Source organism: Enterobacter cloacae complex sp. IR5412 (genome assembly GCF_049237385.1).
GTDB lineage: Bacteria > Pseudomonadota > Gammaproteobacteria > Enterobacterales > Enterobacteriaceae > Enterobacter > Enterobacter intestinihominis.
The window spans coordinates 31,018-78,935 of the sequence record NZ_JBMKHQ010000011.1; the positions used below are offsets into that span (position 1 = coordinate 31,018).

Here is a 47,918-nt window from a genome sequence, read left to right on the forward strand (position 1 = left end):
CATGGTCTGGGTATTCACCGAGAAATAGCCCGTCAGGTTCAGGGAGGCCCACAGCTCGCTGACGATGTGTTCCCGCATCATGTAGGTGGAGGCGTTCCAGTCGACCATCCCGCTGCGCTTGCTGAACGAGGCCCCCACCAGCGACATGGTGTCTTTATGTTTGGTGTCGTAATCGTAGTAGTAGGTGTTGTCCTGCTCGTTTTTGTGTTTCGCGTATTTTTTATAATTGACGACGGATTTATCGCGGCTATACATCCCGCCCCACATCTGCCAGCGCAGCGTTTCCGACACGTTGCTGGAGAACGGCTTATTCACGGTGTACATGCTACGCGACACGGTGCGGCTTCCGCTCACCACCTCAACTTCGATGCTGTAGATCCCGTAGGGCAGGCTGCTGGTGTCAATTTCATGGTTGCCGACGTCAAAGCGCTGAATCCCGATAAGCTGCCCGTCACGGCGAATACGGGCCTCGCCCGCCGTGGGGAAATAGACCACCACCGGCGTCAGAGAGAGCGTGTTATCGCGCTTACGGGAGTTGGCCTGGTTGCCCATGGAAACGCCGTAGACTTCACCGCCGGAAATCCCGCTGACGCTCGCCAAAGACTGCATCGCCCAGCCGTTCAGCATGCCCGCGGCGTAGCGCATCCCCTGATAGTCGCGCTCCCACATAACCGCGTTCATCTGGGTATCGCTGCTGCTCTCGTTGACGTAGCCAGAGCCGTCGATCAGCACATGATCAACGCCCATTGAGATCCAGTTTCTTGCGTTCAGATAACCCGACGACCAGCTGTCACCGTAGCCGCTCTCGGTGTGATACGCCCCGAGGTTGTAGGAGAACGTGCCGCTCAGGTCGTCAGACTCCGGCGCATCAATGTCCACCTCACGCGGGCGAATATTCACCCCGTAGTCGCTCTGCGACAGATTCAGCAACAGGCGCATTTTTTTCTGATCCAGCTCGAACGCCGAACCCGTACTTACCGGAATGCGCATCTGGTCATCAAACTGCTTGTCGTTAATGCTCTGCAATAACGTTCTCATCTCTTTTGACAGACGAATGCCGTTATCAGACTCCTGGACCTGAACGTCCCTCAGCCCCAGCTTCAGATCTTTTGCAAAGAGCGTCACGTCACCGATACGAACATATTCGCTCGCCGTGCCTTCGTGGTTTCCTTGTTGTGCTGAGTGTGGACGCGTATTCACCAGATAGACGGGAATTTTGATCCCCTGCTCCAGCAGTGCATAAAGCGAGTCGGGAAAACGGTAATTAGCGATAACCACGGAGCTTGAGGCTGCATGCGCAAGCGCGGGCAGCGTGCCGGATGCGCAAGCCATCATCACCGGCAACACTAATTTATTTTTCACCATGCATCCTTACTTAACAGGTATGAACTGTTTCAGGTCCCATATTCCGAGATGAAAATGGTTATCCGTCACGTTGATATCCTCGATAGCGCGCGAGGTATCCGGCATCAGGTAGAAGTTTTTGGTACACGGCGTAGTCGGTGATTCCGGATTCGGCTTCAGGCAGGTTCCGGTCGCATTGACGCGAAAAGCGGTGTTCCCTTTATTTGTTATTTTTCCCGCCACATAGACGAAGTCGATCTTCTTATCACGGGGCTGAACCACCAGAATGGTGCTCACCACCGCGCGCGTCATCCCGGTACCGTTTTTTGGTGAACCGCTGTCCACCTCTTCGCTCACCCCTTCATCCGTGAAGGTAATGCGGTAGTAACGCTCTTTGTTATCGGCGTTCCCGTGATAGTAAAATTTGACAATATTGCTGGTACCGGCGGGCATTACCATGCGCGTGGGCGTCAGCAACAGTTCGTCCACTTTCTCCGGATTAATGACGATCCCTTCATCCATTGGGCTACTGATCCGCTGTGCGCGAACAGAAACAATACGCACGCTGTCTGCTTCGTTTTTTATTTCCTTGGCGGTGGAGTCAGCATCCGCAGGAATAATGGTGGTGACTTTTCCCACATTAATGGCCAGCGCGGAGGAAGAGATAAATAATAAAAATAAGAAGGCGGATTTGAGGTTAAACATGCTATTTCCCTAAACAGGGGCTTGCGCCCCTGGATCGATCAGGCCTTAGCCCCAGGTTGCGCGGAACGCAACAGATACGGTCCCTTCCCACAGGCTGTTGGTCAGGTCTTTGAACTCTTTCGCAGTACCCGCGTTGTCCTGAGCGGAGTCAACGTAGAAGACGAATTTGTCCTGGCCGGTAATTTCGGTATCTGCCGCCGCGCCTGCGCTGGTGGTCAGGTTCCACAGGCCAGAAGAGACGCCGGTGTTAGAAGAAGAATCAACCAGCGTGGTCCATGCGGTTGATTTCGCCCCCACGGTGCCACCAATAGAGCCCAGGTCGTTACCGCCCCAACGCGCACCCACTTTCAGCTTGGTCGCTTCACCGCCCACGCTGAACAGCGTGTTGTTTGAATCGTCGAGGATAGCTTCGAGTTTGAAGCTGGTCGCCGTAGAGTGATCGCCACGGATAGCCACATCAAACAGACCGGTATCGGTGTTGAAAGATTTGGTATTGGCGCTGTAAACGAAGTTCAAAGCACGCGTTGGCGTAACAACCAGGTCGGATTCGCTGTCTTTGGTCGCGGTTGCCTGCCAGGTGGCAGAAGCCGTCGTTTCTGCTGCATTAACTGCGCTCAGGGCAGAAACAGACAACAGGGAGCCCAGAACGATAGCGTTCAGTTTGTTCATTTATTTAGTCCTTCAAAAAAGAATCCACGTGTATAAAAAGGGGAGCCCCTTTTTCGAGGCGGAGTATAGACAGCCGCAAAATAACGAGGCAATACAGAAAAATTCACTCGCCGGAGAATAACAATAAAAATATAAATAAATTTCTCGTATCTTATTGTTACGTATTGAGTAAATCACTCAATTTCCCGAGCAATAGATAAATATCGATTTTTCAGTAAAGAGAAATATCAGGACGTCGGAACAGCCACACACATCATTACAGGCAAAACCAGCCCCTTAATTAACCAGGCGTGCGGTTTAACGCGGGTAATATAGAAGAAGTTGATATTATCAAGTAACATTTCGTTTACAACGCCATCCGGCGCCGCATCATCTTCAGATTTATTCAGCTTTTTATCCTTAATATAAAAGATATTGCTTCCGTCGACTTTTTCCACGCTGAGCGTGTAATTTCTGTCAATCAGGTAGCTTTTGCCCTCTTTCTTGAGTACGCCTTTATGAATAACCGTCACAACATCTTTGTTGTTAAACAGGAAAAGCGTGGTTAGCGACATATCGGTTAACTCACCCGTGGAATAGGTTTTCCAGGAAATGGTATCTGACTGGCAGCCAAACCCCTCATCCTGCGTTCTGGTAAAATAGATCCACAACAACGCGATGGCAGACAGCGCCAGTACGATACTGAACAGTACACTCATTTTAGTCCTTGACATATTTTAACTCCCGGTCAGGCTTCTGTAAGAAATGCAGTTCTTATAATCGTCGATACTGTCCTGCTGATAACAGATGGCCAGGAAATAATTTTCTATCTGCGACTTTTTAAACCTGGAATAGTAAGCATCTGCAACCTGGTGTTGACAGTCGATATGTTGACTGGCAATGACCTCTTTTACGTGATTAAAGTAGTGCTGTCGCGGCTGATACATATTCTTATCGATCAGGTATACCGTACACCGGTCCACTTTACCGAGCAGATGCATATCAGAATCTTTCAGGCTCTCGGCATAGGAATCCCTTTGGTGCAACAGTAAAACAGCGGTGCCGATAACGGTAATCAGTAATAACGTGCAAAGAGAAATAAAGAGTCTGTGCAGCGATATTAATTGTTTAGGCGGATCGGCATCTTTCTTATGCGCTAGCGTATCGAATGCTTCAGAGGCAGATTGCTCACTAAGCGTTGAAACGACCGGCGGCCTGACCGTGTGATGTTCAATATGCGCGGCAAGGCTAAATCCCTTGCCACGTATCGTTTTTATCAGTAAAGGATCGCATCCTAAAGTACGAAATGCTTTTCTGATTTCACTTATGGCAACATTCAGACTTACCGAAGAACCAGAGAAACCATGATCCTCCCAGACCTTCTTTATCAGGTCGTCTCTGTCGAGAGTTTTACCATTATTGATGATAAGTTCATAAAGCAGACGACCCGCCTGGTTAGATAACTTAATGGATGACTCTTCCTCTCCATTAATCATGATCATACCGGTGTCGACTTCATAAAGCATTGTAAGATCAATGAGATACTTCATATTATTATTACGCCATTGTTAAAATTATGTGCATTTGCCAGGCAATAATAAGTCTAAAGTTTGTGTGGTCAAGTCGCGTGATATTAATTGAGAGATGAATTCATAAAGCTTCATTAATTAACAATTATTAAATCATTAATAAAAATATTCGAACTAACGCATTTAGGTTAAAACATTAAAAAAAACTAACTCGCAAGATTATAATCTTAAACTTTAGAAGTTGTTGGAATAATGTTTTGTTATGTACTTTTTTAGTGCAACATAATATCGTCAAAGCATTCTCCCGAGTCGCCATGCGTCTAGCCGGTACATCAGGGACATGTGTAGCCGATTAACATTCATTTTAAATAACACAAATCTTCATGGAGTTTATCATGTTCAAATCGATCATGACCGTATCACTGCTGGCCGCCGCTATTGCTTCTACCAGCGCAGTTGCCGCAGACAATTCAGCGGGTGGTATCATTAACTTTACCGGCGCTATTACCGATACAACCTGTACCATTAACGGCGGTAAAAGCGCGGACTTTACCGTTGCGCTTTCCCCTATTTCGGTAAAAGATGCAGGCACCACGGTTGGCCTGATCACTAAGAATAAAAAATCTATTGCGCTGACCTTCTCAGGTTGTTCACCAGCAGCCGGAACAACCGGTACCCCGCTGAAAGTGTATTTCTCCAGCGCGGATAATATTTCCACTGACGGTAAATACCTGCTGAATAACAGCGTGAACGAAAGCGATGCCAGTGTGGCACGTAATGTCGGTTTTGCGTTAGTGGAGCCAGGTTCGTCTACGCCAATTACCCTGAACCAGCCTTACACTACGGATATTATGGGTACAGCGACCGCGCCAGATTCCGAGACGCTGACGCTGGATGTTTATTACTATAAAACGAACGCCGCTGCCGCCACCGTGGGCGAGTTAAGCTCCAACGTAACGTATACCATTTCCTACCTGTAATAATGATTATTCAGGCTCTGTTTTCGCAGAGCCTGTATTTAAGGTTGCAATCATGCGCAAGGCAATTTTGCTGGCAGGCTTACTGCTAAGCACCGGTCACTCATGGGCCAATATTGTCATTAATGGCACCCGTGTCCTTTATCCTGAAAATAACAAAGAGGTGATCGTCCAGTTAATGAATACGGGCGATGCGCCCGCTCTGGTGCAATCCTGGATAGATGACGGTGATATTAATTCCACGCCGGAAACAGCCAATGTGCCGTTTCTGCTGTCGCCGCCGGTGATAAAAGTTAACGAACATAATGGCCAACAGCTTCGTATTAAAAAGCTGCCGTCCAGCTTGCCTGCGGATCGCGAATCCGTCTTTTTCCTGAATGTCCTCGACATTCCGCCCAGACCTGAAAATCTGCAAAATCAGAATACCGTTCAGCTGGCGATTAAATCCCGTATCAAACTTTTTTACCGGCCCGCTGCGCTGAAAGGCACGCTGGATGACGCGGTGGCGAAACTGACGCTCGCCGCCGAAGGCGATCGCTTTCGCATTACAAATAACAGTCCGTTCCATATTACGGTCGCCAATATTTCGCTGGGTAAAACGAAATTGCTCCAGGAGTCCCCGATGGTTTCCCCGTTTGGGCAGCTGACGGTCGCCGCAAAAAATACGGTTAAGCGCGGACAGACCTTCCAGCTGATGTATGTGGACGATCTTGGCGCGTATAAAACCCGGACTTTCACCAGTCAGTGATCGGAAAGACTCACCATGAAAATGAAACAAAACAGACTCTGTCTGCTGGCAGTCTGCACGCTTCTGCTTTCGCATAAATCAGGGGCCGTCTCGTTTGATCCCTCCCTGCTTGCTGGCGCATCCGGTGAGTCCGATCTGTCTCGCTTTTCCGAAAACAACGCCATGCCTGCCGGCAATCAGGAGATGGATATCTACGTAAACGGCAGCTGGAAGGGACGTTATACCGTCATCTACGGCGAGCAGCGTGACGACATCCGCCTTGCCTGGAAAGATGCCCGGTCGCTTGACATCAACACCACGTCCGTGCCTGCGCCCGCCATTGTGCACGGGCAGGTGCAGCTGCGCGATCTGGTTCAGGGCGGTGAAGTCAAAACCGATACCAGCACCCTGAGTCTGGCGCTTACCGTTCCGCAGGCGGCCGTGCTGCGTACTGAAGAAGGTTACATTGCCCCCCAGTTTTGGGATGAGGGGATCCCGGCGCTGATGCTCTCGTGGAACACGACCTGGTATAACACCCACGCAAAAGGCGCTGCGAAAGACACAAATGATGATTTTTATGCCGGGCTGGATTCCGGCGCCAACCTGTTCGGCTGGCAGTTTCGCGACAGCAGCGCCTGGCGGAAAACGGCCAGCGGAGAGAGTAGCTGGCAGAATAATACCCGCTACCTGCGCCGTCCCCTGGCCTCGCTGAAATCCAACCTGACGCTGGGTGACTTTTATATTCCTGGCGATCTGTTTGATTCCCTGCGCGTGCGCGGCGTGTCGCTGGCGTCGGACATGAAGATGCGCCCAAATTCACAGCAGGGTTTTTCACCGGTGGTTCACGGCGTGGCACGGACGAACGCCCTGGTGAAAGTTATCCAGAATGGCAACGTGATCTATCAGGAGAACGTACCGCCGGGCCAGTTTACCCTCGACAGCATTCAGCCTACCGGCTCCGCGGGCGATTTGCTGGTGGTGGTGCGTGAAGCGGACGGTTCACAGCAGTCCTTCACGGTGCCGTTTTCCGCCGTGCCCGGGATGCTAAAAGAAGGGGTGAGTCAGTACAGCGTGGTGGCGGGTAAAGTGCACCAGAACACGCTCGATGCCGAACCCGCATTCATGCAGGCCACGCTGCGCTACGGGTTTAATAACCTCATCACCGGGTATACCGGGACGATTATTAGCGATAACTACCAGGCCGGGCTTGTCGGTACCGGGTGGAACCTTCCGTTTGGCGCGGTCTCGTTTGATGTCACCCACGCCAAAACCACCCTACAGGATCGCACCAGCAGCGGTCAGAGTTATCGCGTGTCGTACAGCAAATTTATCGATACCACCGCCACCAACTTCACCCTGGCGGCCTATCGCTATTCCACTAAAGGCTATTACAGCTTCAGCGACGCGCTCTATTCGCGCGAAGGGTATCAGCGCCTGAGAGCGCAGTACGACGACTATGAAGATCGGTTTGGCGTTGCGCCCGACATGTCGCTAAGCACCTGGGATGCCCTGCGCGCGGCGCAGCCCAAGAATACCTTTACGCTTAACCTTAATCAGCGCCTGCTCAATAACTGGGGCACGGTATTTGTCTCCGGCACACAGCGCGATTACTGGAACTCACAGCAAACCACGCGCGAATACCAGATGGGCTATTCCAACGCCATCGGCCGCGCCAGCTATACCCTGTCGGCCAGCCGGGTAAGGAACAGGGACAGTGAAGAAGAGACGCGCCTTTACCTCTCCCTCAGCCTGCCGTTCTCGCTGTTTGATAATAATGCCTGGATCACCTCCAGCCTGACGGCCAGCGATTCGCATTACGAGCAGAGCAATATCAGCATGAGCGGGAACGCGCTGGCGTCGAACCGCCTGAGCTACACCCTCTCCGGCAGTAATGTGCGGGGGGGTAAAAATGCGGCAAGCGTTAACGCCGCGTACCGTTCGAACTTCGCGACACTCGGTGGCTCTTACAGCGAATCCTCCGACTACCGCCAGACCGGGCTCAGCGGACGGGGAAGCCTGGTGGCCTACCCGTGGCACGTTCTCGCCTCAAACGAAACCGGCACAACCATGACTATCGTCGATGCGCCAAAAGCGGAGGGACTGATGGTGAACGGCGATGAAAGCATTATGACGAACCGCGATGGCGTGGCGCTGGTGCCTTACGCCACCCCGTATCGCAAAAACGCCATTACGTTATCGCAAACGGAAAACAGCGCTGGCGCGGAGGTGATCGGCAACATGGCTAACGTGGCCCCTTACGACGGGGCGGTGAGCTATATCCGCTTCGAAACCGACAAACGCCAGTCATGGGTACTTCATGCGACGCGTGCCGACGGCAAACCGCTGCCCTTTGGTACCGAAGTGCTGGATGAACACGGTGAATCTGTCGGGTATGTCGGCCAGGCCAGCGTACTGTATATCCGCGCTGAACAGCCGCCACGCGCGCTCAACGTGCATCTCCGCGGCGGGAAGTGCGAAATCTCCGCCCCAGCCTGGGGGCTGAACAGCCTCTCATCGGTTTGCCATTAATTACGGATTATCAAAATGTTACGATCATTCATATTCCTGCTCCTCTCCAGTATTAGTGGGATGAGCTATGCCACCTGCTCCGGCAGCAGCATCGTTTATGGCACACCGATTACCATTGATTTATCGGATAAGCTGAGCCCGGCCACGCCCACATGGACCGGCAGCTTCAGCACCCAGTACAGCGGCTCATTCAACTGTACGACGGGTAACAGTGAATTTTCTTACACGCCGATCCTCTCGACCGACAGCAAATACGCGACCATCCTCGGATTCAGCAATAACAAGTATATGGTGCGGGCGGAGATCACCAATCCCCCGGCCAATAAAACCCTGACTGCCAGCGGTAGCCATACGGCGTCTGAGCTGAACACACCGTTTACGGTTCGCTTCACCCTCGTTAACCAGAGCGGCACCACCCTGACGGGGGATACAGCGAACATGAGCGACGTTCTGTTCGTCAGCGACATGAGTGGGTTATCCTTCTGGGAAATCATCACCTGGCCAATCAATCAGGTCATCAAGATAGCGCAGTGGTTATTCAGCGGGTTCAAGTGGCCTTACGACAACCGGGATATGTTTGGTCAGCCGATGATCATCAAATACGCGCCAAAACTGACTACCTGTTCCTTTGATAATGCGGGGCTGACCGTAGCGCTGCCGACGCTCGGCATTCCCCAGCTCAGTGCATCCTCACAGCCGGGGCTGACGCCTTTTTCACTGAACATGAGCTGTCAGAACGTCGGGGTTAACGGCAATTCCGATCGGGCAATTGAGATGTTTCTGTCCAGCACGCAGCTGCTCTCAACCGACAGCTCGGTGCTGATCGACAGCAGCAGTAGCGCGGCGCAGGGCGTGGGGCTACGCCTGATAAAACGTGACGCCCCGCAAACGCCGGTGACCTTCTCTTCCTCAACCACCAGCCGTGGCAACGCCACGATGATTTTCAGCGTGGCGGCTGGCGCGGCGCTGGACGAACATTTCACCCTTCCGATGGCGGCGTACTATTACGTGTGGGCGCCCGCCCAGGTTAGCCAGGGTAAGATCAATACATCGGCTACGCTGAATATTATCTATCCCTGATGTGAGCTATTTCTCCATCTTTCCAACCGCTTGCACATACTTAATCAGTTCGCTGTGGTTGGAAAGATTCAGCTTTTTCATCGCATTGTGCTTCTGCGTCGCAATGGTACTGACCGAACGGTTTCGATGACGGGCAATCTCCGTCGTTGAAAATCCTTCCACGATAAGATGGAGCACCTCCCACTCTCTGGCCGAGAGGATGGAGCGCGCCCGGGAACCGGACCGCATTACCCGCCTGAGCCACGAAGAGATCGACGGTGTTTGCCCGTCTGCCATGAGCAACGCGGGTAATTCCTTTTTCAGTTCAGTCAATTCATCCTGCTGACTGATGGTTAATTCAAATTTCATCTCCAGAACTTTTTTTAACAGCCCGTAAGGCAGCTCGGGCACCAACAGAACACGCCTGACGTGATGGGTTTTACATAAAGATGTAAAACGGCTGCTGACCTCCGCACTCCACTCTTTATGATTAAGCAGATAATTAAATTCAGTGAAGAAAACATCCACGTTATTATCCGCGACCGCCGCCAGCGCCTGTTCAGTGGAATCGACCTGAGTAATGTTCAGTACGTAATCGGGTAAAAGATCATGGAGCGCCCGGAATATTATCTCTTTAAATATATTTATTTTGTAAAACACCATTACCTTTACGATACGTTCAGTATTATTCATGTCTTTTCTAAATTCTCGTGACCGGAGGAAAATGATAATAGTTTATGTACTCATCACTCACAACCTCTTCACGCCAGGATTTTATCCTTCTCAGGCTTAAAAATCTGAACAAGGACATTAAATTTATAGAAAAAATTCTATTTTATTCTGCATGCCGTTTCCTCTTGCAGATAAAGCCTTGTCGATAACCCTGCCGCGATCACAATTTTTCTTTCAGGAATAGCAGTAAGCCACTGAAAAAACGGTGGATAAACCCCATCAATCAACCTTCTGATGCTTATTAACCGCCCATTCACAGAATAAAAATCTGGCATGAATATTATTAGAAGATTAAAACAATTGCATATATCATTAAAACCATTTTTCAATTTTATCTTCCTCTAATAATTGGCATCAGCTTTACTCGACGGTTTGTATTGGCTTACATTGATGCCATCGCATCGCGTTATTTAAAAAGTGCTCGCCATTCTTTTAATAAGAGAGTGCGAACCGCCATTTTCTCTTATATGGACTGTTTACTCAGCGAAAGGAGAATGCCAATGCAAAATAAAAAAACAATTCACGTTGCCGTTGTTGACAGCTGCGAATTCACGATGATTGGCCTGCAATCGCTCGGAAAGCGTGAGCCTGATGAAAAACACGACGTTATTTTCCATGGGTTTACCCATATCGAAGAACTTGCTATGAGTGAACAACTCTTTGATATCATCATTTATGATCCGTTGAATACGCGTCATTTCCGGGTGACGACGAATGACGACATTCTCTGTATTAAACAGAAACAAGTGACGGCGAAGATCTATATCTATTCGTTATCCGCCGGCTATTTGAAATTCAAACATGTTGATGGGGTAATCAGCAAAAGAGTCTCCCTGGGGGATATCAAAGCGCTGTGGCAAATACTGATGAGCCAGACGCCGCAAGAGTCTGGTCGTTACAACGTAGGCATGACTACCCGCTTACGCACCCCGGCGAGGCTGTCCAGCGAGGAGGCCAGCGTATTGCGCGGCTATTCCTGTAATCTCAAAACCAAGCAAATCGCCCGTCAGCTGGGGTGTAACGTCAGGCTGGTTTACTTTTATAAAAACAACGCCATGAACAAGCTTAAGGCCGTGCGTGGCCCCTCGTTTTACCAGAGCATTCGCTGGATCCTGAATTAAGAATTTGACCGTGTGTCGTTTGCCTTTTGTTCCCGTGTCCGCGGGAACCTTTTTTTCATTTCCTGAAGGCTGTTCCATGTATACCGTTCTTCCCTCTCCCCTGTTGCAACGTATCTCAGGGCTGCGATTCCAGCCGCTTGTCGATCTTCATTCGGGCCAGATGTTCGCGCATGAAGTTCTCGTGGAGATCCATAACGTCAATCTGGAGATATTGTTTGCTTCTCTGCCTTCGCGCAGCGCGCTGCAAATCTTCTTCTGGCAGGCCAACACCCTGTTACAGATACCCGCCCGGGACGCTTACTGGCTAAACCTTCCGGCAGAGCACCTTCTCGACGAACGCGCTATCCGGTTGTTGCTGGCGTTACGCCATCAGCAGCGGTTAACGATTGAAATTCAGGATCCTCTCACCATCACACGGCTGCGTAAGGCTGAGCAACATCGTCTTCATGCCACGCTTGTTCGGTTAAAAGAGGCGGGATGGCAAATCTGGCTGGACGATTTAACCCGGGAGTTGGCTGAGGCGTTCGCGCGGCTTGCGCTGCCGCTGGATGGGGTAAAAATTGACCGCTCAGCGCTGCGCGAGCGCGCGCCGCTTGCCCCGTTTGTGCAGGAGGTCAGGGCAGGTATCGCGCAATCAATTCTTATCGAAGGCATCGAGAATTCGCGGGATCTGGCGCGCGCCCGCGCGTCTGGCGCACAGTCTGGCCAGGGTTTTCTGTGGCCCGAAAGCCGCACCGATGCCCGCGTAACGCTGTGAGGGCCAGCTTACCGTGGCTTACCAGCCCGGCACCGCACCGCCGTTAAAAAGGGTCTCTGCCGCTTTCGCCACTTCCGGCGACTGATAGGACTGGATAAATTCCTTCACGTTTTCGGCGTCTTTGTTGTCTTCACGCGTGACTACTATATTCACGTAAGGCGAGTTTTTGTCCTCAATAAAGACGCTGTCATGTACCGGAGACAGCCCCGTTTGCTGAAGATAGGTGGTACTGATGATGGCCACATCCACTTTCGGATCGTCCAGCACGCGCGGCAGCTGCGCCCCTTCCAGCTCCATAATCTGTAAGTTTTTCGGGTTCGCGGTAATATCCAGCGCCGTCGGCAGCAGGCCCACATCCGGTTTAAGGGTAATCAGCTTCTCTTTTTGCAGCAGCAACAGCGCGCGGCCGAGGTTGGTGGGATCGTTTGGAATCGCAATGGTTGCGCCATCCTTCAGCTCAGACACCGATTTAATCTTTCGGGAGTAACCCGCCATCGGGAAGACGAAGGTATTGGCCACGGCGACCAGCGTGTAATTGTGCGCCTTGTTATCTTGTGCAAGGAACGGGCGATGCTGGAAGACGTTGGCGTCCAGTTCGCCCTGGTTGGTGGCATCGTTGGGTAGCAGCGAGCCGCTAAAGCCCACCAGCTCAACATCCAGACCGTATTTCTCCTTTGCCACCTTTTTGGCGACTTCCGCCACGTCCTGCTCAGCGCCATTAATCACGCCGACTTTAATGTGTTTGGCATCATTGCCGCCTTGATCGCAACCTGCCAGCAGCAGGGCCGCGAGCACCAGAGCACTCAACTGAAATTTCACGAGACAGTTCCTTTCGACAGTGGTTTTGAAGACTATATCGACAACGAGACGGCAGGCTAAAAAACGAAAAGGAATCAGTAAGACGGTTAAGTTATATGCGGCCTGTTGCCGGGTGGCGCTGCGCTTACCCGGCCTACGTAACGGGCGAAGTGTAGGCCCGGTAAGCGTAGCGCCACCGGGCGATGGGCATCAGGCTACGGTAGTCCAGGCGCAAGCAGAACCGCTAACCTCACGCCTGCCGACGCAGCGGCGCTTCGCGCAAAAACCACGACAGCACAAACGCCAGCACCATAATCCCCGCCGCCAGCATAAACACCGCATGGATAGCCGAGCCGAACGCATCCAGATAGTCCAGACGCAGGGCATCAGGCAGATGGTGAATGGCAACGGGATTAAGTTCGCGCGGCAGTTCCGCCCCTTCCGGCAGCCTGTCGATCAGCCCTGATTGCAGAATATGGGTGAACACCGCGCCAAACAGCGCAACGCCAATCGCCCCGCCAATGGAACGGAACAGCGTCACCCCAGAGGTCGCTACGCCGTATTGATCGGCTGACACGCTGTTCTGCACCGCCAGCACCAGCACCTGCATCACCAGTCCCAGCCCCATGCCCAGCACGCCGGTAAACAGGTACAGCTGCCAGGTTGGGGAGGTGATTGAAATGCGCGTCAGTAACACCATCCCCACCACGCCGAGCAGCGTGCCGAGGATCGGGAACAGACGGTATTTCCCGGTGCGGCTGATGATGCGCCCGCTGATGATGGAGGTGAGCAACAGCCCGCCCATCAGGGGGATCAGCTGCAAGCCGGCCTGCGTTGGCGTGGCGTCTTTCACCACCTGTAAATAGAGCGGCAGGAACGTTACCGAGCCAAACAGGGACATGCCGATGATAAAGCCAATCAGGCTACAGAGCAGGAAGCTGCGGTCGCGGAAGAGCGACAGCGGGATAATCGGCTCCCACGCCAGCCGCTCTTCGTAAATAAACCCGGCGATCCCCGTCAGGCCGAAGGCCAGAATGCACCACAGCTGCGGGTCGTTCCATTGGCGGATCGTACCGCCCTCGGTGGTAAACAGAATGATGCACAGCAGCGCCATGCTGAGGTAAATCGCCCCCAGGTAATCAATCTCATGCTTGCTGCGCCGCGCGCTGCCGTGGAATACCGCGCCAATCACCAGCAGCGCAAACAGCCCCAGCGGCAGGTTGATGTAGAAAATCCAGCGCCAGGATGCATGCTGAACGATAAACCCGCCGATCAGCGGGCCTATCACCGTCGCCAGGCCAAACACGCCGCCAAACAGCCCCTGATAGCGACCCCGATCGGCAGGCGGGATCACGTCCGCCACGGCGGCCATGCTGATCACCATCAGGCCGCCGCCCCCCAGCCCTTGCAGGGCGCGCATCAGCACCAGCTGGGTCATGTTCTGCGCCAGGCCACACAGCGCAGAGCCCACCAGGAAAAGCACTATTGCGATTTGCAGGACGATTTTACGGCCAAACAGATCGCCGAATTTGCCATACAGCGGCACCACGATGGTCGAACTGAGGATATAGGCTGTCACCACCCAGGAGAGCTTATCCAGCCCGCCCAGCTCACCAACGATGGTCGGCAGCGCGGTGGAGACAATGGTCTGATCCAGCGCCGACAGCAGCATCACCAGCAGGAGTGCGCTGAACAGCAGCTTAATCGACGGCACCTTTTTCGCAGGTTGAGTCATTACGTCAGACTCCATAAGAGATCGCTTGAAATTAATTAATCGAATAATTAATATTCAGGTAAGTTATGGATAAGATCAAGAGACAGCGTGACCGTGCCAGCACTAAAAGACAATTCTGAACCCCGCCGCCCCGGACGTCCGCGCGGCGGCAAGCGCGTTACCGCCAGCCGCGAACAGCTGCTGGACATCGCCCTGAACCTCTTCTCCCGCCAGGGGATCGCCAATACGTCGTTGAACGCTATTGCCCGCGAAGCCGGCGTGACGCCCGCCATGCTGCACTACTACTTCAACTCCAGAGAACAGTTACTGGATGCGATGATTGAGGAGCGCTTCCTGCCGTTACGCGAGCGGATCGGGGCGATTTTCGCCGACAACCGGGATTCGCCGGTGGATGCCCTGACGGAAATGGTCAGGGTGCTGGCCGAACTGGCGGAAAAGTATCGCTGGTTTGCCCCGCTGTGGATGCAGGAGGTGATCGGCGAGATGCCGGTACTGCGTACGCATTTGCAGGAGCGCTTTGGCGATGAGAAATATCACACCACGCTGGCAACCATCAAAGGCTGGCAGCAGGAAGGAAAGCTGAATCCGGCGCTGGCCCCCGAACTGCTGTTCACGACGCTGCTGAGCCTGGTGCTGGTGCCGTTCTCTCGCATGCGCAATGACGAGAGGCTTAATGCCCTCTCGCCGGAGATCGTTGTGCGCCACGTGTTAGCCGTGATCGGCAACGGGATCGGTGGTTAAAGATCCCTGGTCAGATAGTGTCTCTGCATTCCCTGATAAGGGTAATCCTGTAAGGACATCTGCACCTGATAACCCTGTTTTTCATAGAACGGACGCGCCTGGAAGCTGACCGTATCCACCAGCGCGTGACGACACCCTTTACGACGGGCCTCCTCTTCAGCCGTTTTGATCAGCTGGCTGCCGACGCCCGTTCCCCGCACCCTGTCGCTGACCCACAGAAAGTCGATATTCAGCCAGTCGCCTTTACGTACGCCGATTAACCCGCCCAGCATGACGCCGTTGTCGTCCCGCACATATACGCCAATATCGCCACTAAACGTCGCCAGATCTAAATACTGCGCGTTATAGGCTCTTAGCCCCGTTAATAATTCTTCTTTTTCTTCAGCCGTGACTTTATCTGTAATGCTCAGGTGCATAAATCTCTCCTTATTTTCAGCGCAATCTGAATATCTCACAGCTTAACCTTCATAAAAACTCCTTATTTCCTCCATTGTTTAAACAAGGAAATATTCATTCAATATGTAAATAAAAAAAACCTTTCCAATAGGCTCCGAAAACGTATAATGAGAACGATCATTCTCACTTTTTACGGTAGCCGACGATGAGCACAAAGCTGGAAGAACGACAAAAACTACGGCAGGACGAAATCATCACCGCCGCGCGCCGCTGCTTTCGCGCCAGTGGATTTCACGCTGCCAGCATGTCGCAGATCGCCAGCGAAGCCAGGCTCAGCGTCGGACAAATCTATCGCTATTTCAGTAACAAAGACGCGATCATTGAAGAGATGATCCGGCGCATTATCGACTCACGTATTGAGGAGATGCAGGGCAAAACCCTGGTTGAAGGGATGCCGCAGGCGCTTGCCTGGCGCCAGACGCTGAACGAAGATGATGACGCGCTAATGCTCGAAATGTCCGCAGAGGCCACACGTAATCCGCTGGTGGCAAACATGCTGATCGAAGCCGAAGCCCGCATGTTCGCCAACGCCTGTGAGCACCTGAAAAAGCAGTTCCCCCACCTGAGCGATGAGCATATTCGCTGCTGCGTGGAGATTACCGCCGTGATGATCGAAGGCACGATTTACCGTCGACTCACGCCTTTAAAAGTACCGTCAGAACAATTAGAGCCCATATACAAGAATATTTTAAATATGCTTTTCTCTGCGAAGTAATCGCATGTGAATAATTAGCGGAAATAAGTAATTTCCCTTTTTCATTTCTGGCTCTGCCAGAGATGCGGGATCGCTGTGCTTTTAATTAGCCCTCCTCCCTGATAAGCGATTAACAGGGCAGGCTTCGTTCACCCTGGAAAAAGATTATGAAAACCATAACAACCTCCATCGCAGCATTACTCCTCCTGACAGGGTGCGATAATGCGCAAACATCTGCTCCCCAGCGTCCTCTTCCGGAAGTGGGGATTGTCACACTCATGAGCCAGCCGGTGTCCGTGGTCAGCGAGCTGACCGGCCGCACCGCCGCCGCGATGAGCGCCGAAGTGCGCCCTCAGGTGGGCGGCATTATTCAGAAACGGCTCTTCACCGAAGGCGATACGGTCAAGGCCGGGCAGGCGCTGTATCAGATCGATCCTTCCAGCTACCGCGCCGCTTATGATGAAGCTGCCGCCGCACTAAAACAGGCGCAGGCGCTGGTGCAGGCCGACTGCCAGAAAGCCCGGCGCTATGCGCAGCTGGTGAAGGACGACGGCGTATCACGTCAGGATGCGGAAGACGCGAAGTCCACCTGCGCGCAGGACAAGGCCAGCGTCGAGTCAAAGAAAGCCGCGCTGGAAAGTGCCCGCATTAACCTCAACTGGACCACCGTCACCGCGCCGATTGCCGGACGTATCGGCATCTCCTCTGTGACCCCCGGCGCGCTGGTGACCGCCCAGCAGGATACCGCGCTGGCCACTATTCGCGGGCTGGACAGTATGTACGTCGATTTAACCCGTTCCAGCGCCGATCTGCTGCGATTACGCAAGCAAACCCTCGCCAGCAACAGCGATACGCTGAACGTGTCGTTGATCCTCGAAGACGGCAGCAGCTACAGCGAAAAAGGCCATCTGGCGTTAACCGAAGTGGCGGTGGATGAGTCTACCGGCTCAGTCACCCTGCGCGCTGTCTTCCCGAACCCGCAGCATCAGCTTCTGCCGGGCATGTTCGTCCGCGCCCGAGTGGATGAAGGCATCATGAATGACGCGATCCTCGCGCCGCAGCAGGGCATCACCCGCGACGCCAAAGGTACCGCCACCGCGCTGGTGGTGAACGCCAGCAACAAGGTCGAGCAGCGTCAGCTGGAAACGGGCGACACCTACGGCGATAAATGGCTGGTGCTGAATGGCCTGAAGGCGGGCGATAAGCTGATTGTGGAAGGCACCGACAAAGTCACCGCCGGGCAGGAAGTGAAAGCTGAAGAGATGAAAACCAACGGAGGAAACGCCTGATGTTTTCCCGTTTCTTCGTGCGTCGCCCGGTCTTTGCCTGGGTTATCGCCATTCTCATCATGCTCGCCGGGATACTGGCGATCCGCACGCTGCCCGTTGCGCAGTACCCGGACGTTGCCCCGCCGTCGATCAAAATATCCGCCACCTACACCGGCGCCTCCGCACAAACGCTGGAGAACAGCGTGACGCAGGTGATCGAGCAGCAGCTCACCGGGCTGGATAACCTGCTCTACTTCACCTCCACCAGCAGCTCGGACGGTTCGGTGAGCATCAACGTCACGTTTGAACAGGGAACCGATCCGGACACCGCTCAGGTACAGGTGCAGAACAAAGTCCAGCAGGCGGAATCACGCCTGCCGACCGAGGTGCAGCAGTCCGGGATCACCGTCGAAAAATCCCAGAGCAACTTCCTGCTGATCATGGGCGTGTATGACAAAACCGACACCGCCAGCAGCTCGGATATTGCCGACTGGCTGGTGAGTAATATGCAGGATCCGCTGGCGCGCGTGGATGGCGTCGGCAGCCTGCAGGTGTTCGGTGCAGAATACGCGATGCGCATCTGGCTCGACCCGGCTAAGCTGGCGTCGTACTCGCTGATGCCCTCCGACGTGCAGAGCGCGATTGAAGCGCAGAACGTGCAGGTCTCCGCCGGTAAAATCGGCGCGCTGCCCTCGTCGAACGCCCAACAGCTGACCGCCACCGTTCGCGCTCAGTCGCGTCTGCAAACGGTCGATGAGTTCAAAAAAATCATCGTCAAGAGCCAGTCCAACGGTGCGGTGGTGCGCATCAGCGACGTCGCGCGCGTGGAGATGGGCAGCGAAGATTACACCGCCACCGCGAAGCTGAACGGCCACCCGGCGGCGGGTATGGCGGTGATGCTCTCGCCGGGCGCCAACGCGCTTAACACCGCCACGGCGGTAAAAGACAAGATCGCCGAGTTCAAAAATTCGATGCCGGAAGGCTACGACGTGGCCTACCCGAAAGACAGCACCGAGTTCATCAAGATCTCCGTTGAGGACGTGATTCAGACCCTGTTCGAAGCCATTATCCTCGTGGTGGTGGTGATGTACCTGTTTCTGCAAAACATCCGCGCGACGCTGATCCCGGCGCTGGCGGTGCCGGTGGTGCTGCTGGGCACCTTCGGCGTGCTGGCGCTGTTCGGTTACTCCATCAACACCCTGACGCTGTTTGCCATGGTGCTGGCGATAGGACTGTTGGTGGATGACGCCATCGTGGTGGTGGAAAACGTCGAGCGTATTATGCGAGACGAAGGGCTGCCCGCCCGGGAAGCGACCGAAAAATCGATGGGCGAAATTTCCGGCGCGCTGATCGCCATTGCGCTGGTGCTCTCTGCGGTATTCCTGCCGATGGCCTTCTTCGGCGGCTCTACCGGGGTCATTTACCGTCAGTTCTCGGTCACCATTATTTCAGCGATGTTCCTCTCCGTGGTGGTGGCGCTGACCCTGACGCCCGCGTTGTGCGGCTCGATCCTGAATCACACCGCTCCGCACAAAAAGGGCTTCTTCGGCGCGTTTAACCGCTTCTACAGTAAGACCGAGCACGGCTATCAGAATAAGGTTCTGCGCGCCCTGCGCCGTTCCGGCGGCATGCTGGTGATCTTCGCCCTGCTCTGCGGCGCGATGGGGTTCGCCATGCTGAAACTGCCGGGCAGCTTCCTGCCAACCGAAGACCAGGGTGAAATCATGGTGCAGTACACCCTCCCTGCCGGTGCAACCGCGGTGCGTACCGCAGAGGTAAGCCGCCAGGTACGCGAGTGGTTCCTCACCAAAGAGAAAGCCAATACCGACGTGATCTTTACCGTCGAAGGTTTCAGCTTCAGCGGCAGCGGCCAGAACGCCGGGATGGCGTTCGTCTCCCTGAAAAACTGGTCAGAGCGTAAAGGCGAGGAAAACACCGCGCAGGCCATTGCCCTGCGCGCCACGCAGGAGCTGAGCGCCATCCGCGATGCCACCATCTTTGCGATGACACCGCCGGCAGTGGACGGTCTGGGCCAGAGCAACGGCTTTACCTTTGAGCTGATGGCGAGCGGCGGCACCGACCGCGACGCGCTGCTGAAACTGCGTAACCAGCTGATTGGCGAAGCGAATCAGGACAGCTCGCTGCACGCCGTGCGCGCCAACGATCTGCCGCAGATGCCGCAGCTTCAGGTGGATATCGATAACAACAAAGCCGTGTCGCTGGGGCTCTCCCTGAGCGACGTCACCGACACCCTGTCCAGCGCCTGGGGCGGCACCTACGTGAACGACTTCATTGACCGTGGCCGCGTGAAAAAGGTCTACATCCAGGGCGACAGCGACTATCGCGCGGTACCGTCGGATCTCAACAAATGGTATGTGCGCGGCAGCGACAGCACTATGACCCCATTCTCCGCCTTCGCCACTACCCGCTGGGAGTATGGCCCGGAAAGCCTGGTGCGCTACAACGGCTCGGCGGCGTATGAAATTCAGGGCGAGAACGCCAGCGGCGCCAGCTCCGGTACGGCGATGAGCAAAATGGAGCAGCTGGCGAATAACCTGCCGTCCGGCAGCACCTGGGCGTGGAGCGGTTTGTCGTTGCAGGAAAAACTGGCGAGCGGTCAGGCGATGAGCCTTTATGCCCTCTCCATCCTCGTGGTGTTCCTGTGCCTGGCGGCACTGTATGAGAGCTGGTCGGTGCCCATTTCGGTGATCCTCGTGATCCCGCTTGGGGTGCTGGGCGCGGCCATTGCCGCCTCCCTGCGCGGCCTGAGCAACGATGTCTATTTCCAGGTGGCGCTGCTGACCACCATCGGTCTGTCGTCGAAGAACGCCATTCTGATTGTCGAGTTTGCCGAAGCCAAAGTGGCCGAAGGCTACTCACTGACGCGCGCCGCCCTGCGGGCCGCCCAGACGCGTCTGCGTCCGATCATCATGACCTCGCTGGCGTTTATCGCAGGCGTGACGCCGCTGGCGATTGCCACCGGCGCCGGGGCCAACAGCCGCGTGGCGATCGGTACAGGCATTATCGGCGGGACGCTGGCCGCGACGCTGCTGGCCATCTTCTTTGTTCCTTTATTCTTTGTACTGGTGAAACGTCTGTTCTCCGGTAAGCACGCAAACCGGAGGTCATAATGTTTCGTGTAACTGTTTTAGCGTTAGCACTGCTGAGCGCAGGCTGTGTGTCATTAGATCCCACGTATCAGCGCCCGGACGCGCCCGTTCCGGCCACACTGCCCGGCGCGCACGGCGAAGCCAGCGCCGTGGTGAACCAGTGGCAGCAGGTGATGAATGATGCGCGACTGAAAAGCGTGGTGACGATGGCGCTCAACAGCAACCGCGACGTGCAAAAAGCGATTGCGGATATCGACGCTGCCCGTGCCCAGTATGGCGAAACGCGCTCGTCCCTGTTCCCGACGGTGGACGCGGAACTGAGCCACACCCGCAGCCGCACGCTGGCGAGCGGCGTCGCGACGAGCGACGAAGCCAACGGCACGGTCTCCAGCTTCGAACTGGATCTGTTTGGCCGCAACCAGAGCCTGTCGCGCGCCGCGCGTGAAACCTGGCTTGCCAGCGAGTTCACCGCGCAGAACACGCGCCTGACAATGGTCAGCGAGCTGACCACGGCCTGGGTGACGCTGGCGGCGGATAACAGCAATCTGGCGCTGGCGAAATCCACCCTGGAGAGCGCCGCGAACTCGCTCAAAATCGTCAAACGTCAGCAGGAAGTAGGTGTGGCAGCGGCCACGGACGTCAGTGAAGCGATGGCGGTTTACCAGCAGGCGCGCGCCAGCGTGGCGAGCTACCAGACGCTGGTGATGCAGGACAAAAACGCCCTTAACCTGCTGGCGGGCGATACGGTGCCCGAGAACCTGCTGCCCGGCACGCTGGAGAGCCTGAGCGATAACGCCATCACGCTGATCCCGGCGGGCGTCAGCTCCAGCGCGCTGCTGCGTCGCCCGGACATTCAGGAGGCGGAACATAACCTGCTGAGCGCTAACGCCAACATCGGCGCGGCACGCGCCAACTTCTTCCCGACCATTTCACTGACCGCCAGCGCGGGCGTCGGCAGCGATTCGCTGTCATCCCTGTTCAGCCACGGCATGAAGGTCTGGTCGTTCGCGCCGTCCATCACCCTGCCGCTGTTTAGCGGGGGCAACAATATGGCGCAGCTGCGCTATGCGGAAGCGGAGAAGAAGGGGCTAATCGCCACCTATGAGAAGACCATCCAGAGCGCGTTTAAGGACGTGGCCGACGCGCTGGCGCGGCGCGAAACGTTGAGCGAACAGCTTGATGCCCAGCGTGAATACGTGGCGGCGGAGCAAAAAACGCTGGATGTGGCGACGCGCAGTTACAAGGCTGGCGCGGGCGATTATCTGACGGTGCTCACCGCGCAGCGATCGCTGTGGTCAGCACAGGAATCACTGATTGCCTTGCAGCAAACCGACCTGGAAAACCGCATCACGCTGTGGCAATCGCTGGGTGGAGGGGTTCAGTAACGGCCTGAGAGGGCGATTCTCATACCAGGTGAAAAGTAAATTCATACTTTCGGCTGGAATCGCCTGCCTGAATGTAACGATACATTTCAGGGAAAGCCTATGACTTTACCGGAGGTCTCAATGAAATCTGCACACCTGGTTTGCCTGCTCGTTTGCCTGATTTTCGCTGCGTTTGTTCACGCGCTGGAGAAGAGCGCTCCGGAGAAAGAGGCCCAGATAAAACAGCAGGTCCTGAAAGATGTGAAGAAAACCTGTACCCCGCAGAAAAAGCAGAGCGATAAGGCCTGGCAGGCGATGATTTTGTCGTCTGAGGCCAATCAGCTGCTGATCAAAAATGCCATCACCGCCGTGAAGCGTGACAACCTGGACGCCTACTGGGATGCAGTAAGTCAGGTGGATTGTATGGAAGATTACTGAGGGTTGAGCGCCGGGTGGCGGCTGCGCCTTACCCGGCCTACATCACATGTTTAACGCTTCCGCACATCCGGAATAATCAAATCCCCGCGCAGCACGTACGACCCCAGCATCTGCGTTTTCGCCGTCAGCCAGCTCACGATGCGCGCCGCCATGGCGTCCATGGAATACTCAATGGCCGGGATCACCGGAATACCCGGAAGATGCAGCGAACCGCCGAGGCTGAAGACCATGATGTCTTCCGGTACCGATTTATTAAACGCCTGTAACTGCGGGATCACCCGCTGGGCTTCCTGCTCGTCTGCCACCAGCAGCGCGTTGAAGTTCAGCGTGGACGCGTTGTTGAGTAATTCCTGAAGCGCAACGGACGATGAAGTCGCGTCCATAAACACGAGGTTGCGATTAAAGGGCAGGAAGTTTTTCTCCAGCGCATGTTTGTAACCCAGCAGCACCTGATCGGCAAAGCCGCTGCCGTGCGGGTGGATCAGTGCTATCTGGCGACGCCCCTGGCTGGTGAGATAGTTGCAGGCCGTTTCAGCCGCGAACGCGTGATCGAACTGAATGCTGTTGGCGTTATCGGCTTCCATACAGTCGACCAGAATGACGTTGTCCATGTCCACGTCCAGCGGGAAACGCGCGCCAATCACCAGAATGTCATCACATAAGCCGCAGGAGAGTTCTTCAAGGGCGTTCATCACTTCTGTTTTCGTGTGTGCGAAACGCAGCAGCAGATGTTTTTGATGCTGGCTGAGGTGTTTTTCCAGCGCGTACAGGTAACCGGTGGTCTGGTTAATGTTCTCCTGCGCGCAAATCACCCCAATGCAGCCCGTCGACTGGCTGAGCAGCGACTGGGCGATCACGTTCGGACGATAGTTCAGCTCATCCACCGCTCTCAGAACAGCCTGTCGGCTGGCTTCTTTAACGCCACGCGACCCGCTCAACACCCGTGATACCGTGGCTTTGGACACCCCGGCCAGACGCGATACATCGTTGATTGTAGACATCTCTCTCCCCTGTCAGACGCAACTGGCGTCTGTAATTTCCATCACCGCTACGGCTCACATTATAGCCAGAACGGAGTATATCCGTTTCCGTTTTCCATGGAAACCGATTTTCCGTTTCCACTCAATTTGATGTCAAAACAGCCAAAATATGTGACCCACATCCGGTTAATTAGCGTCATAAGTAGTGGATATTGATGGTTGTCACACTTCTGTCTTTTATGAATGGAAACCGGTTTCCGTATCATGTCCAATCATCATCGCAATAACTTTTTACATTTTGAGGATGGTCGTCGATGTTCAAGATTATGCTGTGCTGCTCTGCCGGGATGTCCACCAGCCTGCTGGTCAGCAAAATGATCGATGTAGCAAAAGAACGGGGCTTGCCCGTGAAGATAGATGCGTATGGCGTATCCGAATTTGATACGCAGTTTCCGCACTATCAGGTGGTGCTTCTCGGACCGCAAGTGAAATACATGTTAAAGACACTCTCAGACAAGGCAGCGACGCAAGGCATACCGGTGCAGCCCATCGACATGATGGATTACGGCATGCAGCGTGGCGATAAAGTACTGGACTATGCTCTGTCGCTCATCGAAGCGGCACACTAAAAGGTGTTCACATGAGTTCGTTATATCAATCCATGGTCGCGGTGATTGAACAGTCAATTACGCCGCTGGCCGCGAAGCTCGGTCAGCAAAAGTATGTGATTGCCATCCGCGACGGCTTTACCGCCGCGCTGCCGTTTATGATCATCGGCTCGTTTATGCTGGTGTTTATCTTCCCGCCGTTTTCGGCGGATACCACCAACAGCTTCGCCCGCGGCTGGCTGGATTTCTCCGAGACCTACCGCGAACAGCTGATGCTGCCCTTTAACCTCAGCATGGGCGTGATGACCTTCTTCATCTCGGTGGGGATTGGGGCGAGCCTGGGACGTCAGTTTAACCTCGATCCGGTGATGTCCGGTCTGCTGGCCTTTATGGCCTTCCTGCTGGTCGCCGCGCCGTATGCCGACGGCAAAATTTCGACGCAGTATCTGTCGGGTCAGGGCATCTTCACTGCGCTTATCACCGCGATCTACTCCACCCGTGTGTACGCGTGGCTGAAGCAGAACAACGTCACCATCCGCCTGCCGAAAGAGGTGCCGACCGGCGTGGCGCGTTCGTTTGAGATCCTGATCCCGGTGATGGTGGTGATTGGTACCCTACATCCGCTGAACCTGTTCATTGAAGCGCAGACCGGGATGATCATCCCGCAGGCGATTATGCACCTGCTGGAGCCGCTGGTGTCTGCGTCTGACTCGCTGCCCGCGATTCTGCTCTCCGTTCTGCTGTGCCAGATCTTCTGGTTTGCCGGTATCCACGGGTCGCTGATTGTCACCGGCATCATGAACCCGTTCTGGATGGCGAACCTCTCTGCAAACCAGGCGGCGCTGGCGGCGGGCGCGGCGCTGCCGCACGTTTATCTGCAAGGTTTCTGGGATCACTACCTGCTGATTGGCGGCGTAGGCTCAACCCTGCCGCTGGCGTTCCTGCTGCTGCGCAGCCGCGCCACTCACCTGCGCACCATCGGCAAAATGGGCGTTGTGCCAAGCTTCTTTAACATCAACGAACCGATTCTGTTCGGCGCGCCGATCATCATGAACCCGATGCTGTTTATCCCGTTCGTGTTTGTTCCGCTGGTCAATGCCTGCCTGGCGTACGGCGCAACCAAACTCGGCTGGCTGGCCCAGGTGGTTTCGTTAACCCCGTGGACCACGCCCGCGCCGATTGGCGCCTCGTGGGCGGCGAACTGGGCGCTGAGCCCGGTGGTGATGTGCCTGGTCTGCATGGTGATGTCCGCCCTGATGTACCTGCCATTCCTGCGCGCCTATGAGCGTACGCTCATCAAAAATGAAGAGCAGAAAGCCCAGGCAACCGTCGGCACCGCTGAAACAGTTAGCAATTAAGTCAAAGAGGAAGGGTCATGAAATACGCATTTCCCGATAACTTCTGGTGGGGCAGCGCAAGCTCCGCTCTCCAGACGGAAGGGACACGAGAGGGTGAAACCACGTGGGACTACTGGTTTGCCCGCGAGCCGAACCGTTTTCACAACGGCGTGGGACCGCAGCACACCTCCACGTTTTATCAGCACTGGAAAACGGACATTCAGCTGTTGAAGCAGCTGAACCACAACAGCTTTCGCACCTCGATTAGCTGGGCGCGCCTGATCCCCGACGGTATCGGTGAAGTGAACCCGGACGCGGTCGATTTTTATAATCAGGTCATTGATGAGCTGAATGAACAGGGCATCACGCCGTTTATCACCCTGTTCCATTTCGACATGCCAATGGCGATGCAGGAGATAGGCGGCTGGGAAAACCGTGACGTAGTGGACGCCTACGCCCGCTATGCGCAGATCTGCTTCGAGCTGTTTGGCGACCGCGTGCTGCACTGGTTTACCTTCAACGAGCCGATCGTGCCGGTGGAAGGCGGTTATCTGTACGATTTCCACTACCCGAACGTGGTGGATTTTCGTCGGGCGGCGACCGTGGCGTATCACACGGTGCTGGCCCATGCGAAGGCCGTTCAGGCTTACCGCGCCGGGCATTACGCGGGGGAGATCGGCATCGTGCTGAACCTGACGCCGTCATACCCGCGTTCGCAGAACCCGGCGGACGTGAAGGCGGCGCATATCGCGGATCTGATGTTTAACCGCAGCTTCCTCGATCCGGTGCTGCGCGGGGAGTATCCGGCCGACCTGGTGGCATTGCTGAAATCTTACGATCAGCTACCCGCCTGCAAGCCGGAAGACGGTTTCCTGATTGCGGAAGGGAAAATCGACCTGCTCGGCGTTAACTACTATCAGCCGCGTCGCGTGAAGTGTCGCGACAGCGCGGTGAACCCGCAGGCGCCGTTTATGCCGGAGTGGTTCTTTGATAGCTACGAGATGCCGGGCCGTAAGATGAACCCGTACCGCGGCTGGGAAATCTACGAGCCGGGTATTTACGATATTCTGGTTAACCTGCGCGACAATTACGGTAACCCCCGCTGTTTTATTTCTGAAAACGGGATGGGTGTCGAAAACGAGCAGCGCTTTATTGAAAACGGCCAGATAAACGATCGGTACCGCATCGAATTTATTTCTGAGCATTTAGCGTGGCTGCATAAAGGTATTAGCGAAGGCTGCAATTGTCTGGGCTACCATATGTGGACGTTTATTGATAACTGGTCGTGGTGCAATGCCTACAAAAACCGCTACGGTTTTATTCAGCTCGATTTGGAGACGCAGCAGCGCACCATTAAAAAAAGCGGAGAGTGGTTTGCCGCTACCGCCTTAAATAATTGCTTTGATAAAGAGTAAAAATGATGATCGCATTAGAAGAAGCCGTAATGGAAATTATCGTCAACGCCGGTCAGTCCCGCAGCCTGTGCTTCGAAGCGCTGCATGCGGCGCGCCAGGGCAACCTTGACGAAGCCAAAAGCCTGCTGCGTGAAGCCGATGGCTACGCGCGCCAGGCACACAAGATGCAGACCAAACTGATCGAGCAGGACGCGGGCGAAGCCCGCCAGCCGATGACCTTAATTATGGTGCACGCGCAGGATCATTTAATGAATTCGCTATTAGCGCGTGAATTATCTGAAGAGATTATTCATTTATATCAGAGATAGTCTATGGCGAAATAATTTAATGTAATACCTCTGTACCTAAAACTAGAAATCCACTTGTTCTGATGATAGCGACATATTCTGTCAGATCGGAGCGGGATGGTTATTGTCTGAATAAAATTAAACTATATTGAGATAACCATGAATACGATTAAAAAACTTCCATTAACCATGGCGGTTATCGCCGCGCTTTGTCCAATTTCCGTACTCGCGCAAGAATTTACGCAGGAGCAAATCGACGCCATTGTGGCGAAAGCGGTGGATAAAGCCCTGGCCGAGCGTCAGGCGAAAATGGATGCGGCGGTCGCGAAAAAAGCGGACGTCATCACCGAGCCGCAGAGCGCAGCGCAATCCCCGGACATGGCGATTCCGTTTGGCATCAAATTTACCGGCTACGCCCGCTACGGCGCACACTTCCAGGCCGCTGACCAGAAGTATGTGGCGGTGGACGGCTCCTACAACGGCGCGTCCGCGATTGGTCGTCTGGGTAACGAAGGCAACGGCGGGGAATTCCAGCTCTCCAAGGCCTTCAAGGGTGATAACGGCGCCATCTGGGACATCAACGTGATGATCGACCACTGGGGCGACGAAGTTAACCTCAAAAAAGCTTACGCCGGGGTGACCAACATTATGGCCTCCAACCCGAACGCCTACTTCTGGGCCGGTCGTGACTTCCACCAGCGTCCGCAGCAGGGCATCAACGATTACTTCTGGATGAACCACGATGGCCAGGGCGCCGGGGTGAAGAACTTCGACATCGGCGGCGTGCAGTTCGACGTGGCTGCCGTGGCGGCGGTGGAATCCTGTAGCCCGGAAGTGATGGAAGATGAAGCCAACCCGTCGCGCATCACCTGTACCGGCGGCTCCGGCACGGGTGACAAGGGCAACTACGCTGCCACCTCAAAAATCCACGGCATGAAGCTCGGCCCGATCGACCTGGAGCTGTACGCCAACTACGGTTTTGACTCCAAAGCCGTTGAGAGCGACGAGCGTCTGAACGCCTGGCAGGGCGGCGTGGTGCTGAGCCACACCAACGACAGCGGTGTGAACAAGGTGATCGCCCGCTACTCCGATAATTCGGACAACAGCGTGTTCAACAAAACCGAAGATCTGACCACGGTCTACGCCAGCTTCGAAGGACTGTATAAATTCACCCAGGCCACGCAGGTGGAGTACATCCTCGCCTTCCACGACTATGACAACAGCCGTGATGACACCGACAACCGTAAGAACTACAACGCCATCGTTCGCCCGATGCACTGGTGGAACGACGTTCACTCCACCTGGCTGGAAGCGGGCTGGCAGCACGTAGATTACGACAACGGCGGCGACAACAAGGGCTGGAAGCTGACCCTGTCGCAGAACATGTCTATCGCCATGGGGCCGGAGTTCCGTCCGATGCTGCGCTTCTACGTGACCGGCGGCAAAGTGGACAACGAACGCACCGCGCGCGTGAACAACACCAAAGATGAGACGCTGGACGACTTCAACGTCGGCGCGATGTGGGAGGCGTGGTTCTAAGGTCAACAACATGCCGGGTGGCGCTACGCTTACCCGGCCTACGGTTTTCCCCCTCTCCCCGTGGGAGAGGGCCGGGGTGAGGGCATCAGGCCGCACACAACCATGCTATGCTGTTGGCCAATTAACGACAACATAACAGGGGAGAACATGGGTTCCACACGCAAAGGGATGCTCAACGTCCTGATCGCCGCCGTTTTATGGGGCAGTTCCGGGGTTTGCGCGCAGTACATCATGGAGAAAAGCCACATTTCTTCGCCTTACCTGACCATGGTTCGTCTGCTGTTTACCGGCGTGATCCTGCTGACGCTCTCCTTCGTTCACGGCGACAAGATTTTCTCGGTCATCAAAAACCGCAAAGACGCCCTCAGCCTGCTGTTTTTCTCACTCGTCGGCGCGCTCACCGTACAGCTCACCTTCCTGCTGACGATTGAAAAATCCAACGCCGCTACGGCCACCGTGCTTCAGTTCCTGTCGCCAACCATCATCGTGGCGTGGTTCGCCCTGGCGCGGAAGAAGCGTCCCGGCATGTTTGTCCTGTCGGCGATTTTGACATCGCTTGTGGGTACCTTCCTGCTGGTGACCCACGGCGATCCGACGTCGCTCTCCATCTCGCCTGCCGCACTGTTCTTCGGTATCGCCTCGGCGTTTGCCGCGGCGTTTTACACCACCTATCCATCAACGCTTATCGCCCGCTACGGCACGCTGCCGATTGTCGGCTGGAGTATGTTGATTGCGGGACTAATGCTGACGCCGTTCTACGCCGGACGCGGCACCACCTTCGCCATTGACGGCGGCCTGCTGCTGGCGTTTTTCTACCTGGTGGTGATTGGCACCGCGCTGACGTTCAGCCTGTATCTGAAGGGCGCGCAGATGATCGGCGGGCCGAAGGCAAGCATTTTGAGCTGCGCCGAACCCCTGAGCAGCGCGCTGCTGTCGGTGGTTTTGCTGGGGGTGGCATTCACCCTGCCGGACTGGCTGGGAACGCTGCTGATTGTGTCGTCGGTGGTGCTGATTTCGATGGATTCACGCAGAAGGGTTAAGGCATCGGCTTAAGCGAATGTCCCCTCACCCCGGCCCTCTCCCCAAAGGGGCGAGGGTGAAAAGACAGCACCGAGCAGTCCCCTCTCCCCTACGGGAAGAGGGTTAGGGTGAGGGGGAAAATTGACTACTTCGCCTTAACCTTCCCCGCCACCAGCAGCGCGGTCAGCAGCATCAGCGTACCGGAGATCACCAGCGGTGACGTCAGCCCCAGATGGTCGAGCGCTACGCCGCCCACCGCCGCGCCGCAGGTGTTCGCCAGCTGGATCACCGCCACCTGAATCGACCCGGCTTTTTCCGCCTGATCGGCAAGCGAGCGGGTGATCCACGTCGACCAGCCCACCGGCACCAGCGCAAAGGCAAAGCCCCAGACAATCGCAATCGCCGATGCGACCCACTTGTCGCTGCCCCACAGCACCAGCACCGCGGCACTGATCGCCAGCACCAGCGGCGCACCCGCCAGCGCCACCTTCAGGGAGCGCTTCAGGAACTGAGACGACAGTGAGGTGCCGACGAAGCTGGCGATACCGAAGCTCAGCAGCACCAGCGTCAGGCCATCCACGTCAAAGCCCGCCATGGTCATATACACCGGGCGAATATAGGTAAAGAAGGCAAACTGCCCGGCAAAGGCCATGAAGATGGCGGTCATCCCCGCCAGCACGCCCGGACGCTTGAGCAGCGCGAACATGTTCTGTTTGTGGTGCGCCGCTTCACCCGGCAGAGACGGTAGCGCTTTCCACACCCAGATAATGCACAGCACGCCCATCACTGCCGCCGCGTTAAAGACGTTACGCCAGCCGATAATCCCACCAAGGAAGCTGCCCAGCGGCGCGGCAATCACCAGCGCAATAGAGACCGCGCCGAAGATAACGGACAGCGCTTTTGGCACGGTGCGCGCGGGCACCAGGCGCATGGTCAGCGAGGCCGACATCGCCCAGAAGCCGCCTAACCCCAGCCCCAGGCAGGCGCGACCCAGCAGCAGCAGGGTGAAGCTTTCAGCGAAAGAGACCAGCAGGCAGGAGAGCGTCAGCAGCACGCTGAACAGGATGACCACTTTACGACGGTCAATGGTGCCAATCGCCTGGGTGATAAACAGGCTGGCGAACATCGCCACAAAGGCGGTGACGGTAACGGACTGCCCCGCCACGCCTTCGGAAATGCCCAGATCCTGCGCCATCGGCGTCAGCAGGCTGACCGGCAGAAACTCAACGGTGATCAGGCAGGCGACGCAAAATGCCACGGAGAAAACCGCCGACCAGTTGGGGCGAGACACCTCTTTGGCCTGCGGCGGAGTCGTGGGCTGGATATGTTCTGTCATGGCATCACCTGAGATAAAAACGTGCGGAAAAGTCGCGCAGTTTATCATCAAAAGTGTGACGAATTTAACGATTTGACAACTTTTGCCGTTTTTAAAGATTCGGAAGACAGATCGGCGGTCACTGATACCTTTTCAGCATAACGAAAATGAAAATTCAGTAACCACAATTGAGGTGAAACAATCATAGCGTCTGAAAAGGAGAAACTATGAAAACACGTACTTTATCTCAAAATCTTACCGTCAGTGCCGTCGGCTACGGTGCCATGGGTCTGAGTGAATTTTATGGCCAGACTAATGACAAAGCCTCACTACAGGTATTGCATAGCCTTATCGATCTAAATGTGACGTTTATTGATACCGCAAATTTATATGGTCGTGGTCATAATGAAAGACTGATTGGTCATTTTCTTGCCGGTCTGGATAAAAGCACTCGTGAGCAGTTTAAAATCGCCACGAAGTGCGGCATCGATCGCTCTCCTGACGAGTCCTACGCCCGCACTATCAACAATACGCCTGATTATATCATCCGCTGCTGTAATGAGTCCCTAAAGCGGCTTGGCGTGGAACGAATCGACCTCTTTTATCTTCACAGAGTGAGCAACGCAACCCCGATCGAAGAGAGTATGGATTGTCTGCGCACCCTTGTTAAAGAGGGCAAGATCAACCACATCGGCCTTTGCGAAGTGTCGGCTTCAACGCTGCAACGGGCTCATGCGGTGCATCCGGTCACCGCATTGCAAACAGAATATTCTCTGTGGACACGAGACATCGAGGAAAACATTTTGCCGGTCGTGAAAGCGCTAGGTATTGGCCTGGTGCCCTACTCACCTCTTGGCAGAGGCTTCCTGACGGGAAAATACCTGAACAACAACGATTTTGCAGAAGGTGATTTCCGCAAGAATAACGAACGATTTGTTCAGTCCAGCCTCGATCATAATCGCCAGTTGCTCGATATCATTACCCCACTGGCGACAAAGTACGGCTGTACCGCAGGTCAGATTGCGCTTGCCTGGCTGTTAGCACAATACGATCGGCTGGTTCCCATTCCGGGTACTAAGCACGTCAACTATCTGGCCGAAAACGCGCGCGCTGCCGATACTGTGCTTGAGAAGAGCGATATCGAATCGTTGAACAACCTTCATCGCCGGGTAGCGATTAAAGGCGATCGTTATTCTGCCGAGGGTATGAAGGGCGTGAATGCCTGATACAGCATCTTGAAAATAAAAAACCGGGTTTCCCCGGTTTTTTTATATTCACAGATACGCCGTTAGCGATAAACGCTCAACGCGACGCCTTCCCCGCCGCCAACGCACAGTGCGGCAACGCCACGCCTGGCATCATTACGGATCAGGGAATGAACCAGCGTCACCAAAATTCGGCAGCCAGATGCACCTATCGCATGCCCAAGCGCGATTGCCCCGCCGTATGGATTGATACGATCCGGAGAAATCCCGGTCTGCTGAATCACGGCCAGCGCCTGGGCGGCAAACGCTTCGTTGGATTCAAGATGATCGACATCCTCAGGCTTCCATCCCGAGCGGGAAAGACAGTCGGCAATGGCCTGAATCGGGGCTGCACCCATTAATGCCGGCTGGATACCGGAATTGGAAAATACGCCCAGCGATGCCAGAACCGGCAAGCCACGCGCTTCGGCAGTCTCACGCGTACAAAGCAGGACCGCAGCGGCACCGTCATTCAACGATGAAGCATTTCCCGCCGTCACCGTACCCTCTTTTCGGAAGACAGGCTTCAGTTTCGTCAATTTTTCGATACTGGTTGCACGGGGTCCTTCATCCCTCTCCACGCTTATCGTTTCACCTTTTCGCGTCTGCCACTCAACAGGGATAATTTCACGCTCGAAAATGCCACGCGCCTGCGCTTCAAGCGCATTGTGGTGAGAGACAAGGGCATATTCATCCTGCATTTCGCGGCTGATACCAAACTCCGTCGCAACATTCTCTGCGGTGATACCCATGTGATAATCGTTGAAGGCATCCCAGAGCCCGTCAGAAACCAGGCTATCTTTGAGAGTAATATTACCCAGCCGCGTTCCGCTACGCGACGTCGTGGCGATATGCGGCGCGTTGGACATACTCTCCTGACCACCGGCGATAACAAACTCAGCTTCACCCGTCTTCAGCGCCTGCATGCCAAGATGGACCGCCTTAAGCCCGGACCCGCACACTTTGTTTACCGTCAGGCATTGCGTATCTACGGGCAATCCAGCATTCAGTGCCGACTGTCGGGCCGGGTTCTGGCCGCACCCCGCAGTAAGAACCTGTCCCATAATGACCTGAGAGATATGACTGGCTTCTACGCCAGATTCTTTCAGGAGCGCCTGAATGACGCGGCTTCCCAGGTCAGAGGCTGAATGCTCCGCAAGCGCGCCCTGAAATGCGCCCGTCGCCGTGCGGCGGGCTGCAATAATAACAATCTCGCTCATGCGTCACTTCCCTTCAGTCCTGGCAAGGTATGGCCCGTCGCGGCCATTGCCGCGCGGTATGCAGTAAGACCATTCATGCAGGCGGGAACGCCAGCATATACCGCCATCTGTATCACAATTTCAAGCAGCTCTTCCGGCGTCACGCCGGTATTGAGCGCGCCTCTCATATGCAGTTCTAGCTGCGGCATGGCATTACCCAGCGTCACAAGCGAGGCGACGGTCAACATTTCGCGCGTTTTGAGATCCAGTCCCGGACGACCCACCACATCCCCGAACGCATAGTCGGTAATCAGGGCGGGCAGCCCCGGGTCCAGCTCGCTCAGGCGGCGGGTGACTTTATCCGCGAGCCCCGCTTCAAGACGGTCCATAATCTCTCTGCCATAACGCGTGCGGTCATTAATTTGACTCATAAGATTTCTCCATACGGGATTGTTTTGCGGTCAACGTTGCCGGAATAACCGCGACAAGCAGAACGGACAGACCGATGGCCGTACCGGCGACGATATACAGGAGCGGCATTGAAAATGATGAAACCATCCAGGCACCGACTGACGCACCGATACCAATGGCGGTATTGAAAAACGAAACGTAGATTGCGGAGGCCGGGAAGGCTTTATCCTCTGCCATACGTAAAACCCACGTCTGGAAACCGACAAATATTCCTGATACGGCGACACCCCAGATAACCATACTTGTGAAGATCAACGCAGCAGAGAGCGAGGAACCAGACAGGCCCAGGAACAACAGCACTGCACAGATTAGCAGTACAGACAAAGAGACCGTCAGCTTGAGATACTTATCAATCAACACGCCGGTCAGGAAATTACCTGCAAGTCCCGCGATGCCGTAAACAAAAAGCACAGCAGGAATAATGGTGGTGGACAGTGAACTCTGCGTGTGTAGCCAGGGTTCAATGTACGTAAAGGCGGCAAAGTGAGCTGTCACAGCCAGCAAGGTTGCTGAGTAGATTTTCCATAATGTTGATGATTTCAGCACGCCTTTAAGCGCATCCAGCCCGAGCGCGCTTTTGCTGGTAATCCGGGGAACAAGAACGCTAATACCCACAAAGGCAATTACGCTCAGCGCGGCCATCAGCCAAAATGCCTGACGCCAGCCGAAGTGAATACCAATATAGTTGGATACCGGTACGCCAAAAACGCTTGCTGCGGAAACACCACCAAATACGATTGACGTCGCGGCCCCTATATATCTGGCAGGGACCATAGCCACCGCCGTCGCGCCGATCATCGCCCAGAATGCGCCGTGAGCGAGCGCACCCAGTACGCGGGCGCTAAGCAGCATGCTATAGACGTTTACCGTCGCAGCCATAACGTTAGAGACCAGAAGCACCACGGTGAGCACAAGTAAAAGCCGCTTTCTGGACACATTTCCTAAACAGACGGAGGCAAACAGCGCACTCAACGCCCCCACCCAAGCATAAAGCGACACGGTCATGCCCACCGCAGATTCCGAAGACTGTAGCCCCTCTGCGATTGGCGTTAATAATCCGACTGGCGCCAGTTCGGTGGTGACAATAGTAAAGGTTGAAATAGCCAGAATGAATAAAGCAAGCCATGACCTTAACGTCATATTTTGCGGAGAGAGTTCTGAAGTCATACTACTTACCTCAATAAGGATTTAAATAATGTGCCAATTTTTTTCAGTTGCATATCTGGTAAGCGCGGAATGCTTTCCCACACACACGGGATGGCCAGTGGCTTCAAGCATTGGAATATCCGAAAGATCGTCGCCGTAGGCATAACAATCCGCGGGGTTAATCTCTTTATCATCGCAAAAGGCTAAAAGCGCGTCTTTTTTACCTGTTCCAATTGTTTGAGGCAGGCCGATTTCACCCGTCAACTCACCTGCGTCATTTATTATCACCGGCGCACAGAGTACTTCCGTTACCCCAAGATATTTTGCAATAGGTGAAAGAATCGGAAGCATAGAGCCCGATATAAATACGGTATACATGTTCTGATTCTGATGTTTTTTAAGGGCTGAAACAGCACTCTCAATAAAAAACTCGCTTTCCAGCTTACGCCTGAACCACTTCTCACCCATTTCTTCCAGATAACGACAAGACACACCTTTAAACTGGCGATAATATTCTCGGTTCAGAGTCTCCCTTAGCACACCGTTTTTTACGTCGGCGCGAAAACGAGACATATAGCGTTGAAGACGATCGTTTTGATTATTTTCCCTGCACCAGAAATCATAGAAATCAAACATGCTTTTAATATTTATAAGCGTTTCATCAACATCAAAAAAAGCGGCATGTTTACGCAAACTTTATTCCTCGTAGTTTTTTCTTCGACTCTTAACAGGAAAATCTTTATCCTTCCCAGACACGCCTGCATCCGCCCAGCGGGAAGGGGCAATTTCAGAAACCACCACGGAAATTTTATCGAGCGGCGCACCCGTATTTTTGTGAACGGCAAATGTAATATCTTCCTGGAGTCTGATGATTTGATTTTCATCTTTCGCAGGCCAGGTCATAACATGAACAAATGGCATACTTTTCTCACTCTATAGTTGTAAATTCATCGAAGGAACGGCCTTTGAGTTTTAATTGGGCATGGATATCGCCACCAAGACCGTAAAAGCCAATTGCACCGCCGTAGCTCTGACGCGAGCTCATATAAAGTACGACTACGTTAATAATTCTGTTTCCTTTCCTCGCCGGAGCCGGAAAAGGATCGGTCAACTCTGCCCAATATTCGGCATTACCTTCGCTATCGGTTATAAATACGTTGGGTATTCCCAGCGGACCTGGCCTGCTCGGATCCTCCGAGGCTAGATCGTTTTCCCTGAGACTCATCACGGTGTAAACGCTATCCGGAACAAGGCTCCGGAACGAAAACGTGAACCTGGCTCGTTTCTTATCTTCGGACAATGTGACCTCAAAGGTGCCCTCTGCCTCTAGCCAGGCAGCGAGGGTCACTGGCTCGATCTCTCGCTTTCCATCGCTGCTTCGATAATCCGCGATATAGCCTTCATGAAGTGGCAGGCCAGGCCTTATTTCATTATTGGCCTGCGGCCGCTGTTCTGGGGAGAAAATCATCCGATAGTTGTTCATCGGAATGGGTAAAGGAAGAGTATGAAGAATGATGTCCTTCAACGCGTCCTGAGTCATCTTTTTCAGATCGCACAGAATGTTATAGGGTGCGACTTCCCCAAATGCCGGAAGCGGGCTGTCCGGAGAGACAATGACGCTTCGCCACTGCAGTCCATTATCTCCTGGCACCATGCCAACCACGACAAAATTACCCTTCCCGTCCATGACCTCCGCAGGGGGGTAAAGCGGCCCCTGCGTGGTAGCAGCCAGACGGTATTTCTGGCTACGCAATTCAGGCATGCGTTACCCCCTGAGTCACCCCTTGCTGCTCAACAATGGTCGCCTGCATGGCAACCTCAGCCAGAGATTTCTCTCTCTCTGTAATCAGGGCGGAAGGATAAACGGTGAACGAGACATCCATTGTCGCGCAAAGCGTTTGGTGCTGAGTGACGCGAACCTGAGCCTTGAAACGCCCCCGGCGGTCGTTAATATCTTTTTCAAGAAATTCAAAGTGGACCAGCGCCGGTAAAGGGAACAGGAAACTGGCGAAATTGATTGCCATGCTGTTAATGACGTAATAGCGTCCGCTTTCCTGTTGGTAAATAAATTCTTCGGTGACGCCAATAAAGGCCTGTCGGCTGGCTTCAACCAGGAGCATTCCCTGAATATGCTGCCCCGTCTGATGATCCGCCATCAATTCGCAACGCTCATCGATTAACAGCGGCATCGCATAAAGATCGTGGTTATGCTCAGCTTGTTCCGCAGGTCCTATAAGTACATTCTGTTCCAGTCTTTTATGGCAATAAGCATTTTTTTTGTCGCTAACCAGTTTTTCCAGAGAGCATATTTTCAACTTATTACCATGGATCGCATTTCTTGCCTGATTTGAAATTACCTTTCCAGCAAAATCCTTGCGCACGCCCTGCCCAACAATAATTTCATGTTCTTTATCAATGATATTCGCAGGGATTTGAGTCAATAATTCTAGCTGAGATATAGTCAGTACATCTTTACCATTGGCAAATTCATTAAATTTATCGCCAACAACTACCAACTTTTTACAGTTCATTCATTGTCCCTCAACAACAGCAAGCACGATAGATACGTGTATAAAGGCCGTCGTTACCGCCAGTAATGAAGTTATCGCCGGCCTGTTGAATAATTTCCTGATAACGCGCATTGGTAAATGCTTCTTTATATGCTGATTTATCGCCGTTGAATGAGGAGATAAACATTACACCCGGAACACCGCTGATCAGTGAATGAAACGCTTCGAAACTTTCAATCTTATCTTTGTTATCTCTTACAACATTAAAAATGGTTTCATCGCGCCACTGACGGTACTGCTGATAGTTATGCGCAGGCACTTCGACGTGTCGGAGTTGAATATAATTTGATTCTGGCAAGCTATTTTTATTATCAATTGGGGATTCAACAAACTTAAGCAGTTCGCGACGGATATCGGCAGAAAGAACCTCAGAGAAACGATGGAACATGGATTCCATTTCATTCTCAACCCATGCAATCTCTTTAATATCATTGAATGCGCGTAATTCCAACAACTCATTAACGCCGTTTTCTTCACAGGTATAGTAGCGAACGGTTTCACTGCTTTTTAAGGAAGTAAATTCTTTTTCAGAAAAAGTGTTTTTTAATGGGAAGCGTGATACCAGTACATATTTAGACGACATAATTACTCCGAGTATTGATTAAGTGAGGATTCGGATAGAAATTTATCAATACAGGAAACTATTGGAATTGTTAAATTTGTAATATATTTTTTGTATTACTGTTAAAACGGGTTTTGCTGCCAGCATTAAGCGTGTAATATCGAAATGGAAAAAGACGAAATACCTTTTCGCACTTAGGACCCACGTATGGCTACAGCAGAACATTTAATCAGCAATAACCTGCCCAGTATCAAACAATTACAATGCTTTCTCGCTGTTGCACATGAACTGAACTTTCGTAAGGCTGCCGAACGTCTGCGCATGACTCAACCGCCTCTGACGCGTCAGATAAAATGTCTTGAAGCGGTGTTGAAACGTCAGTTGTTCAGTCGCAGCACGCATGACGTTAGCCTTACTGAAGCAGGTCGAGCGTTGGTCGTTCAGGCAGAAAAAATACTCAAAGACATCAGCAGCTTAAAAGAAGACCCTCACTCTTCAGAAACGAGTCTGCGCATCGGTCTCACGCGCACGCTTAATTTTGAATATATTGAACCTGTAAATACCCAGCTTCAAAAAATGAACGCCGGAGATGACGTTGAAACGCCCGACCTGACGTCAGCACAGCTGCTGCAAAGCTTGTCTAAAAATATGCTGGATCTGGTGCTGACCGGGGAAAAAGGGACGGGTCATGAAGACATTGTTCAATACCGCTGGGTATGCCAGGAACCGTTGCTCATCGCAATGCCTTCTTTACATCCTGCCAGTCTGAAAGAGAAAGTCTCGCTGCAAGACATTAGCGATCTTCCACTTTTTTGGTTTTCGAGAAGCGCTAATCCGTCATTCTATGACAAATGCGAAAGCTACTTTGACACGCTGAAAACGCCGCTGAAGCGTATTAAAGAGCCGGATGATTCCCTCGTGATGCTAAGCCGTATCGCAAGAGGGAAAGGGTTTGCGCTGCTGCCTCAGTCAAAATGCACCTTCAATCAGGAGGGGCTATGCTATCGCGAACTAACGGACGATGAGGCAAAGAGATTAAATATTGATATCTATGCTGCAACTCGCCTCAATGAAAACAGAGAGGAGATCCTGAACGCTCAGAATATCTTGTGCGCCAAAAAGGCTTAATGCAGATAAAACACACCTTCTTCCGGCAGAAATAGCTGGTTATAGCGCAGCTGGAAGGCGTTCAGCTCCTGCGGATCGGGCTCCATTTCGCGCATAAAGCCAAGTGCCAGTCGAATTTGCGCATCGGTAATGGGTGCGGCAAGGCGGGCTTTACGCAGCATACGGTGCCAGGTATGCAGATTCTCTTCACTGCCGTCGACAATGCAGACCTGCCAGATGAGCAGCACCTGCGCCGCATTTTGCAGATGTGCCTCGTCGGGGCGCTCAAGGTAGCGGATAAACTCATTGCCCGGCGTTTTACCGAACTGATCGATCATCGACTCGACTGGCATCGGGGTGATGCCCAGCCGCTCGCTTAAACGTTTGATGGCGCGGCGGGAGTCTGAGGTCAGGACACGAAATCCAACCACAAATACCACGGCAAGCGTTGCCAGCATTATCCAGACCATGCGTTCTCCTTAGACTAGCCGCCCATCATAGCGGGAAACGCAGCGCGTCAACAGCGGGAACGGCCAGAATAGTGAACCGAAAAAAGCTGGATAATTGCGATGAAAGCAATCCCGCGCAGGCGTGGCTGCGCGGGCTGTTGCTGAAGACCCGTCAGCGCGCCTGAAGCCCTTTCAGCAGCGCGTCGTGGAAACGTTCAGGATCCTGCATCTGCGGCGCGTGGCCCATGTCGTTAAACTCGACCAGCGTCGCGTGCGGAATGCGCTCCGCCGTCTCTTTGCCCAGCACCGCGTAATTGCCGAGCGTCTTGCGGATCTCCGGTGGGGCGAGATCTTTCCCGATGGCGGTATTGTCCTTCGTGCCGATCATCAATAATACCGGCATCTTCAGCTCGCTAAATTCATAGACAACCGGCTGGGTATAAATCATGTCGTAGAGCAGCGCCGAGTTCCACGCCACGCGAGCTTTGCCCGGCCCGTTGTTCAGCCCGGCGAGCATAGTGACCCAGCGCTCGTACTCCGGCTTCCACTCCCCGGCGTAGTAGGTGTTTTTCTCGTACTGACGAATACCGTCGGCGCTGACTTTCAGCTCGCGCTGGTACCACTGGTCGACCGTAATATGCGGCACGCCGCGCGCTTTCCAGTCTTCCAGACCAATCGGGTTCACCATCACCAGCTGCTCCACCTGCTGCGGCCACATCAACGCATAGCGGGTTGCCAGCATGCCGCCGGTCGAATGTCCTATAACCGTCACGCGCTCGACGCCCAGCGTTTTCAGCAGCGCGTGGGTGTTATCCGCCAGCTGCTGGAAGGTGTACTGGTAATGCTCCGGCTTGGTGGATTTACAAAAACCAATCTGGTCAGGGGCGATCACGCGATACCCACCGGCCGACAGCGCGCGGATAGTGCCGTCCCAGGTGCCAGCACAGAAGTTTTTGCCGTGCATCAGCACCACGGTGCGGCCGTTGGGTTTTTCCGGTTTCACGTCCAGGTAAGCCATATCCAGAGGCTGGTTCTGCGAGGTAAAGGTAAAGTGTTTTACCGGCCAGCCGTAGTCAAAACCTTCCAGCTTCTCGCCGTAGGTGGGGGCATCCGCGGCCATTGCGGGGGACGCCAGCGCCATCAGCAGCGCAAGGCAGGACAATCGTCGGGTTAACATGCAAGCTCTCCGTTAGCAAAAGGGCTAAGGCTGCACGAAAGGCGGCAGCAAAAACACTGTAGAGCATAGAGAGGAGCAAGTGTGTAAAGCGGAGTAAAGGTAGGCCGTGCAAAATAAAAAAGCCCGGCATCACACACCGGGCAAAGAAGTTACCTGCACACTCAGGCTACTTTTAATTTCTGCGCACGATTCTCACGGCGGATCTTACGCTCTTCCAGCACCGCAACCATCGCCATCAGGACGATACAGCCAATCGCGGCGGCATCCAGCGCGGCGAAGGTGCCCGCCCAGCCGGTAAGGCCGAAAATCGGCGTGCCGTCGGCGATCATCCCCAGACCCAGTTTGGCGAAGCTGTCGCCGATCAGGTAGGCGAAGGTGCCCTTAATCCCATCGGCGGCGCCGATCGCTTTTTTCGGTACGAAGCCCACTGCCGCCACACCGATCAGTAATTGCGGACCAAACACCAGGAAGCCGAGCGCGAACAGGGACGCCAGGTAAATGTACTGGTTGCTGGCGTGCTGGTAGACGCCAAGGGTGGCGATAATCAGTGCCAGCGCGACGCAGGCCACCAGCGCGCGGCGGCCATTGGCGAGGTCGGAGAGCCATCCCCACAGCAGCGTGCCGACCAGCGCGCCCACTTCAAACAGGGTGAAGCCCTGAATCGCCACTTCTTTAGAAAGCTTCAGCTCCTGGAAGGCATACACTGTGGACCACTGGTCGATACCAATGCGCACCACGTACAGGAAGATGTTCGAGAAACAGAGCAGCCAAATCACTTTGTTTTTCAGCACGTACTCAACAAAGATCTGCCATTTGGACATCTCGTTTTCTTCGGTCTCTTTGTCCTCTTCGCTGATCTCTTCCCCGAACAGCTCTTCGGCTTTGCCGAGGCCGTACGATTCCGGGGAATCGCTGCCGTAGCGCAGGCCGATAAAGCCAACAATCAGGGCAATAATCGACGGGAAGATAAACATGCCGATGACGTGACCGTCGAACAGGTAGTTCGCGCCGAACAGCGCCACGCCTGCCGCACCCGCTCCGCCGAGGTTGTGGGAGATGTTCCACATGCCGAGGTACGACCCCCGCTTGCGGCGCGGCGTCCATTTGGTGATGGTGGAGTAGCTGCACGACCCGCCGGTGCTCTGGAAGAAACCGCTCAGGGCGTAAAAGGCGATCATCAGGAACAGGCTGACGGAGCCCGCGCCCATGCTGGCGCTGAAGCCGAGCATACAGATGGCAGAGAGGATCAGCATAAACGGCAGGAACTGCTTGGTGTTTTTGCCGTCCGCATAGTAGGAAACGACGGTTTTACCCACGCCATAGGTGATGGAGAAGCCCAGGCCAATCATCCCCAACTGCGTCATGCTCAGCCCGTAGGTGGAGATCATGTCGTTCTGCGCGATGTTAAAGTTTTTGCGGATCAGGTACATAGTCAGGTAGCCGATGAAGACCACCAGATAGGACTGCATGAACGGTTTGAACCACATTTTGCGCCGCACGTCGAGCGGCAGATCCAGGGTCGGCTTGCGCACCTGATTTAAGAAGGCCAGCATGACTGAGTTACTCCTGAGCTGATTTTTGCAGCATTGTAAAAACCAGCCAGGAGAGATGCCTGAGACAGCGTCCAGGTGAAACCGGGAAAATTTCTTAGTTTTGCGCGACTCGGCAGCAAAAGGTGAGGCGCGTCACGCTTCGCGCGGTGCCTGCGCGTGCAAAAACGGCAGCAACAGCAGGGCGGAGATGCCCGCCGCGATGGCGATCACTGCGAAGAACCCGCTCCAGTGCCAGATGTCGATCACCCGCGCCAGCGGCCAGCCGGAGAGCGATGCGCCGAGGTAGGCAAACAGCCCGACAAAGCCCGTCGCCGCGCCTGCCGCCTCTTTGTGGGAGCACTCTGCCGCCGCCATGCCGATCAGCATCTGCGGGCCAAAGACGAAAAAACCGATGGTGAAGAAGCACGCCGCCTGCATCACGTAGCTGGCGAACGGCATCAGCCACAGCGAGCCGACGGAGAGCAAAATTCCGGCGGCGAAAATCAGGTTCATCGGCCCGCGGTTGCCGTTGAAGAGCTTGTCCGAGCCCCAGCCCGCCACCAGCGCGCCGATAAACCCGCCCAGTTCAAACATGGTCACCGCCGAGTTGGCGGTCACCAGATCCACACCGAGCGTCTCGGACATGTACAGGTTGCCCCAGTCGTTGATGGCCGCGCGCACCACGTAGACCAGCACGTAGCAGAGCGACAGCAGCCAGATGTAGGGGTTTTTCAGTACGTATTTGGTGAGGATCTGCTGGCGGGACAGCCCGGCCCCCTCCTGCTGCTGGGCGATCTCCATCTCGTCGTGCCGCCAGTCGCCCACCGGTGGAAGGCCGACGGCTTGCGGCCTGTCGCGCAGGCGCCAGCAGAGGAACAGCCCGGCGATAATTGCCAGGCCACCGGCAATCATCATCCCCGCACGCCAGCCGTAGTGCAGCGCGGCAGCCCCCACCACCATCGGGATCAGCGCCCCGCCGACGTTATGCGCGGTATTCCATATCGCCCACCAGCCGCCGCGCTCGTTGCGTGAGTACCAGGCGGTGAGCAGGCGGGTGCAGACCGGCGCGCCCCAGCCCTGGAAAAAGGCGTTCAGCGCCCACAGCAGGGCGAAGGCCCACAGCGAGGTGGAGAAGCCAAACAGGATGTTCACCACCCCGGTGGCGATCAGCCCAACGCCCATGAAATAACGCGCGTTGGAGCGGTCGCTGACGATGCCGGAGAAGAACTTCGACAGACCGTAGGTGATGTAAAACAGCGTCGCCAGCAGGCCGATATCGGTGCGCGCCATCACGCCGCTGGCGAGGATCTCCGGCGCGGCGGCGTTGAAGCTTTTGCGGGTGAAGTAGAACAGCGCGTAGCCGAGCCAGATAGTGACCAGGATATGACGTCGCCAGTAGCGATAGCGGGCGTCGATTTCCGCTTTGTTGCCTAGCGGGGCGGCGCTGGCGGGGGTTTTAAACATGGTGCGTCCTTAACGGCAAACTGACGCTGACGCGCGTCCCGTGGGTGCAGGAGATTGTCAGCGTGCCGCCGAGCGCCTTCACGCGCTCGCGCATGCCCGCCAGGCCAAAGCCCTGTTGGCCGGATCCCGGCGGCAGGCCGCAGCCGTCGTCTTCAATCACCAGCATCAGGCGCTCGTCCTGCTGCCAGCCCTGGATCGTGACCGCGCTGGCACTGGCGTGTTTGACGATGTTGTTCAGCCCCTCCTGACAGACGCGGAACAGCGTCACGCGCTGACCTTCGCTCAGGATAGCTTCATTGATGCGCCAGTCGAGATGGCTGACTATCCCGCGGCTTTCCAGCTCCATCTCGCGCATCAGGGAACGCACCGCCTGCTCCAGGGACAGATCGTCAAGCTGGCGCGGGCGCAGCCGCCCTAACAGGCGGCGAACGGAGTCATAGACACCCAGCGAAAGCTGTTCGATATGCGCCCCGCCCTGCTTCACACCCGCGTTTTCTGCCGCCAGGCGCTGGACAATGCCCGCCTGGGTGCGGATGGCGGTGATGGTCTGGCCGATGTCATCGTGCAGCTCGCGGGCAACCTCCTGGCGCACGCTCTCTTCCGTCTCCAGCAGACGCTCCGCCAGACGGCGATTGCGCGCCAGCTCGGCTTGCAGAGACTGGTTCAGCTCGCGCAGGCGCTGGATGCCCGCCCCCAGCAGCAGCCCGGTCAGGCTCTGGGCCAGCAGCGAGAGCAGCAGATCTACCGGATGATCGTGCCAGGTCTGGCTGGCGATCAGCGCGATGGCGTTCATCAGGGTCGCGATCAGCGCCCCCTGCCAGCCGTAGTGCCAGGCGAGGGCGATGATCGGCAGCGCCAGACAAAACGGCGTGAAGCGTGATAATTCAGCGGGCAGACCAAGCTGCAACCACAGGCTCACCACAAACAGCAGCAGATACCAGATCAGGTGCCGGGCGCGCCAGTTCACCGGCTGGGAGACCAGCGCCGGGCCGAGCGGCTGCCAGACGGTGCTGGTGAGGTAGTGCCAGAAAACCAGGCAGGTCGGTGCCAGCGTCAGGCCGCCGGTGAGGGTCAGCAGCAGGGCGTTGAGCCCCTCCTTTTCGCCCACCCACGGCAGGGACTGCAACAGCGCGGCGGCAATCAGCGCCGCCCCCTGACGCAGCAGCGTGCGCCAGTCGCGCTGGTGACGGTAGCGGGAAATCAGGGCGACCGGGATAAGCGTGAGCAGGCTTCCGGTCATCAATAAGGGCAGATGCGCCAGCGCCACTTCCTGCGCCAGCCAGATCAGCATCAGCCACTCTGCACCGAGCAAAACGGGCCAGTATCCGCGCGGGCACTGAAGCATCAGTCCCAGACGCAGGCCAAAGGGGAAAAGCAGCACCGCCAGCTCCGGGCGTTCCACCAGATGCAGGCTGATGCTCCACAGGCAGAACCATGCGGCGGAGAAGATAAAAAAGCTGGCGACGACGGCGATCAGCCGTGAAAAAACGGGGCTCATTGCCAGCTGTCAAACATACGGCGCGCCAGCTCGACATCGTTACTGACGTTGAGTTTTTCCATCAGGTTGGCGCGATGAACGTGCACGGTTTTCGGGGACAGATCCAGCTCCGCGGCAATCTCTTTCACCGACATGCCTTGGGCAAGTTTCTCTGCCACCTGACGCTCGCGTCTGGTGAGCGGATCCTGCCGTCCCGCCGCCAGCTTGATGGCGATATCCGGCGTCAGGTAGCAGCCGCCGGTGGAGACGGTGCGCACGGCGGCAATCAGCTCGTCGGGGCTACAGCGTTTAGAGAGGAAGCCGCGCGCGCCCGCGTTGAGCGCCTGCTCGACCAGCGCCGGGCTGTCGTGGACGGAGAGCATAATGGTCGCCATCCCTTTCGGCAGCTGGCTTAACAGCTCCAGCCCGGAGAGATCCGGCATTGAGATGTCGCAGATACAGACCTGCACCCCGCGTCCCGGCAGGCCCGCCAGCGCCTCGCGACCGGAGCCAAACTCGGCCACGACCTGAAAATCCGGTTCGAGGTTTAAAAGCTGGGCAAAGCCGGAGCGGACGATAAGGTGGTCGTCGATAAGGGCGATGGTGGTCATGGTTTGATCCTGATGCGTGAACACGCCGGATGGCGGCGTAAACGCCTTATCCGGCCTACGTGTAGCGTCCTTGCAGGCTGGATAAGCGCAGCGCCATCCGGCAAAAGCCTTTTACCTTAAGTGATTTACTCGAAAAACACCGCAATTTTGTTAAACATGGTGGGATCGGACTGGTTGCGCGCCACGTTGGTGACGTCCTCCAGCTTGTCGATCTGCGCCATCATCTGCTCCAGACGCTGGTCGTCGTTCACCAGTAGCCAGATGCGGCTGTGCTCGCTGCCCTGAATCGGCAGGCACAGAATGCCTTCCACGTTAAACGCCCGTCGGGCAAACAGCCCGCAGACGTGGGTCATGACGCCAGGGTGGTTGCGGACGGTGAGTTCCAGAATGACGTTATCATGTTGTTTCTGCATGGCTTATTCCCCCACCATCTCAGTATTGGCCGCACCCGGCGGCACCATCGGATACACTTTTTGTTGCGCGTCGATACGCACGTGGATCAGCGCCGGGCCAGGGCGAGAAATCGCATCCTGCAACGCCGCGTGGGCATCTTCTTCGGCGTTCAGATCGCAGGTGTGCAGGCCAAAACCAGCGGCAATCTGCATGAAGTTGATCATCCCCGGATAGGTCGCCGCAAACACGCCCTGCTTGTAGAACAGGCTCTGCTGCTGGTGTACCAGGCCCAGCGCCTCGTTGTTCATCAGAATGATTTTGACGTCTAACTGGTTTTCGGCTGCGGTGGCCATCTCCTGAATGTTCATCATCAGGCTGCCGTCACCGGAGAAGCAGATCACCTTACGGTCCGGGTTGGCGAGCGCCGCGCCAACCGCTGCTGGCAGGCCGAAGCCCATGGTGCCAAGGCCGCCGGAGGTCAGCCACTGGCGCGGGCGGTTAAGCGGATACGCCTGTGCGGTCCACATCTGATGCTGGCCGACGTCGGTAGTGATAATCGCGCTGTCATCCACGCAGGCGGCAACGGCGTTGATAAGACCATAGTGGCTCAGCGGGTCACCCTCGGTTGGGATAGCGCCCGGGAACTCGCGTTGCAGATCGGCTACCAGCTGGCGCCAGTCGGCGCGGTCGTTTGCCTCCGTCTGTGGGATCAGCTGTGCCAGCACCTCGGCCACGTCGCCCTGAATCGCCACGTGCGGCTGCTTGATTTTACCCAGCTCGGCGCGGTCGATATCCACGTGAATGATTTTGGCGTTCGGGCAGAACTCCTCGGTTTTGCCGATCGCCCGGTCATCAAAACGCGCCCCCATAACAATCAGCAAATCCGCCTCTTGCAGGATGTAGTTGGTGCTGCGCGCGCCGTGCATGCCCAGCATCCCTAAAGACAATGGGTGCGCTTTTGGCAGCATGCCGAGCGCCATCAGGGTCATGGTGGTAGGTAAATTAGCTTTTTCAGCGAACTGTCGAATTTCATCCGCGGCGTTGATCGCCCCGCCGCCCAGATAGAGCACCGGGCGTTTCGCCGCGTTAATCATGGCGGCGGCGTCGCGCACGCTCTCAGCGCTGAATTCCGGCGCCGGGGCACGCTCGCCCGGCTCCGGCAGCACGTCGATCTCAATTTCTGCGGTCTGGACATCCTTAGGAATGTCTATCCACACCGGACCCGGGCGGCCAGACTGGGCAATGCGAAACGCATCGCTGATCACCTGAGGCAGCTCGCTGAT

General features: G+C 55.1%; 47 protein-coding genes. 20 read left to right on the top strand and 27 right to left on the bottom strand.

What is annotated here, in order from left to right; genetic code table 11:
- The 5 genes from ACOTX2_RS18005 to ACOTX2_RS18025 form a co-directional block, all read right to left on the bottom strand.
- Window positions 1-1,365: TcfC E-set like domain-containing protein (locus ACOTX2_RS18005; RefSeq protein WP_421625954.1), on the bottom strand; the 1,365-nt coding region annotated here is incomplete at its 3' end.
- Window positions 1,366-1,371: 6 nt separating this feature from the next.
- On the bottom strand, window positions 1,372-2,049 hold the full coding sequence (locus ACOTX2_RS18010; protein WP_022646582.1) for a fimbria/pilus periplasmic chaperone: 678 nt from the start codon (window positions 2,047-2,049) through the stop codon (window positions 1,372-1,374).
- A gap of 45 nt (window positions 2,050-2,094) precedes the next feature.
- Window positions 2,095-2,718, bottom strand: coding sequence for a common pilus major fimbrillin subunit EcpA (locus tag ACOTX2_RS18015; protein WP_003860995.1), 624 nt, complete (start codon window positions 2,716-2,718; stop codon window positions 2,095-2,097).
- A gap of 227 nt (window positions 2,719-2,945) precedes the next feature.
- The gene (locus ACOTX2_RS18020) at window positions 2,946-3,416 is read right to left on the bottom strand and encodes a hypothetical protein (RefSeq protein ID WP_022646581.1); all 471 of its coding nucleotides are present in this window, start codon (window positions 3,414-3,416) and stop codon (window positions 2,946-2,948) included.
- A gap of 18 nt (window positions 3,417-3,434) precedes the next feature.
- Window positions 3,435-4,247: a winged helix-turn-helix domain-containing protein gene (locus ACOTX2_RS18025; RefSeq protein ID WP_022646580.1), complete on the bottom strand. Its 813-nt coding sequence runs from the start codon at window positions 4,245-4,247 to the stop codon at window positions 3,435-3,437.
- A 374-nt stretch (window positions 4,248-4,621) separates the two neighbouring features.
- On the opposite strand from ACOTX2_RS18025, the gene ACOTX2_RS18030 reads away from it, so the two are divergent.
- From ACOTX2_RS18030 to ACOTX2_RS18045, 4 genes are read left to right on the top strand one after another with little or no spacing between them, the layout of a single operon-like run.
- Complete coding sequence (locus tag ACOTX2_RS18030; protein WP_022646579.1) at window positions 4,622-5,206, top strand: fimbrial protein; 585 nt, start codon at window positions 4,622-4,624, stop codon at window positions 5,204-5,206.
- 52 nt (window positions 5,207-5,258) lie between these two features.
- Window positions 5,259-5,951, top strand: coding sequence for a fimbrial biogenesis chaperone (locus ACOTX2_RS18035; protein WP_001223973.1), 693 nt, complete (start codon window positions 5,259-5,261; stop codon window positions 5,949-5,951).
- A gap of 15 nt (window positions 5,952-5,966) precedes the next feature.
- On the top strand, window positions 5,967-8,459 hold the full coding sequence (locus ACOTX2_RS18040; protein WP_063148190.1) for a fimbria/pilus outer membrane usher protein: 2,493 nt from the start codon (window positions 5,967-5,969) through the stop codon (window positions 8,457-8,459).
- A gap of 15 nt (window positions 8,460-8,474) precedes the next feature.
- A complete protein-coding gene (locus tag ACOTX2_RS18045; RefSeq protein ID WP_063148191.1) occupies window positions 8,475-9,539 on the top strand; it encodes a fimbrial protein in 1,065 nt (354 codons plus the stop codon).
- Between the two features lie 6 nt (window positions 9,540-9,545).
- Here the strand turns inward: ACOTX2_RS18045 and ACOTX2_RS18050 are convergent, their stop codons facing one another.
- The gene (locus ACOTX2_RS18050; protein ID WP_032622107.1) at window positions 9,546-10,181 is read right to left on the bottom strand and encodes a LuxR C-terminal-related transcriptional regulator; all 636 of its coding nucleotides are present in this window, start codon (window positions 10,179-10,181) and stop codon (window positions 9,546-9,548) included.
- A 569-nt stretch (window positions 10,182-10,750) separates the two neighbouring features.
- Between ACOTX2_RS18050 and ACOTX2_RS18055 the strand changes: the two genes are divergently transcribed.
- Window positions 10,751-11,371 carry a LuxR C-terminal-related transcriptional regulator gene (locus ACOTX2_RS18055; protein ID WP_015570093.1) on the top strand — a complete coding sequence of 207 codons (621 nt, stop codon included), beginning with the start codon at window positions 10,751-10,753 and terminating at the stop codon, window positions 11,369-11,371.
- Window positions 11,372-11,447: 76 nt separating this feature from the next.
- Complete coding sequence (locus tag ACOTX2_RS18060; RefSeq protein WP_063148192.1) at window positions 11,448-12,128, top strand: EAL domain-containing protein; 681 nt, start codon at window positions 11,448-11,450, stop codon at window positions 12,126-12,128.
- Between the two features lie 18 nt (window positions 12,129-12,146).
- Here ACOTX2_RS18060 and nlpA read toward each other — a convergent pair whose 3' ends face one another.
- Both nlpA and ACOTX2_RS18070 read right to left on the bottom strand, forming a co-directional pair.
- On the bottom strand, window positions 12,147-12,947 hold the full coding sequence (nlpA, locus tag ACOTX2_RS18065; RefSeq protein ID WP_058677108.1) for a lipoprotein NlpA: 801 nt from the start codon (window positions 12,945-12,947) through the stop codon (window positions 12,147-12,149).
- A gap of 229 nt (window positions 12,948-13,176) precedes the next feature.
- Complete coding sequence (locus ACOTX2_RS18070; protein ID WP_032670895.1) at window positions 13,177-14,676, bottom strand: MDR family MFS transporter; 1,500 nt, start codon at window positions 14,674-14,676, stop codon at window positions 13,177-13,179.
- A gap of 78 nt (window positions 14,677-14,754) precedes the next feature.
- On the opposite strand from ACOTX2_RS18070, the gene ACOTX2_RS18075 reads away from it, so the two are divergent.
- Entirely contained in the window at window positions 14,755-15,402 is a 648-nt protein-coding gene (locus tag ACOTX2_RS18075; protein WP_032622106.1) for a TetR/AcrR family transcriptional regulator, read from the top strand.
- Here ACOTX2_RS18075 and ACOTX2_RS18080 read toward each other — a convergent pair.
- Complete coding sequence (locus tag ACOTX2_RS18080) at window positions 15,399-15,818, bottom strand: GNAT family N-acetyltransferase (RefSeq protein ID WP_022646571.1); 420 nt, start codon at window positions 15,816-15,818, stop codon at window positions 15,399-15,401. The genes ACOTX2_RS18075 and ACOTX2_RS18080 overlap by 4 nt on opposite strands.
- A 185-nt stretch (window positions 15,819-16,003) precedes the next feature.
- Here ACOTX2_RS18080 and ACOTX2_RS18085 point away from each other — a divergent pair, with 185 nt between their 5' ends.
- The 5 genes from ACOTX2_RS18085 (at window position 16,004) to ACOTX2_RS18105 (ending at window position 22,732) form a co-directional block, all read left to right on the top strand.
- Window positions 16,004-16,573 carry a TetR/AcrR family transcriptional regulator gene (locus ACOTX2_RS18085; protein WP_058677105.1) on the top strand — a complete coding sequence of 190 codons (570 nt, stop codon included), beginning with the start codon at window positions 16,004-16,006 and terminating at the stop codon, window positions 16,571-16,573.
- A 146-nt stretch (window positions 16,574-16,719) separates the two neighbouring features.
- Window positions 16,720-17,841, top strand: coding sequence for an efflux RND transporter periplasmic adaptor subunit (locus ACOTX2_RS18090; protein WP_038414997.1), 1,122 nt, complete (start codon window positions 16,720-16,722; stop codon window positions 17,839-17,841).
- Window positions 17,841-20,951 carry an efflux RND transporter permease subunit gene (locus ACOTX2_RS18095; RefSeq protein WP_063148194.1) on the top strand — a complete coding sequence of 1,037 codons (3,111 nt, stop codon included), beginning with the start codon at window positions 17,841-17,843 and terminating at the stop codon, window positions 20,949-20,951. The genes ACOTX2_RS18090 and ACOTX2_RS18095 overlap by 1 nt, the downstream gene beginning before the upstream one ends.
- Complete coding sequence (locus tag ACOTX2_RS18100; protein ID WP_023298975.1) at window positions 20,951-22,315, top strand: efflux transporter outer membrane subunit; 1,365 nt, start codon at window positions 20,951-20,953, stop codon at window positions 22,313-22,315. Before ACOTX2_RS18095 ends, ACOTX2_RS18100 begins: the two co-directional genes overlap by 1 nt.
- Before the next feature lie 120 nt (window positions 22,316-22,435).
- On the top strand, window positions 22,436-22,732 hold the full coding sequence (locus tag ACOTX2_RS18105; protein WP_022646567.1) for a YicS family protein: 297 nt from the start codon (window positions 22,436-22,438) through the stop codon (window positions 22,730-22,732).
- A 50-nt stretch (window positions 22,733-22,782) separates the two neighbouring features.
- Here ACOTX2_RS18105 and ACOTX2_RS18110 read toward each other — a convergent pair whose 3' ends face one another.
- Window positions 22,783-23,733, bottom strand: coding sequence for a LacI family DNA-binding transcriptional regulator (locus ACOTX2_RS18110; RefSeq protein ID WP_022646566.1), 951 nt, complete (start codon window positions 23,731-23,733; stop codon window positions 22,783-22,785).
- 293 nt (window positions 23,734-24,026) lie between these two features.
- Here ACOTX2_RS18110 and ACOTX2_RS18115 point away from each other — a divergent pair, with 293 nt between their 5' ends.
- The 6 genes from ACOTX2_RS18115 to ACOTX2_RS18140 all read left to right on the top strand — a co-directional run bounded on the left by ACOTX2_RS18115 (window position 24,027) and on the right by ACOTX2_RS18140 (window position 29,951).
- Window positions 24,027-24,341: a PTS sugar transporter subunit IIB gene (locus ACOTX2_RS18115; RefSeq protein ID WP_003861034.1), complete on the top strand. Its 315-nt coding sequence runs from the start codon at window positions 24,027-24,029 to the stop codon at window positions 24,339-24,341.
- An 11-nt stretch (window positions 24,342-24,352) separates the two neighbouring features.
- Window positions 24,353-25,678, top strand: a complete 1,326-nt coding sequence (locus tag ACOTX2_RS18120; RefSeq protein WP_022646565.1) for a PTS sugar transporter subunit IIC — start codon at window positions 24,353-24,355, stop codon at window positions 25,676-25,678.
- A gap of 17 nt (window positions 25,679-25,695) precedes the next feature.
- Window positions 25,696-27,072 (top strand): glycoside hydrolase family 1 protein, encoded by a 1,377-nt coding sequence (locus ACOTX2_RS18125; RefSeq protein WP_063148195.1) that lies wholly within the window; start codon window positions 25,696-25,698, stop codon window positions 27,070-27,072.
- 5 nt (window positions 27,073-27,077) lie between these two features.
- On the top strand, window positions 27,078-27,380 hold the full coding sequence (locus ACOTX2_RS18130) for a PTS lactose/cellobiose transporter subunit IIA (protein ID WP_014168006.1): 303 nt from the start codon (window positions 27,078-27,080) through the stop codon (window positions 27,378-27,380).
- Between the two features lie 138 nt (window positions 27,381-27,518).
- Window positions 27,519-28,898 carry a carbohydrate porin gene (locus ACOTX2_RS18135; RefSeq protein ID WP_022646562.1) on the top strand — a complete coding sequence of 460 codons (1,380 nt, stop codon included), beginning with the start codon at window positions 27,519-27,521 and terminating at the stop codon, window positions 28,896-28,898.
- 147 nt (window positions 28,899-29,045) lie between these two features.
- Complete coding sequence (locus ACOTX2_RS18140) at window positions 29,046-29,951, top strand: EamA family transporter (RefSeq protein ID WP_023298973.1); 906 nt, start codon at window positions 29,046-29,048, stop codon at window positions 29,949-29,951.
- A gap of 112 nt (window positions 29,952-30,063) precedes the next feature.
- Here ACOTX2_RS18140 and nepI read toward each other — a convergent pair whose 3' ends face one another.
- Window positions 30,064-31,254, bottom strand: a complete 1,191-nt coding sequence (gene nepI / locus ACOTX2_RS18145; protein WP_023298972.1) for a purine ribonucleoside efflux pump NepI — start codon at window positions 31,252-31,254, stop codon at window positions 30,064-30,066.
- Between the two features lie 206 nt (window positions 31,255-31,460).
- Here nepI and ACOTX2_RS18150 point away from each other — a divergent pair, with 206 nt between their 5' ends.
- Window positions 31,461-32,459: an aldo/keto reductase gene (locus tag ACOTX2_RS18150; protein ID WP_045308246.1), complete on the top strand. Its 999-nt coding sequence runs from the start codon at window positions 31,461-31,463 to the stop codon at window positions 32,457-32,459.
- Between the two features lie 62 nt (window positions 32,460-32,521).
- Here ACOTX2_RS18150 and ACOTX2_RS18155 read toward each other — a convergent pair whose 3' ends face one another.
- From ACOTX2_RS18155 to ACOTX2_RS18190, 8 genes are read right to left on the bottom strand one after another with little or no spacing between them, the layout of a single operon-like run.
- Window positions 32,522-33,697: an acetyl-CoA C-acetyltransferase gene (locus tag ACOTX2_RS18155; RefSeq protein WP_045308247.1), complete on the bottom strand. Its 1,176-nt coding sequence runs from the start codon at window positions 33,695-33,697 to the stop codon at window positions 32,522-32,524.
- Window positions 33,694-34,107 (bottom strand): carboxymuconolactone decarboxylase family protein, encoded by a 414-nt coding sequence (locus ACOTX2_RS18160; protein ID WP_028014973.1) that lies wholly within the window; start codon window positions 34,105-34,107, stop codon window positions 33,694-33,696. The genes ACOTX2_RS18155 and ACOTX2_RS18160 overlap by 4 nt, the downstream gene beginning before the upstream one ends.
- Window positions 34,094-35,314 carry an MFS transporter gene (locus ACOTX2_RS18165; protein WP_063148196.1) on the bottom strand — a complete coding sequence of 407 codons (1,221 nt, stop codon included), beginning with the start codon at window positions 35,312-35,314 and terminating at the stop codon, window positions 34,094-34,096. The genes ACOTX2_RS18160 and ACOTX2_RS18165 overlap by 14 nt, the downstream gene beginning before the upstream one ends.
- A gap of 21 nt (window positions 35,315-35,335) precedes the next feature.
- Window positions 35,336-35,986 carry an HAD family hydrolase gene (locus tag ACOTX2_RS18170; protein ID WP_063148197.1) on the bottom strand — a complete coding sequence of 217 codons (651 nt, stop codon included), beginning with the start codon at window positions 35,984-35,986 and terminating at the stop codon, window positions 35,336-35,338.
- A 3-nt stretch (window positions 35,987-35,989) separates the two neighbouring features.
- Window positions 35,990-36,214, bottom strand: coding sequence for a 2-hydroxymuconate tautomerase (locus ACOTX2_RS18175; RefSeq protein ID WP_045308251.1), 225 nt, complete (start codon window positions 36,212-36,214; stop codon window positions 35,990-35,992).
- 7 nt (window positions 36,215-36,221) lie between these two features.
- A complete protein-coding gene (locus ACOTX2_RS18180; protein WP_045308252.1) occupies window positions 36,222-37,055 on the bottom strand; it encodes a hypothetical protein in 834 nt (277 codons plus the stop codon).
- Entirely contained in the window at window positions 37,048-37,824 is a 777-nt protein-coding gene (locus ACOTX2_RS18185; RefSeq protein WP_045308253.1) for an AfsA-related hotdog domain-containing protein, read from the bottom strand. Before ACOTX2_RS18185 ends, ACOTX2_RS18180 begins: the two co-directional genes overlap by 8 nt.
- Window positions 37,825-37,834: 10 nt before the next feature.
- The gene (locus ACOTX2_RS18190) at window positions 37,835-38,446 is read right to left on the bottom strand and encodes a hypothetical protein (protein ID WP_045308254.1); all 612 of its coding nucleotides are present in this window, start codon (window positions 38,444-38,446) and stop codon (window positions 37,835-37,837) included.
- 186 nt (window positions 38,447-38,632) lie between these two features.
- Between ACOTX2_RS18190 and ACOTX2_RS18195 the strand changes: the two genes are divergently transcribed.
- Window positions 38,633-39,553, top strand: a complete 921-nt coding sequence (locus ACOTX2_RS18195; RefSeq protein WP_045308255.1) for a LysR family transcriptional regulator — start codon at window positions 38,633-38,635, stop codon at window positions 39,551-39,553.
- Here ACOTX2_RS18195 and ACOTX2_RS18200 read toward each other — a convergent pair.
- The 8 genes from ACOTX2_RS18200 to ACOTX2_RS18235 form a co-directional block, all read right to left on the bottom strand.
- Window positions 39,550-40,002 (bottom strand): DUF1198 domain-containing protein, encoded by a 453-nt coding sequence (locus tag ACOTX2_RS18200; RefSeq protein ID WP_014830062.1) that lies wholly within the window; start codon window positions 40,000-40,002, stop codon window positions 39,550-39,552. The genes ACOTX2_RS18195 and ACOTX2_RS18200 overlap by 4 nt on opposite strands.
- Before the next feature lie 151 nt (window positions 40,003-40,153).
- Window positions 40,154-41,158, bottom strand: a complete 1,005-nt coding sequence (locus ACOTX2_RS18205; protein WP_058677100.1) for an alpha/beta fold hydrolase — start codon at window positions 41,156-41,158, stop codon at window positions 40,154-40,156.
- 161 nt (window positions 41,159-41,319) lie between these two features.
- Complete coding sequence (gene uhpT / locus ACOTX2_RS18210; RefSeq protein ID WP_023298970.1) at window positions 41,320-42,711, bottom strand: hexose-6-phosphate:phosphate antiporter; 1,392 nt, start codon at window positions 42,709-42,711, stop codon at window positions 41,320-41,322.
- A gap of 132 nt (window positions 42,712-42,843) precedes the next feature.
- Window positions 42,844-44,154 (bottom strand): MFS transporter, encoded by a 1,311-nt coding sequence (locus ACOTX2_RS18215; protein WP_063148198.1) that lies wholly within the window; start codon window positions 44,152-44,154, stop codon window positions 42,844-42,846.
- Complete coding sequence (gene uhpB / locus ACOTX2_RS18220; protein WP_048966212.1) at window positions 44,147-45,652, bottom strand: signal transduction histidine-protein kinase/phosphatase UhpB; 1,506 nt, start codon at window positions 45,650-45,652, stop codon at window positions 44,147-44,149. Before uhpB ends, ACOTX2_RS18215 begins: the two co-directional genes overlap by 8 nt.
- Window positions 45,649-46,242, bottom strand: coding sequence for a transcriptional regulator UhpA (uhpA, locus tag ACOTX2_RS18225; protein ID WP_022646555.1), 594 nt, complete (start codon window positions 46,240-46,242; stop codon window positions 45,649-45,651). Before uhpA ends, uhpB begins: the two co-directional genes overlap by 4 nt.
- A gap of 125 nt (window positions 46,243-46,367) precedes the next feature.
- On the bottom strand, window positions 46,368-46,655 hold the full coding sequence (ilvN, locus tag ACOTX2_RS18230) for an acetolactate synthase small subunit (RefSeq protein ID WP_008500144.1): 288 nt from the start codon (window positions 46,653-46,655) through the stop codon (window positions 46,368-46,370).
- 3 nt (window positions 46,656-46,658) lie between these two features.
- Window positions 46,659-47,918, bottom strand: a 1,260-nt coding sequence (locus ACOTX2_RS18235) for a thiamine pyrophosphate-dependent enzyme (protein WP_421625955.1), incomplete at its 5' end; no start/stop codon positions are given.

Bases quoted from the DNA above. Each gene is read 5' to 3' on its own strand.
- ACOTX2_RS18010 (WP_022646582.1), bottom strand. From the start codon at position 2,049: ATGTTTAACCTCAAATCCGCCTTCTTATTTTTATTATTTATCTCTTCC.
- ACOTX2_RS18015 (WP_003860995.1), bottom strand. From the start codon at position 2,718: ATGAACAAACTGAACGCTATCGTTCTGGGCTCCCTGTTGTCTGTTTCT.
- ACOTX2_RS18020 (WP_022646581.1), bottom strand. From the start codon at position 3,416: ATGAGTGTACTGTTCAGTATCGTACTGGCGCTGTCTGCCATCGCGTTG.
- ACOTX2_RS18025 (WP_022646580.1), bottom strand. From the start codon at position 4,247: ATGAAGTATCTCATTGATCTTACAATGCTTTATGAAGTCGACACCGGT.
- ACOTX2_RS18030 (WP_022646579.1), top strand. From the start codon at position 4,622: ATGTTCAAATCGATCATGACCGTATCACTGCTGGCCGCCGCTATTGCT.
- ACOTX2_RS18035 (WP_001223973.1), top strand. From the start codon at position 5,259: ATGCGCAAGGCAATTTTGCTGGCAGGCTTACTGCTAAGCACCGGTCAC.
- ACOTX2_RS18040 (WP_063148190.1), top strand. From the start codon at position 5,967: ATGAAAATGAAACAAAACAGACTCTGTCTGCTGGCAGTCTGCACGCTT.
- ACOTX2_RS18045 (WP_063148191.1), top strand. From the start codon at position 8,475: ATGTTACGATCATTCATATTCCTGCTCCTCTCCAGTATTAGTGGGATG.
- ACOTX2_RS18050 (WP_032622107.1), bottom strand. From the start codon at position 10,181: ATGGTGTTTTACAAAATAAATATATTTAAAGAGATAATATTCCGGGCG.
- ACOTX2_RS18055 (WP_015570093.1), top strand. From the start codon at position 10,751: ATGCAAAATAAAAAAACAATTCACGTTGCCGTTGTTGACAGCTGCGAA.
- ACOTX2_RS18060 (WP_063148192.1), top strand. From the start codon at position 11,448: ATGTATACCGTTCTTCCCTCTCCCCTGTTGCAACGTATCTCAGGGCTG.
- ACOTX2_RS18070 (WP_032670895.1), bottom strand. From the start codon at position 14,676: ATGGAGTCTGACGTAATGACTCAACCTGCGAAAAAGGTGCCGTCGATT.
- ACOTX2_RS18080 (WP_022646571.1), bottom strand. From the start codon at position 15,818: ATGCACCTGAGCATTACAGATAAAGTCACGGCTGAAGAAAAAGAAGAA.
- ACOTX2_RS18085 (WP_058677105.1), top strand. From the start codon at position 16,004: ATGAGCACAAAGCTGGAAGAACGACAAAAACTACGGCAGGACGAAATC.
- ACOTX2_RS18090 (WP_038414997.1), top strand. From the start codon at position 16,720: ATGAAAACCATAACAACCTCCATCGCAGCATTACTCCTCCTGACAGGG.
- ACOTX2_RS18095 (WP_063148194.1), top strand. From the start codon at position 17,841: ATGTTTTCCCGTTTCTTCGTGCGTCGCCCGGTCTTTGCCTGGGTTATC.
- ACOTX2_RS18100 (WP_023298975.1), top strand. From the start codon at position 20,951: ATGTTTCGTGTAACTGTTTTAGCGTTAGCACTGCTGAGCGCAGGCTGT.
- ACOTX2_RS18105 (WP_022646567.1), top strand. From the start codon at position 22,436: ATGAAATCTGCACACCTGGTTTGCCTGCTCGTTTGCCTGATTTTCGCT.
- ACOTX2_RS18110 (WP_022646566.1), bottom strand. From the start codon at position 23,733: ATGTCTACAATCAACGATGTATCGCGTCTGGCCGGGGTGTCCAAAGCC.
- ACOTX2_RS18115 (WP_003861034.1), top strand. From the start codon at position 24,027: ATGTTCAAGATTATGCTGTGCTGCTCTGCCGGGATGTCCACCAGCCTG.
- ACOTX2_RS18120 (WP_022646565.1), top strand. From the start codon at position 24,353: ATGAGTTCGTTATATCAATCCATGGTCGCGGTGATTGAACAGTCAATT.
- ACOTX2_RS18125 (WP_063148195.1), top strand. From the start codon at position 25,696: ATGAAATACGCATTTCCCGATAACTTCTGGTGGGGCAGCGCAAGCTCC.
- ACOTX2_RS18130 (WP_014168006.1), top strand. From the start codon at position 27,078: ATGATCGCATTAGAAGAAGCCGTAATGGAAATTATCGTCAACGCCGGT.
- ACOTX2_RS18135 (WP_022646562.1), top strand. From the start codon at position 27,519: ATGAATACGATTAAAAAACTTCCATTAACCATGGCGGTTATCGCCGCG.
- ACOTX2_RS18140 (WP_023298973.1), top strand. From the start codon at position 29,046: ATGGGTTCCACACGCAAAGGGATGCTCAACGTCCTGATCGCCGCCGTT.
- nepI (WP_023298972.1), bottom strand. From the start codon at position 31,254: ATGACAGAACATATCCAGCCCACGACTCCGCCGCAGGCCAAAGAGGTG.
- ACOTX2_RS18150 (WP_045308246.1), top strand. From the start codon at position 31,461: ATGAAAACACGTACTTTATCTCAAAATCTTACCGTCAGTGCCGTCGGC.
- ACOTX2_RS18155 (WP_045308247.1), bottom strand. From the start codon at position 33,697: ATGAGCGAGATTGTTATTATTGCAGCCCGCCGCACGGCGACGGGCGCA.
- ACOTX2_RS18160 (WP_028014973.1), bottom strand. From the start codon at position 34,107: ATGAGTCAAATTAATGACCGCACGCGTTATGGCAGAGAGATTATGGAC.
- ACOTX2_RS18165 (WP_063148196.1), bottom strand. From the start codon at position 35,314: ATGACTTCAGAACTCTCTCCGCAAAATATGACGTTAAGGTCATGGCTT.
- ACOTX2_RS18175 (WP_045308251.1), bottom strand. From the start codon at position 36,214: ATGCCATTTGTTCATGTTATGACCTGGCCTGCGAAAGATGAAAATCAA.
- ACOTX2_RS18180 (WP_045308252.1), bottom strand. From the start codon at position 37,055: ATGCCTGAATTGCGTAGCCAGAAATACCGTCTGGCTGCTACCACGCAG.
- ACOTX2_RS18185 (WP_045308253.1), bottom strand. From the start codon at position 37,824: ATGAACTGTAAAAAGTTGGTAGTTGTTGGCGATAAATTTAATGAATTT.
- ACOTX2_RS18190 (WP_045308254.1), bottom strand. From the start codon at position 38,446: ATGTCGTCTAAATATGTACTGGTATCACGCTTCCCATTAAAAAACACT.
- ACOTX2_RS18195 (WP_045308255.1), top strand. From the start codon at position 38,633: ATGGCTACAGCAGAACATTTAATCAGCAATAACCTGCCCAGTATCAAA.
- ACOTX2_RS18200 (WP_014830062.1), bottom strand. From the start codon at position 40,002: ATGGTCTGGATAATGCTGGCAACGCTTGCCGTGGTATTTGTGGTTGGA.
- ACOTX2_RS18205 (WP_058677100.1), bottom strand. From the start codon at position 41,158: ATGTTAACCCGACGATTGTCCTGCCTTGCGCTGCTGATGGCGCTGGCG.
- uhpT (WP_023298970.1), bottom strand. From the start codon at position 42,711: ATGCTGGCCTTCTTAAATCAGGTGCGCAAGCCGACCCTGGATCTGCCG.
- ACOTX2_RS18215 (WP_063148198.1), bottom strand. From the start codon at position 44,154: ATGTTTAAAACCCCCGCCAGCGCCGCCCCGCTAGGCAACAAAGCGGAA.
- uhpB (WP_048966212.1), bottom strand. From the start codon at position 45,652: ATGAGCCCCGTTTTTTCACGGCTGATCGCCGTCGTCGCCAGCTTTTTT.
- uhpA (WP_022646555.1), bottom strand. From the start codon at position 46,242: ATGACCACCATCGCCCTTATCGACGACCACCTTATCGTCCGCTCCGGC.
- ilvN (WP_008500144.1), bottom strand. From the start codon at position 46,655: ATGCAGAAACAACATGATAACGTCATTCTGGAACTCACCGTCCGCAAC.